Origin of the sequence: Micromonospora sp. NPDC006431 (genome assembly GCF_042870725.1) — a bacterium.
GTDB lineage: Bacteria > Actinomycetota > Actinomycetes > Mycobacteriales > Micromonosporaceae > Micromonospora.
Genome location: NZ_JBIAHQ010000002.1, coordinates 162,865 through 219,637, shown reverse-complemented (window position 1 = coordinate 219,637; position 56,773 = coordinate 162,865). Strand labels below are relative to the sequence as shown.

The 56,773-nt window shown below is 74.4% G+C and carries 52 protein-coding genes (2 of these 52 running past the window's edge); 26 read left to right on the top strand and 26 right to left on the bottom strand.

Translation table 11 applies throughout. From position 1 onward, the window contains the following. Positions 1 to 440, top strand: the 3' portion of a protein-coding gene (locus tag ACFYM6_RS04530) for a DUF4142 domain-containing protein (RefSeq protein WP_387272201.1). 262 nt of this gene lie to the left of the window's left edge; 440 of the gene's 702 nt are visible here — the last part of the coding sequence; its start codon lies off the left edge, out of view; its stop codon occupies positions 438 to 440. 64 nt (positions 441 to 504) lie between these two features. Here ACFYM6_RS04530 and ACFYM6_RS04525 read toward each other — a convergent pair whose 3' ends face one another. The 5 genes from ACFYM6_RS04525 to ACFYM6_RS04505 form a co-directional block, all read right to left on the bottom strand. Continuing rightward, positions 505 to 792: an Lrp/AsnC family transcriptional regulator gene (locus ACFYM6_RS04525; protein ID WP_387272199.1), complete on the bottom strand. Its 288-nt coding sequence runs from the start codon at positions 790 to 792 to the stop codon at positions 505 to 507. Between the two features lie 36 nt (positions 793 to 828). Further along, positions 829 to 1,701, bottom strand: a complete 873-nt coding sequence (locus ACFYM6_RS04520) for an NDP-sugar synthase (protein WP_387272794.1) — start codon at positions 1,699 to 1,701, stop codon at positions 829 to 831. A 77-nt stretch (positions 1,702 to 1,778) separates the two neighbouring features. Beyond that, positions 1,779 to 2,318, bottom strand: a complete 540-nt coding sequence (locus ACFYM6_RS04515; RefSeq protein ID WP_387272197.1) for an NUDIX hydrolase — start codon at positions 2,316 to 2,318, stop codon at positions 1,779 to 1,781. A 48-nt stretch (positions 2,319 to 2,366) separates the two neighbouring features. After that, complete coding sequence (locus tag ACFYM6_RS04510) at positions 2,367 to 4,157, bottom strand: RelA/SpoT family protein (RefSeq protein ID WP_387272792.1); 1,791 nt, start codon at positions 4,155 to 4,157, stop codon at positions 2,367 to 2,369. A gap of 127 nt (positions 4,158 to 4,284) precedes the next feature. After that, positions 4,285 to 6,042, bottom strand: a complete 1,758-nt coding sequence (locus ACFYM6_RS04505) for a DEDD exonuclease domain-containing protein (RefSeq protein ID WP_387272195.1) — start codon at positions 6,040 to 6,042, stop codon at positions 4,285 to 4,287. A gap of 126 nt (positions 6,043 to 6,168) precedes the next feature. Here ACFYM6_RS04505 and ACFYM6_RS04500 point away from each other — a divergent pair, with 126 nt between their 5' ends. From ACFYM6_RS04500 to ACFYM6_RS04485, 4 genes are all read left to right on the top strand, one after another. Next, positions 6,169 to 7,626, top strand: coding sequence for an NYN domain-containing protein (locus tag ACFYM6_RS04500; RefSeq protein ID WP_387272193.1), 1,458 nt, complete (start codon positions 6,169 to 6,171; stop codon positions 7,624 to 7,626). Between the two features lie 163 nt (positions 7,627 to 7,789). Continuing rightward, complete coding sequence (locus tag ACFYM6_RS04495; RefSeq protein WP_387272191.1) at positions 7,790 to 8,005, top strand: hypothetical protein; 216 nt, start codon at positions 7,790 to 7,792, stop codon at positions 8,003 to 8,005. A 191-nt stretch (positions 8,006 to 8,196) separates the two neighbouring features. Continuing rightward, a complete protein-coding gene (locus ACFYM6_RS04490; RefSeq protein ID WP_387272189.1) occupies positions 8,197 to 9,456 on the top strand; it encodes a M48 family metallopeptidase in 1,260 nt (419 codons plus the stop codon). Continuing rightward, the gene (locus ACFYM6_RS04485) at positions 9,453 to 10,577 is read left to right on the top strand and encodes a glycosyltransferase family 4 protein (RefSeq protein WP_387272187.1); all 1,125 of its coding nucleotides are present in this window, start codon (positions 9,453 to 9,455) and stop codon (positions 10,575 to 10,577) included. Before ACFYM6_RS04490 ends, ACFYM6_RS04485 begins: the two co-directional genes overlap by 4 nt. 495 nt (positions 10,578 to 11,072) lie before the next feature. Here ACFYM6_RS04485 and ACFYM6_RS04480 read toward each other — a convergent pair whose 3' ends face one another. The 5 genes from ACFYM6_RS04480 to ACFYM6_RS04460 all read right to left on the bottom strand — a co-directional run bounded on the left by ACFYM6_RS04480 (position 11,073) and on the right by ACFYM6_RS04460 (position 18,032). Beyond that, the gene (locus ACFYM6_RS04480; RefSeq protein WP_387272185.1) at positions 11,073 to 12,833 is read right to left on the bottom strand and encodes a putative bifunctional diguanylate cyclase/phosphodiesterase; all 1,761 of its coding nucleotides are present in this window, start codon (positions 12,831 to 12,833) and stop codon (positions 11,073 to 11,075) included. Further along, on the bottom strand, positions 12,826 to 13,638 hold the full coding sequence (locus tag ACFYM6_RS04475; protein ID WP_387272183.1) for an SAM-dependent methyltransferase: 813 nt from the start codon (positions 13,636 to 13,638) through the stop codon (positions 12,826 to 12,828). The genes ACFYM6_RS04480 and ACFYM6_RS04475 overlap by 8 nt, the downstream gene beginning before the upstream one ends. Before the next feature lie 206 nt (positions 13,639 to 13,844). Beyond that, a complete protein-coding gene (locus tag ACFYM6_RS04470) occupies positions 13,845 to 14,513 on the bottom strand; it encodes a response regulator transcription factor (protein WP_007072219.1) in 669 nt (222 codons plus the stop codon). Positions 14,514 to 14,520: 7 nt separating this feature from the next. Continuing rightward, positions 14,521 to 16,212 (bottom strand): GAF domain-containing sensor histidine kinase, encoded by a 1,692-nt coding sequence (locus ACFYM6_RS04465; RefSeq protein ID WP_387272181.1) that lies wholly within the window; start codon positions 16,210 to 16,212, stop codon positions 14,521 to 14,523. A 14-nt stretch (positions 16,213 to 16,226) separates the two neighbouring features. Continuing rightward, a complete protein-coding gene (locus ACFYM6_RS04460; RefSeq protein WP_387272179.1) occupies positions 16,227 to 18,032 on the bottom strand; it encodes an AMP-dependent synthetase/ligase in 1,806 nt (601 codons plus the stop codon). A gap of 191 nt (positions 18,033 to 18,223) precedes the next feature. On the opposite strand from ACFYM6_RS04460, the gene ACFYM6_RS04455 reads away from it, so the two are divergent. The 6 genes from ACFYM6_RS04455 (at position 18,224) to ACFYM6_RS04430 (ending at position 23,485) form a co-directional block, all read left to right on the top strand. Further along, entirely contained in the window at positions 18,224 to 18,679 is a 456-nt protein-coding gene (locus tag ACFYM6_RS04455) for an SRPBCC family protein (RefSeq protein WP_387272177.1), read from the top strand. A gap of 40 nt (positions 18,680 to 18,719) precedes the next feature. After that, positions 18,720 to 19,355 (top strand): hypothetical protein, encoded by a 636-nt coding sequence (locus ACFYM6_RS04450; protein ID WP_387272175.1) that lies wholly within the window; start codon positions 18,720 to 18,722, stop codon positions 19,353 to 19,355. Positions 19,356 to 19,418: 63 nt separating this feature from the next. Further along, on the top strand, positions 19,419 to 20,375 hold the full coding sequence (locus ACFYM6_RS04445) for an ROK family glucokinase (protein ID WP_387272173.1): 957 nt from the start codon (positions 19,419 to 19,421) through the stop codon (positions 20,373 to 20,375). 1 nt (position 20,376) lies between these two features. Continuing rightward, positions 20,377 to 21,075: an endonuclease/exonuclease/phosphatase family protein gene (locus tag ACFYM6_RS04440; protein ID WP_387272171.1), complete on the top strand. Its 699-nt coding sequence runs from the start codon at positions 20,377 to 20,379 to the stop codon at positions 21,073 to 21,075. 105 nt (positions 21,076 to 21,180) lie between these two features. Then, entirely contained in the window at positions 21,181 to 22,584 is a 1,404-nt protein-coding gene (locus ACFYM6_RS04435) for a flavin-containing monooxygenase (RefSeq protein ID WP_387272169.1), read from the top strand. 76 nt (positions 22,585 to 22,660) lie between these two features. Further along, positions 22,661 to 23,485, top strand: a complete 825-nt coding sequence (locus ACFYM6_RS04430; RefSeq protein WP_387272167.1) for an alpha/beta hydrolase — start codon at positions 22,661 to 22,663, stop codon at positions 23,483 to 23,485. Between the two features lie 13 nt (positions 23,486 to 23,498). Here ACFYM6_RS04430 and ACFYM6_RS04425 read toward each other — a convergent pair whose 3' ends face one another. Next, a complete protein-coding gene (locus tag ACFYM6_RS04425; protein ID WP_387272165.1) occupies positions 23,499 to 24,917 on the bottom strand; it encodes a trehalose-6-phosphate synthase in 1,419 nt (472 codons plus the stop codon). Positions 24,918 to 25,091: 174 nt separating this feature from the next. After that, positions 25,092 to 25,937, bottom strand: a complete 846-nt coding sequence (locus ACFYM6_RS04420; protein ID WP_387272163.1) for a DUF308 domain-containing protein — start codon at positions 25,935 to 25,937, stop codon at positions 25,092 to 25,094. A 356-nt stretch (positions 25,938 to 26,293) separates the two neighbouring features. Here ACFYM6_RS04420 and ACFYM6_RS04415 point away from each other — a divergent pair, with 356 nt between their 5' ends. Further along, entirely contained in the window at positions 26,294 to 26,977 is a 684-nt protein-coding gene (locus ACFYM6_RS04415) for a lysophospholipid acyltransferase family protein (RefSeq protein WP_387272162.1), read from the top strand. Positions 26,978 to 26,998: 21 nt separating this feature from the next. Here the strand turns inward: ACFYM6_RS04415 and ACFYM6_RS04410 are convergent, their stop codons facing one another. Further along, the gene (locus ACFYM6_RS04410; RefSeq protein ID WP_387272160.1) at positions 26,999 to 30,586 is read right to left on the bottom strand and encodes an ATP-binding protein; all 3,588 of its coding nucleotides are present in this window, start codon (positions 30,584 to 30,586) and stop codon (positions 26,999 to 27,001) included. A gap of 186 nt (positions 30,587 to 30,772) precedes the next feature. Here ACFYM6_RS04410 and ACFYM6_RS04405 point away from each other — a divergent pair, with 186 nt between their 5' ends. Then, positions 30,773 to 30,982 (top strand): hypothetical protein, encoded by a 210-nt coding sequence (locus ACFYM6_RS04405; protein WP_387272158.1) that lies wholly within the window; start codon positions 30,773 to 30,775, stop codon positions 30,980 to 30,982. A gap of 57 nt (positions 30,983 to 31,039) precedes the next feature. Here the strand turns inward: ACFYM6_RS04405 and ACFYM6_RS04400 are convergent, their stop codons facing one another. Continuing rightward, the gene (locus ACFYM6_RS04400) at positions 31,040 to 31,732 is read right to left on the bottom strand and encodes a Crp/Fnr family transcriptional regulator (RefSeq protein ID WP_109803542.1); all 693 of its coding nucleotides are present in this window, start codon (positions 31,730 to 31,732) and stop codon (positions 31,040 to 31,042) included. Positions 31,733 to 31,979: 247 nt separating this feature from the next. Here ACFYM6_RS04400 and ACFYM6_RS04395 point away from each other — a divergent pair, with 247 nt between their 5' ends. The 5 genes from ACFYM6_RS04395 to ACFYM6_RS04375 all read left to right on the top strand — a co-directional run bounded on the left by ACFYM6_RS04395 (position 31,980) and on the right by ACFYM6_RS04375 (position 35,701). Further along, entirely contained in the window at positions 31,980 to 32,477 is a 498-nt protein-coding gene (locus ACFYM6_RS04395; RefSeq protein ID WP_073838865.1) for a polyadenylate-specific 3'-exoribonuclease AS, read from the top strand. A 234-nt stretch (positions 32,478 to 32,711) separates the two neighbouring features. Beyond that, positions 32,712 to 33,740, top strand: a complete 1,029-nt coding sequence (locus tag ACFYM6_RS04390; RefSeq protein ID WP_387272790.1) for a 6-phosphofructokinase — start codon at positions 32,712 to 32,714, stop codon at positions 33,738 to 33,740. Between the two features lie 72 nt (positions 33,741 to 33,812). Continuing rightward, complete coding sequence (gene proC / locus ACFYM6_RS04385; RefSeq protein ID WP_387272156.1) at positions 33,813 to 34,631, top strand: pyrroline-5-carboxylate reductase; 819 nt, start codon at positions 33,813 to 33,815, stop codon at positions 34,629 to 34,631. A gap of 84 nt (positions 34,632 to 34,715) precedes the next feature. Continuing rightward, a complete protein-coding gene (locus tag ACFYM6_RS04380; protein WP_387272154.1) occupies positions 34,716 to 35,066 on the top strand; it encodes a DUF2203 domain-containing protein in 351 nt (116 codons plus the stop codon). A 152-nt stretch (positions 35,067 to 35,218) separates the two neighbouring features. Next, positions 35,219 to 35,701 carry a GNAT family N-acetyltransferase gene (locus ACFYM6_RS04375; protein ID WP_387272152.1) on the top strand — a complete coding sequence of 161 codons (483 nt, stop codon included), beginning with the start codon at positions 35,219 to 35,221 and terminating at the stop codon, positions 35,699 to 35,701. 70 nt (positions 35,702 to 35,771) lie between these two features. Here ACFYM6_RS04375 and ACFYM6_RS04370 read toward each other — a convergent pair whose 3' ends face one another. Beyond that, a complete protein-coding gene (locus ACFYM6_RS04370) occupies positions 35,772 to 36,461 on the bottom strand; it encodes an NADPH-dependent F420 reductase (protein ID WP_387272150.1) in 690 nt (229 codons plus the stop codon). A gap of 246 nt (positions 36,462 to 36,707) precedes the next feature. On the opposite strand from ACFYM6_RS04370, the gene ACFYM6_RS04365 reads away from it, so the two are divergent. Further along, on the top strand, positions 36,708 to 37,511 hold the full coding sequence (locus ACFYM6_RS04365; protein WP_387272148.1) for an SGNH/GDSL hydrolase family protein: 804 nt from the start codon (positions 36,708 to 36,710) through the stop codon (positions 37,509 to 37,511). Between the two features lie 186 nt (positions 37,512 to 37,697). Here ACFYM6_RS04365 and ACFYM6_RS04360 read toward each other — a convergent pair whose 3' ends face one another. Beyond that, positions 37,698 to 38,186, bottom strand: a complete 489-nt coding sequence (locus ACFYM6_RS04360) for a glutathione peroxidase (protein ID WP_387272147.1) — start codon at positions 38,184 to 38,186, stop codon at positions 37,698 to 37,700. Positions 38,187 to 38,327: 141 nt separating this feature from the next. Between ACFYM6_RS04360 and ACFYM6_RS04355 the strand changes: the two genes are divergently transcribed. The 4 genes from ACFYM6_RS04355 to ACFYM6_RS04340 all read left to right on the top strand — a co-directional run bounded on the left by ACFYM6_RS04355 (position 38,328) and on the right by ACFYM6_RS04340 (position 43,316). Continuing rightward, positions 38,328 to 39,953 carry a glycosyl hydrolase family 18 protein gene (locus ACFYM6_RS04355; protein WP_387272145.1) on the top strand — a complete coding sequence of 542 codons (1,626 nt, stop codon included), beginning with the start codon at positions 38,328 to 38,330 and terminating at the stop codon, positions 39,951 to 39,953. A 269-nt stretch (positions 39,954 to 40,222) separates the two neighbouring features. Further along, a complete protein-coding gene (locus tag ACFYM6_RS04350) occupies positions 40,223 to 40,717 on the top strand; it encodes a hypothetical protein (protein ID WP_357435123.1) in 495 nt (164 codons plus the stop codon). 113 nt (positions 40,718 to 40,830) lie between these two features. Next, positions 40,831 to 42,237: a class II 3-deoxy-7-phosphoheptulonate synthase gene (locus tag ACFYM6_RS04345; RefSeq protein WP_387272143.1), complete on the top strand. Its 1,407-nt coding sequence runs from the start codon at positions 40,831 to 40,833 to the stop codon at positions 42,235 to 42,237. 44 nt (positions 42,238 to 42,281) lie between these two features. After that, positions 42,282 to 43,316, top strand: a complete 1,035-nt coding sequence (locus tag ACFYM6_RS04340; protein ID WP_387272141.1) for a threonine aldolase family protein — start codon at positions 42,282 to 42,284, stop codon at positions 43,314 to 43,316. Between the two features lie 135 nt (positions 43,317 to 43,451). Here the strand turns inward: ACFYM6_RS04340 and ACFYM6_RS04335 are convergent, their stop codons facing one another. Then, complete coding sequence (locus ACFYM6_RS04335) at positions 43,452 to 44,312, bottom strand: deoxyribonuclease IV (protein WP_387272139.1); 861 nt, start codon at positions 44,310 to 44,312, stop codon at positions 43,452 to 43,454. 116 nt (positions 44,313 to 44,428) lie between these two features. Beyond that, on the bottom strand, positions 44,429 to 46,396 hold the full coding sequence (gene pknB, locus ACFYM6_RS04330; RefSeq protein ID WP_387272137.1) for a Stk1 family PASTA domain-containing Ser/Thr kinase: 1,968 nt from the start codon (positions 46,394 to 46,396) through the stop codon (positions 44,429 to 44,431). Positions 46,397 to 46,561: 165 nt separating this feature from the next. Between pknB and ACFYM6_RS04325 the strand changes: the two genes are divergently transcribed. Then, complete coding sequence (locus tag ACFYM6_RS04325) at positions 46,562 to 46,939, top strand: Rv2175c family DNA-binding protein (protein WP_387272135.1); 378 nt, start codon at positions 46,562 to 46,564, stop codon at positions 46,937 to 46,939. Positions 46,940 to 47,065: 126 nt separating this feature from the next. Here ACFYM6_RS04325 and ACFYM6_RS04320 read toward each other — a convergent pair whose 3' ends face one another. Further along, on the bottom strand, positions 47,066 to 48,148 hold the full coding sequence (locus ACFYM6_RS04320) for a polyprenyl synthetase family protein (RefSeq protein WP_387272133.1): 1,083 nt from the start codon (positions 48,146 to 48,148) through the stop codon (positions 47,066 to 47,068). Between the two features lie 9 nt (positions 48,149 to 48,157). Next, positions 48,158 to 49,645, bottom strand: coding sequence for a helix-turn-helix domain-containing protein (locus tag ACFYM6_RS04315; RefSeq protein WP_387272131.1), 1,488 nt, complete (start codon positions 49,643 to 49,645; stop codon positions 48,158 to 48,160). A gap of 224 nt (positions 49,646 to 49,869) precedes the next feature. Between ACFYM6_RS04315 and metF the strand changes: the two genes are divergently transcribed. Then, positions 49,870 to 50,787: a methylenetetrahydrofolate reductase [NAD(P)H] gene (gene metF, locus ACFYM6_RS04310; RefSeq protein WP_387272129.1), complete on the top strand. Its 918-nt coding sequence runs from the start codon at positions 49,870 to 49,872 to the stop codon at positions 50,785 to 50,787. 45 nt (positions 50,788 to 50,832) lie between these two features. Continuing rightward, positions 50,833 to 51,558, top strand: coding sequence for a CDP-alcohol phosphatidyltransferase family protein (locus ACFYM6_RS04305; RefSeq protein WP_387272127.1), 726 nt, complete (start codon positions 50,833 to 50,835; stop codon positions 51,556 to 51,558). A gap of 9 nt (positions 51,559 to 51,567) precedes the next feature. Here ACFYM6_RS04305 and ACFYM6_RS04300 read toward each other — a convergent pair whose 3' ends face one another. From ACFYM6_RS04300 to ACFYM6_RS04275, 6 genes are all read right to left on the bottom strand, one after another. Further along, a complete protein-coding gene (locus ACFYM6_RS04300) occupies positions 51,568 to 53,058 on the bottom strand; it encodes a phytoene desaturase family protein (protein ID WP_387272125.1) in 1,491 nt (496 codons plus the stop codon). A gap of 10 nt (positions 53,059 to 53,068) precedes the next feature. Further along, positions 53,069 to 54,196: a glycosyltransferase gene (locus tag ACFYM6_RS04295; RefSeq protein ID WP_387272123.1), complete on the bottom strand. Its 1,128-nt coding sequence runs from the start codon at positions 54,194 to 54,196 to the stop codon at positions 53,069 to 53,071. 70 nt (positions 54,197 to 54,266) lie between these two features. Beyond that, positions 54,267 to 55,109 carry a carotenoid biosynthesis protein gene (locus tag ACFYM6_RS04290; protein ID WP_387272788.1) on the bottom strand — a complete coding sequence of 281 codons (843 nt, stop codon included), beginning with the start codon at positions 55,107 to 55,109 and terminating at the stop codon, positions 54,267 to 54,269. Further along, positions 55,109 to 55,687, bottom strand: a complete 579-nt coding sequence (locus ACFYM6_RS04285; RefSeq protein ID WP_387272121.1) for a GNAT family N-acetyltransferase — start codon at positions 55,685 to 55,687, stop codon at positions 55,109 to 55,111. The genes ACFYM6_RS04290 and ACFYM6_RS04285 overlap by 1 nt, the downstream gene beginning before the upstream one ends. Beyond that, positions 55,684 to 56,415, bottom strand: coding sequence for a monooxygenase (locus tag ACFYM6_RS04280; RefSeq protein WP_387272119.1), 732 nt, complete (start codon positions 56,413 to 56,415; stop codon positions 55,684 to 55,686). Before ACFYM6_RS04280 ends, ACFYM6_RS04285 begins: the two co-directional genes overlap by 4 nt. Before the next feature lie 67 nt (positions 56,416 to 56,482). Continuing rightward, positions 56,483 to 56,773, bottom strand: partial view of a YbaK/EbsC family protein gene (locus tag ACFYM6_RS04275; RefSeq protein WP_387272118.1) — the 3' portion only. It continues 219 nt past the right edge of the window; the window shows 291 of its 510 coding nt (coding positions 220-510); its start codon lies off the right edge, out of view — the gene reads right to left on this strand; the stop codon is at positions 56,483 to 56,485.

Below are 56,773 nucleotides of genomic sequence, written 5' to 3'. Positions count from 1 at the left end.
AGCTGAACGTCCAGCTGCCGAACAACCCGACCGCCGACCAGCAGAAGGTCCTCGACCACCTGAACACCCTCAGCGGGGCCGCGTTCGACAAGGCGTGGGTGACCGCTGAGCTGGCCGGCCACGTCCAGGCCATCCAGGCGACCCAGACCGAGATCTCGCAGGGCTCCGAGCAGTCGGTGATCACCGTGGCCCAGGACGCGCTGCCGGTGCTCCAGGCGCACCTCGACGCGCTGACGGCCCTGGCCCAGACCCTGGGCGTCCCGGTGCCGCAGACCAGCGCCAGCAGCGGCACGCCCAGCCCGGGCGGCAGCGCCACCACGGGTCCGGGTGGCACCGAGTCGCCGGCTCCGGGCGGTACCGAGTCCCCGGCTCCGGGCGGCACCAGCACCGAGACCCCGGCCCCGGGTACCACGGAGACCCCGGCGCCGAGCACCAGCTGACGCCGTACGGCCGACGGTGGCCGGTCCGCCCCTCCGGGGTGGGCCGGCCATCCGGCGTGTCGGGCTAGTCCGCGCCGGCCAGCCCGATCGCGAACGCCTCCTCCAGGTCGTGCTGCGAGTAGGCCCGGAACGCGATGTGCGACTCGGTGCTGATCACGCCGGGGACCTTGGAGATGCTGCCCGCGATGACCTGGGCGATCTGCTCGAACTCGCGGACCCGGACCATGGCGATCAGGTCGACGTGGCCGGCCACCGAGTAGACCTCGCTGACGCCGGGGAGGTTGGCCAGGGTCTCGGCCACCTCGGGGATGGAGTCGGTGGCGCAGTCGATCAGCACGATCGCGGTGATCACGGGACATTTCTCCGTTCGTCGACGTCGTGGCCCATGCTAAAGGCTCGCCCGGTCAGGCCGTTCCCGGCTCGGGGATCCGGCCGGGACGGTCAGGTCGGTGCCGGCCCGGATCGCGTCGGTGAGGCGCTCCTCCGGGCCGACCGTCGCCCCGGGCCAGACCACCACCCGGGTGGCCGCGCCCCGGACCACCGCACCCGCGCCGACCACTGACCGCGCCAACGGCCCGGTGACCGTGGCGGTCGGATCGACCAGGCTGCCCGCGCCGGCCGCGTGCAGGTTCGCCGCCAGGTAGTCGGCGGGGGTGCCGGTGTCGTAGAAGGTGCCCCGGTAAGGCACCACGGTCAGCGCACCGGCCGCCTCCGCCGGCCGCCACACCGACCGGACCAGGTCTCCGAAGGTCGCCGGCAGGTCGCGGACCAGCCGCCAGGGCAGCAGCGAGAACCCGACGAACACGTGGCCGCTGAAGGTGCCGGGGGCCGCCGGGTCGGCGGCGGGCTGGCCGAGCAGGCGTACGCTCCGCCCGTCCCAGCCGTCCAGCAGCGCCGCCACGTCCGGCCCCGGTGGGGCGTCCGGATCAGCCAGGTACGCGTCGGCGTTGCCGACCAGCACGCCCCGGCCGGCGATCCAGTCCCGCAGGTTGCCCAGCCCACCCGCGGTGCCGAGCGGGTCGCCCGGCTCGACCGACAGGTGGGCCCGTCCGCCCGTGTGCGCGACCACCTGGTCGCCCAGGTAGCACGCGTTCACCGCGACGCGCCGCGGACCGGCCAGGCCGAGTCCGGCCAGCCGATCGAGGGCCCGGTCCAGCAGCGCTACGTTGCCGACCGGGCAGAGCGCCTTGGGCAGCCGCCCGGTGAGCGGGCGCAGCCGGGTGCCCTCGCCCGCGGCGAGCACCACGGCGCAGACGTCCACCGCCGCCCGCCAGCCGGCGTCGGTCGGACCGGTGGGACGCCCGGTGCCGGCGGGGCCGGGACGCGGGCCGAGGCCGGTCACGGGGCCGGTGGCGCCGCCGGCGGGGCCTCGCCGGCGCGCGGGCCGATGCCGTAGTGGGCGAGCAGGTTGGCGGTCGCGCGGCTCAACCGCGGCAGGTCGTCCAGCGGATGCCAGGCCGCCTCGAAGACCTCGGCCCCGTCCACCGTCAGTGCCGTGGTCGAGGCCGGCACCTCGGCCTCGAAGACCACGTCCACCCAGCCCTTGGCGTGCACCACGGCGTTGGGCACGGCCGGGCGGAGCCGGTCGGGGGAGAGCCGGACGCCCGACTCCTCGTACAGCTCACGGGCCGCGCCGACCACCGGCGCCTCGCCACGTTGCAGCAGGCCGGCGGGGAGGGTCCAGCTGTAGCCGGGCGGTTGGCGCAGCAGCAGGATCCGCCCCGCGCCCTCGGCCTCGGCGTCCCGGACCAGGGTGACCGCGCCGACGACGTACTTCGGCACGGCGAGCCGCACCAGGCGACGCCGCAGCGGGACGGGGAGCCGATAGAAGATCTGGTAGCCGATGGCCCGTCCGGTGGCACGCGCGCGGGGGATCATGCCTTCAGGCTAGTGGCCGGACGGCCCCGCCGGATGAGCGGCGTTCACCTACTGCCGATGGTCGACGAGATCGATCAGCTGCTGGACCACCGTGTCCGGCTCGACGGCCCGGTCGAAGACCGCCACCAGCAGGGTCTCCAGGTCGGGGTAGCCCAGCTCCTCGGAGAGCCGCAGCAGCGGCAGGTCGCTGGCCAGGCCCCGGTTGTGCTTGCGCAGCGCCAGGCCGATGCTGGCCCGGCCGAGGCGTACCTTGTCGGCGATCGAGATGCCCGGCTCGGTGTGCTCGGCGAACCAGCGGTTGATCTGCATCTGCGCGTGCGGCGACTTGACGAAACGCAGCCACTCCCGGCGCGGTCCGCGCGGTGCCGCGTCGGCCTCGAAGCCGCTCTCCGCGTCGCTCTCGGTGAAGATCTCCACGACGTCGCCTTCCTCCAGTTCGGAGGAGAGTGGGGCCAGCCGCCCGTTGATCCGCGCGGCCAGGCAGTGGTCGCCCCGTTCCCGGCCCAGCTCGTACGCGAGGTCGACCGGGGTGGCGCCGGCCGGCAGGACGATCTGCCGCCCGTCGGCGACCACCTGGACCTGCGCCTCCGCCAGGTCGCAGCGCAGCGACTCCATGAACTGCGTCGGGTCCACCGTCTCCTGCTCCCAGTCGAGCACCCGGCGCAGCCAGGCCAACTCGGCCGCCCGGTCGGCGGCACGCCCGGCGGCGCGGGGGAAGCGGTAGTGGGCGGCCACGCCGTACTCGGCGGAACGGTGCATCTCCTCGGTGCGGATCAGCACCTCCACCGTCCGGTCCTGCGGGCCGCAGACGCTGGTGTGCAGCGAGCGGTAGAGGTTGTTCTTGGGGGAGGCGATGAAGTCCTTGAACCGACCCGGCACCGGCCGCCAGAGCCCGTGCACCGCGCCGAGCGCCGCATAGCAGTCGGTGGCCGGGCCGTCCACCACGATGGCGATGCGGGGCAGGTCGTAGGGGGCGGTGTGGCCGCCCGCCACGGTGTCCTTCCAGATCGAGTAGAGGTGCCGGGGGCGGGGGGAGACCTCCGCGTCGACCCGGCTGCGGCGCAACGCGACCCGGGTCTTCGCCACCACGTCGTCGAGGTACGCGTCCCAGCCCGGCCGGTCGTGCACGTGCCGGGCGATCCGGGCGTGCTCCTCCGGCTGGAGATGCAGCAGCACCACGTCGTCCAGCTCGCGTTTGAGGGTCTGGATGCCCAGCCGGTCGCAGAGCGGGACGAGCACCTCCTGGGTCTTGCGGGCGATGCGTTCCCGGGAGGCGGCGGAGCGTACGCCGAGGGTGCGCATGTTGTGCAGCCGGTCGGCCAGCTTGATGATCAGCACCCGGACGTCCTTGCCGGCCGCGACGATCATCTTGCGGACCGTCTCCGCCTCGGCGGCCTTGCCGTAGAACGCCTTGTCGAACTTGGTCACCCCGTCGACCAGGTGGGCCACCTCGCGGCCGAAGTCCTCCTGCAGCGCCTGGAGGGTGTAGCGGGTGTCCTCCACGGTGTCGTGCAGCAGCGCGGCGACCAGGGTGATGGTGTCCATGCCGAGGTTCGCGCAGATCTGGGCGACCGCCAGCGGATGGGTGATGTAGGGCTCCCCGCTCTTGCGGAACTGGCCGCGGTGCATGTTCTCGGCGATGGTGTAGGCCCGCCGGAGCACCGAGGCGTCGGCGTTGGCGTGGCTGCCACGATGGGCGCGGACCAGCGCGTTGACCGGGTCGTGGTCGGTGGTGGGCCAGGTGAGCAGGGAGCGCAGCCGGCGGGTCAGCGGCAGCTCCCCGGGCTGGGTCGGAAGCGCGCCGCCCAGGGCGGCGCCGTGTCCGGCGTCGACGTCCACCTGGGACACCTCCTCACCCCGGCCCCCGGCCGTCGGGAGCGGCGACCGGGAGCAGGCCCGCGAAACGGGCAGGACTGCACTTCTCTAACAGCCTAAGGGAGTCGACGTAGTCCGATCGGACAGTTGGTCATGAGCGTTCGGTTGAGAGTTGGCGGGACGCTCCGTTCTCCGCCTTGGTCAGCAGGTCCCGGAACCGGCCCGCGCCCGCGATCGGGGACGCCCAGCCGGACGAGATTTCCACCAGCCGGGTCTCCGGCCGTTCCAACCAGGACAGGATGCGCTCGCTCTCCTCGGCGGAGGCCCGGGGGACCGGGCCGTGGCCGGGCAGCACGGTCTCGGCGGTGGCTCGGATCGCGTTGATGGTCGGTCGCGGATGGACACCGGGCGGGGAGACGCCGGCGCCGGCCAGCCGGCCGTACCGGACCAGGGCCAGCTCCCAACCGCCCCGGGCGGCCGGGCGGGCGGCGGCCAGCTCGGCGATGCCGGTCAGCCCGGCCAGGCGCTGCATCCGCACCGCCGCGCGCAGCACCGCGGCCAGCCGGCCGCGCACCACCGCGGCCTCCTCGTAGCGCTGGGCGCGGGAGAGCACCTCGATCCGGGCGAGCAGGGCGTCCACCACCACCTGCGGGTCGTTGGTGGTGGCGGTACGGAACGGGACGGCGGCGCGGTCGTCGTATTCCTCCGGGGTGATCCGGTGCTCGCAGGGCGCCGGACACCGGCCCAGCTCGGCCAGCGCGCAGGCCGGCATGGTGGTGCGCCGGGAGAGCCGGTGCGTGCACTGGCGCAGCGGCACGGCGTCGTGGAAGCCGGCGGCGGCCAGCTCGGCGGCCTGCTTCGAGCGGAACGGGCCCAGGTAGGCGGTGTCGGTGGGGGCGAGATCGCGCACGATGGACAGCCGCGGGTACGCCTCGTCGGTGAGCTTCAGCCAGACCTGGCGTTCCGGGTACTTGGAGCGCCGGTTGTACGGCGGCGCGTGGGCGGCGATCAGCCGCAGCTCGCGGACCTCGGCCTCGAGCGAGTGGGCGCACTCGACGGCCTGGACCCGCTCGGCGGCGGCCAGCATCTCGGAGATCCGGGCCCGCTTCTCCGCGGCGGTGAAGTAGCTGCGGACCCGGGTGGCGATGTCGCCGGAGGTGCCGACGTAGAGCGGCCGGTCGTCGGCGGCCCGGAAGATGTAGACCCCGGGCACCTTCGGCAGCCCGTCGGCGAGGTGCCGCTTGCGGCGCTGGGTGGGGGTGACCGCCCGGGCGAACTCGATCGCCTCGCCGACGGTGTCGACCCGGTACCCGCCGAGCCGCCCGATCAGCCCGTGCAGCACGTCGACGGTGGCCTTGGCGTCGTCCAGCGCCCGGTGCGTCGGCTGGGTGGCCGTGCGGAAGTACGCGGCGAGCGTGCCCAGCTTGCGGTTGGGCACCTCGTCGCGGCTGAGCACCCGGCGGGCCAGCGCTGCGGTGTCCAGCACCCGCGGGTTGGGCCAGCGGTAGCCGTGCTTCGTGCAGGCGGCCTTGAGGAAGCCGACGTCGTACGGAGCGTTGTGGGCGACCAGCACGGCGTCGGTGATGAACTCCAGGAAGCTCGGCAGCACCTGCTCGATCGGCGGGGCGGGGATCAGCATGGCCTGGGTGATGCCGGTCAGCACGGTGATGAACGGCGGGATCGGCACGCCCGGGTTGACCAGGGTGGCGAGCACCCCCAGCTCCTCGCCGCCACGGACCTTCACCGCGCCGATCTCGGTGATCCCGCCGCCGTCCGGCGCGCCGCCGGTGGTCTCCAGGTCGACGACCACGAAGGTGGTCGCGTAGAGCGGCAGCGCGGGGTCGACCCCCGAGCCCGCCGCCCGGTCCAGGCCGGCCAGCGCCTCCTGGACGTACTCCGCTCGCGTCACCCGGGGCACGCTAGCGGCGGGGTCCGACACTCCCGTCCCTCCCGTCCCAGGCGTTGCACGGGGCTAGGATGAGAGATCGGCTCACTCACCGGGCGGTGGGCCCGTCCGCGGTGGGAGACTTGCCACATGCCCCTCACCGAGCCGTACGACGACCACTCCTCCGAGGAGCTGATGGCCGCCGTGCACGACGCCGGTGAGGACCCGGACGCGCCGGGCCAGGACCCCGCGGACCTCGCAGACGCCGCCGGGACCGACGCCGGTGCGGCGATCCCGCCCGAGCCGGAGCCCAGCCTGCCCGAGCCGGTCCGGCAGCGGATCGTGGCGCTCACCGCCGCCGTGCTGCCCGGGCTGCCCGCCGACGAGGTGCCCGTCCCGCTGCGCCGGATCGCCAAGTTCGCCCCCAACCGGCGCGCCCGGCTGGGTGCCCCGGCCATCGCCGCCCAGCTCACCGCCGACCCGTTGTTCCGGCAGCGGGTCGCCGCACGGGTGCTGGCCGATGCCGGCGACCTCGGCACGGCCGTGGTGGAGGGGACCGCCCCGGCCGCCGCCGACCCGGTCGAGGTGGCCGCCCTGGCCTACCTGGCCCGGCCCCGGGGGTGGCGGGAGCTGATCGAGGCGAGCGGTGCCGCGGTGCGCGCCGAGGCGGACACTGCGGTGGTGGCCGAGTTGGTCCGGGAGGCCGAGCAGCGGGCCACCCGCGCCGAGCACGACCGGGCCGTGGCCCGGGTGGAGGCGGAGAAGCTCCGCGATGAGCTCGCCCGGGTCCGGGAGGAGCTGGGGCAGCTCCGCGAGGAGGCCCGCCAGCTGGCCCGCGCGCTGCGGGAGACCCAGGCCCGGGAGCGCAAGGCCACCGAGATGCTCGCCACCGAGCGGGGCCGGGCGGCCCGGGCGGCGGCCGACGCCGACGCCGAGCTGCGCCGTGCCCGCGCCCGGCTGGCCGAGGCGGAGGCCGCGGCCGGGGTGGCCCGGGCCACCGCCAAGGAGGCCCGCTCGGTCGACGACGCGAAGCTGTGGCTGCTGCTGGAGACGATCGGGCAGGCGGCCGTCGGGCTGCGGCGCGAGCTGGCCCTCGACCCGGTGGACAGGCTGCCCGCCGACTTCGTCGCGGACGCCTTCGCCGACCAGGCGGCGGTCACCCCGGCCGGCGCGGCCGCCCGGGCCCGGGACACCGACGACCCGGCTCGGCTGGACCAGCTGCTCGCCCTGCCCAAGGCGCACCTCGTGGTGGACGGCTACAACGTCACCAAGCGCGGCTTCGGCGAGATGTCGCTGGAGCAGCAACGCAAACGGTTGATCAGCGGGCTGGGCGGGATCGCCGCGCAGACCGGCGACGAGGTCACCGTGGTCTTCGACGGCGCGGAGCGGATCCACGGGCTGCCGCCGGCGCCGCGCGGGGTGCGGGTGCTCTTCTCCCGCAAGGGGGAGACCGCGGACGAGCTGATCCGCCGGCTGGTCCGCGCCGAGCCGGCGGGCCGGCCGGTGGTGGTGGTCTCCTCCGACCGCGAGGTCGCCGACGGGGTACGCCGGCACGGCGCGTACCCGCTGGGTGCCGACTCGCTGCTGCGGCGGCTCGCCCGCTCCTGAGGCCACGGCTCGCCCCCGGTGCCTGATGATCGGATTCGGGATGGCTGCTGCCTCGTTGTCCGGTTCTGTCATACCCCTGGCCTAGCGTCGTGGTGACCGACGGTGGTCGGGCGGCGACGGTCCCGTCTCCCGCCCGTCACCGGCGAGGCGTCTGGAGGCGTTGATGCTCATCGACTGCGACACCTGCGGGATCCGCGGCGCCGGCTGTTCCGGCTGCCTGGTGACCGCGCTGCTCGACACCGGCTCGCCGACGGCCGACCTCGGTCCCGCCGAGCACCGGGCGATCGAGGTGTTCGCCCGGGCCGGCTTCGACATCGAGGTGCTCTCGGCCGAGATCGCCGGCTCCACCCGGCGGCCGGGCCGCCGCCGGATCGCCTGATCCTCAGGGCGTGCCGCCCCGATGGCGGGCGCCCGGTGCGGCCGGGTCCGGCGCGTCCCGCTGCCGCACGTTCCGCGAACTCGTGTGGATCATCGAGCCGGGTCCGGCGCGGCCGTACCGGGCAATAGGATGAGCGCTCACGGCGGGAGGAGCGGCATGATCCGGGTACGGCGCGACGGCGGGGTGTGGCGGTGACGCCGCGCGCCTGGGCGCTTCTCACCCTCGCCGGGCTGGCCGTCGTGCTGGCCGTCACCGCGGCGCTGCTGATCCCCTGGCACCGGCCCCCGGCGCCCCGCGCCGACCAGTTGGCCGCGTTGCGGTCGCTGCCGGTCGAGCAGGTGGCCCGGGGCCGGGCGTTTCACGGCGCGCTGCGCCCCGCCGGGTGGTCGGCGCTCGTGGTCGGCCTGGTGGTGGCCCTGGTGCTCGGGCTCACCCCGATCGGCGGTCGCCTGGTGGAGCTCGCCGGCCGGCCGTTCGGCGGGCACTGGATCGCCCAGGCGGTGCTCGGCGGGCTCGCCGTGATGCTCCTCGCCGACCTGCTCACGCTGCCCTTCGCCGCCTGGCGGCACACCGTGCTCACCCGCTACGGGCTGAGCACCCAGGGCTGGGGCGGCTGGGCGGTGGACCTGCTCAAGTCGTACGCGGTCAGCGCGGTCATCGGCGCGCTCGCCCTGCTCGGCTTCTACACGGTCGTCCGGCTCGCCCCGCGCTGGTGGTGGGCGTTCGGCGCGGCCGGCGCCGCCGCGCTGGTGGTGCTGCTGTCGTTCGTGCTGCCGGTGCTGGTGGAGCCGGTGTTCAACCGGTTCACCCCGATGGAGCCGGGGCCGTTGCGCACCGAGCTGATGAGCCTGGCCGCCCGGGACGGGGTGCCGGTCCGCGACGTGCTGGTCGCCGACGCCTCCCGGCGGACCCGAGCGGTCAATGCGTACGTCTCGGGGCTCGGGCCGACCCGGCGGGTGGTGGTCTACGACACCCTGCTGCGCGAGGCGACCCCGGCGGAGGTGACCAGCGTGGTCGCGCACGAGCTGGGGCACGCCCGGGACCGGGACGTCTGGGTCGGCACCCTGATCGGGGCGCTCGGCGCCGCCGCCGCGGTGGTGGCCCTCTACCTGATCGGCTCCTGGCCGCCGCTGCTGCGGCTGGCCGGGGTCGACTCGGTCGCCCAACCCCGGGCGTTCCCGCTGCTGATCGCGCTGATCACGCTGGCCGGGCTGGTGGCCACCCCGGTGCAGGCGCTGGTGTCGCGGCGGGTGGAGGCCCGGGCCGACGCGCACGCGCTCGCGCTGACCGGCGACCCGGTCACCTTCGAGGCGATGCAGCGCCGGCTGGCCGGGGTGAACCTGGCCGACCCCGACCCGCCCCGCTGGGAGTACCTCTGGTCGGCGTCCCACCCGTCCACGGTCGAGCGGATGGCCGCCGCCCGCGCCTACGCCAGGGAGATCGGCAGATGAGCCGGACCTTGCTGATCACCAACGACTTCCCGCCGCGGCCCGGCGGCATCCAGTCCTTCGTGCACAACCTCGCCATCCGCCAGCCCCCGGGCTCCGTGGTGGTCTACGCGTCGAGCTGGCGGGGCGCCGCCAAGTTCGACGCCGACCAGCCCTTCGAGGTGATCCGGGAACGCACCAAGGTGCTGCTGCCCACTCCGTTGATCGCCCGCCGCGCCGCGCGGCTGGCCCGGGCGTACGACTGCGACACGGTGTGGTTCGGCGCGGCGGCCCCGCTGGGGCTGCTCGCGGCCGGACTGCGCCGGCGGGCCGGGATCCGGCGGGCGGTGGCGCTGACCCATGGCCACGAGGCCGGCTGGGCCGCGCTGCCCGGCGCCCGGTCCGCGCTGCGCCGGATCGGGCGGGGCGTGGACGTCACCACCTACCTGGGGGAATACACCCGGGTCCGGCTGGCCCGGGTGCTCGACGGGGTGACCGAGCTGCGCCGGCTCGCGCCGGGCGTCGACGTGGAGACGTACCACCCGTCCGTCGACGGGGAACGGGTGCGGCTGCGGTTGGGCCTGGCCGACCGCCCGGTGGTGGTGTGCGTCTCGCGGCTGGTGCCGCGCAAGGGGCAGGACATGCTCATCCGGGCGATGCCGGAGATCCGCCGCCGGGTGCCGGACGCGGCGCTGCTGATCGTGGGTGGCGGGCCCTACCGGGCCACGCTGGAGAAGCTGGCCCGGCAGACCGGGGTGGAACGCGACGTGGTCTTCACCGGCTCGGTGCCGTCGGCCGAGCTGCCCGCCCACTACGCCGCCGGCGACGTGTACGCCATGCCCTGCCGGACCCGCAACCGCGGCTTGGACGTCGAGGGGCTGGGGATCGTCTACCTGGAGGCAAGCGCGACCGGGCTGCCGGTGGTGGCCGGCGACTCCGGCGGCGCGCCGGACGCCGTCCGGGAGGGCGAGACCGGGTACGTGGTCCGCGGCCGGGACGTGGCCCAGCTCGCCGACCGGGTGGCGATGCTGCTCGCGGACCGGGACCTGGCCCGCCAGCTCGGCGGGGCCGGCCGCGCGTGGGTGGAGAAGGAGTGGCGCTGGGAGACCCAGGCGGAACGGATGACCGCCCTCCTCGCCGGCTGACCGGCGGAGGCCGACGCCCCGCCGTACGCCGAGGGCGGAGGTGCCCCGATCGGGTGCGCTTCCCACCGCTGGGCCTTCCCACCGGCTGGGCCTTCCTTCCCCGTCGGGCCTTCGCGGCCCGGCGGCCGCATGTCTCATTCGGACGCTACGAACTTGATGACGTGAACGACTCAGGCCGGGGTGGGGGGTCGTTCGGTCCGGCGTCCGGCGCTGAATCGTCTGCGTCATCAAGTTCGTAGGTGGGGCTAGGTGTACTCGCCGTCGTCGGCGGTGACAGTTCCTTCGGACGCTTTGGAGTTGATAGCACGAACGACTCAGGTGGCTGACCACGGTTGGTGTCGGGAGCGCCGTCGTCGTGAGTCGTTGGTGATGTCAGGTCCAAAGGCGGACCGCGGTTACCGTCCGTCGGGGCGCGGGGCGCGGGGCGCGGGGCGCGGGGCGCGGGGCGCGGGGCGCGGGGCGCGGGGCGCGGGGCGCGGGGCGCGGGGCGCGGGCTCAGGCCGGGTGGGTGAGGATCTGGCCGGCCGGGGCGGGGCGGCCGAAGTGCCAGCCCTGCCCGGCGTCGCAGCCGATCGCCCGCAGCCGGTCCGCCTGTCCGGCGGTCTCCACGCCCTCGGCGGTGACGGTCAGCCCGAGGGCGTGCGCGAGCGACACCAGCGAGGCGAGGATCCGCTCATCCGTACGGCTGCCCGGGTCGTCGGCCGGGGCGCGCAGCCCGGCCACGAACTCGCCCGCCACCTTCAGTTCGGTGACCGGCAGGTCCCGCAGGTACGCCAGGTTGCAGTAGCCGGTGCCGAAGTCGTCGATGGCGATCCGGACCCCGAGCTCCTTGAGCACCCGCAGGGCGCGGACCGGCTCGGCCACCGTGCTCATCATGGTGCTCTCGGTGACCTCCAGCTGAAGTCGTTCCGGGGGCAGCCCGGTCCGCTGGAGCACCCCCTCCACCTCCTGCACCAGGCCGGGTCGGTGCAGCTGACGGACGGCCAGGTTGACGCTGACGAACGGCGCATCGGGCCGTCCCGCCGACCAGCTCCCCGCCTCCCGGCAGGCCTCGGCGAGCACCCAGCTGCCGAGCCGGACGATCAGCCCGGTCTCCTCGGCCAGCCCGATGAAGCTGTCCGGCTGGAGCACGCCCAGCTCGGGATGCCGCCAGCGGATCAGCGCCTCCATGCCGAGCACCCGGCCGTCGCACAGCGAGGTCAGCGGCTGGTAGTCGAGGTAGAACTCGCCCCGGTCCAGGGCGGTGGGGATCGCCGCCGAGAGGGCGTACCGGGCCAGCTCCCGACGGTTGCGGTCGGCGTCGAAGACCGACCAGCGGGCGCCGCCGGCCGCCTTGGCCCAGTGCAGGGTGCTGTCCGCCTCCCGCATCAGCTCCATCGGCGTGGTGCCGGCGACCTGCCGCTCCACGATCCCGATGCTGGCCGACACGGTCAGCTCGTGCCCCTCCACGAGGGCCGGCTCGCTCACCGCCCCGAGGGCCGCCTCGGCCACCTTGACCACGTCCTCGATGCAGGCGGTGCGTTCGACCAGGATGACGAACTCGTCGCCGCCGAGCCGGGCCACCAGATGCTCGCCGAGCGCCCGGCGCAGTCGCTGCGCCACCGACAACAGCAGCGCGTCGCCGACCTGATGGCCGAGCGAGTCGTTGACCACCTTGAAGCGGTCCAGGTCGAGGAAGCAGACCCCGATCCGGTCGGCCCCCCGTCCGGGCGCCTCGATCGCGGCGGTGAGCCGCTCGGTGAACAGGATCCGGTTGGGCAGGTCGGTCAGCGGGTCGTGGGTGGCCTGGTAGCGGAACCGCGCCTCGCTCTCCCGCAGCGCCCGCTCGGCCTCCGCGCGGGCCATCATCGCGGCCCGCCGGATCGACTCCTGCTCGTCCAGGGTGCGGTCGCGCAAGGCGCGGGCGTACCCGGTGGCGACCATGGCCAGCAGCCGCGCCATCCGGTCCTCGACGTCGTCGATGACCAGACCCAGGTCGCGTACCAGGCGGAGCTGGATTACCTCGACGGTGCGGCCCAGCCCCTCGGCGGAGGCGATGTGCGCCTGCACCAGCTCCGCGCCGACCTGCTGACCGATGCGCAGGTCGAACGGCTCGGACCGGATCGCCACGGCCAGCCGCTCGGCGAGCCGTTGCAGCAACGCCTCCAACTGCGCCTGGGTCATCGGGAGGTAGCTGGTGCCGGAGACCGCCTTGGCCCACGCCCGGGCGAAGGTGCCGGGGCGGGAGCGGGTCGTGGCGGTGGCTCCGTCACCCACCGAGCCGCCCGACGCCGCCGATGAAGACTGATCGCTCGGCGTCCTCCGCCTGCTCCGGCGACTCCGGACGCCACTGCGGTACCCAGACCACGCCCGGGTCGACCAGATCGAATCCGTCGAAGAGCGTGACCAGCTCGGCCCGGCTACGGATCCAGAGCTGGTTGTCGGTGCGGCGGTAGACCCGCTCGGCCTCGGCCCGCTCGCCCGTCTCGCTACGGCCGTCGTCGCTGGCCTGCGACAGCACCAGGTGGCTGCCGGGCGCCAGCGCCGTGCGCAGCGTCCGCAGGATCTCCTCCGGCCGGTCCGCCGGCGGGATGAAGTGCAGCACCGCCACGACCAGCACAGCGACCGGCTGGGAGAAGTCCAGCAGCCGGTTGACCTCGGGGTGGCCGAGGATCGCGGCCGGCCGGCGCAGGTCCTCCTGGATCACCGTGGCCCGGTCGTTGCCGGCCAGGATCTCCCGGCTGTGCGCCACCGCGACCGGGTCGACGTCGACGTAGACCACCCGGCACGCCGGGTCGGCCCGCTGGGCGACCTCGTGCACGTTGCCCACGGTCGGGATGCCGGAACCGAGGTCGAGGAACTGGCGTATCCCGGAATCGGCCAGGAACTGCACCGCCCGGCGGAGGAAGGCCCGGTTGGCCTGGGCCATCAGCGGGGCCTCGGGCACCGCGTCCACCATGGCCCGGGCGGCTGCCCGGTCGGCCGCGAAGTTGTGCGAGCCGCCGAGGTAGTAGTCGTACATGCGGGCCACACTGGGGCGCTCGATGTCGATCGTGTCGGGTGCCCAGTCCGGCCGCTGCATGCCCCTGCCCCTTTTGCGTCAACAACGCGCGGCTCGTCCCCGCGCGGACCACTCGGGGTATTCTGCCCCTCCGCTGTCGCGGTGCAAAGACCGCCGTCGCTGCGCGGTCGGTCCCTCACCGTACGCGTTCGTCGGTTGCCGGGAATGCCCGAGAGGCCCGCGTCCGGAGCACGGACGCGGGCCTCTCGGCAGGTGGTCGGGACGCCTCAGAACTTGGGGGCGTCCGGGGCCTCCAGCAGGCCGAGCCGCAGCGCGGTCATCAGCGCCTGGGCCCGGTTGGCCGCGCCCAGCTTCTCGTAGAGCTTCGAGATGTGCGTCTTGGCGGTCGACTCGCTGACGAACAGCTGCTTGGCGATGCCGGCCACGCTCATGCCGTCGGCCAGCAGCCGCAGCACCTGGCCCTCCCGCGGGGACAGCTGCGGGCCGGAGGGAGCCAGTCGGCGCTTCATCGCCTCGGCCAGGTCGGCGGCGGTGAAGGCGCTCGGCGAGGAGGCGGCATGCCGGGCGGCGGCGACCACCTCGTCGGCCGGGGCGGTCTTCGGCACGAACGCGCTGGCACCCGCCTCCAGGGCACCGAACAGTTGGTCGTCGCCGGCGTACATGGTCAGCACGACGATGCCCATCGACGCGCTGGACTTGCGGAGGGCGCGGGTGGCCTCCAGGCCGCTGCCGTCGGGGAGTCGCAGGTCCATGATCACCACGTCCGGCTGGAGCGCGCCGGCCTGGCGAACCCCTTCGGCTGCCGTGGCGGCCTCGCCCACGACCTCGAACTGCCGGTCCCGCTCGAAGGCGTGCCGCAGACCCTTGCGGATCAGGTCGTGATCGTCGACAAGGAGAACCTTGGTACGGGTGGCCGGTGTCGGACTAGTGGTCATCCTCGGGTTACTCCCCTTCTGCTGCTGCGCTGCCGCGCACACTATCGCGCCGGGGCGAGGAGCCGATCACCACCGCCACGGTCGTGCCGCTTGGTTGCCGCGGTCTGATCTCCAGCCGGCCCCGGATACGTTCCGCCCTCTCGGCCATGATCGCAAGCCCGTAGTGCCCGTCAGGGCGCTGGTCACCGATGCCGTGACCGTCATCCGACACTTCAATCTGGGCGTACGGGGGGTCCACCGCGCAGGTGACCCACAGGTTCGACGCCCCGGCGTGCTTGCGCGCGTTGGTGACCGCCTCCTGCGCGATGCGCAGCAACTCGGCCTCGGTCGCGGCGGGCAGCCGGGCGGTGGACTCGTCCAGGGACAGGTGCACCCGCAGCCCGCCGGACGCGCCCACGGTCCGGGCGTACTCGGCGATCGCGGCGGCCAGGCCGCCGTGCCGGTCCACCTCGCTGCGCAGCTCGAACAGGCTCAGCCGCAGCTCGGTGATCACCCGGGTGACCTCCTGCCGCAGGGTGCGCAGCGAGTCGGCGGTCTCCTCGGCGTCGTCGTGCACGGTGGCCAGGGCGTTGTCGATGCCGTACCCGACCATCACCAGCTCCTGGGCGACCCCGTCGTGGATCTCCCGGGCCAGCCGCTGCCGCTCCTCGTTGGTGGCCAGCGACCGCACCTCGTCGAAGAGCAGCGCGGCCTCCAGCCGCAGCGCCGCCGGACCGGTCAGCGCGGTCACCCGGGACACCACCGGCGGCGGGTACGCGTGCGCGGTGTCCGCCTCGATGACCACCAGGCCGACCGTGCGCACCCCGGCGACCAGCGGCACGATCAGGGCCGACACCTCGCCGGCCTGCTGCGAGCGGGCCTGCGAGCGGGCCGCGGTCTGCGGCTGCTGGCTCGCCCAGGCGTCGGCGATCGCCGAGTCCGCGTCGAGCGTGGTCTCCCAGTCCACCCGGTCGGCGCCGATCTGGGCGAGCACCACGAGCCGGCCGCCGCCGCTGGCGGACAGCACCGCGCCCCGGTCGGTCTTCGCCACCACCCGCAGCTCCTCCAGCAGGTGCTCGGAGATGCCGCCCGGGTCGAGCGTGGCGCCGGGCAGCTGGCGGGCGACCGTACGCAGCTGGGTCAGCAGCCGGGTGGCCTCCGCGTACGGCTGGGGCTTGCCCTCGCCGCGCACCCGCATCACCCGCTGGAGCGTGCCGGCCGTGTAGAGGCCGAGCGCGGCCAGGATCAGCCACTGCGCGCAGACCGCGAGGTAGCCGAGCTGGCCGAGCTGCCGCCCGCCGCCGACCACGGTGAAGGCCGCGCTGACCAGCAGGGTGGCGGCCGCCACGGCGAGCAGCGCCGCGCCCTCGCGGAACCGGCGGCGCAGCGCCGTCACGGTGACCGGCACGGCGAGGTACGGCAGCACCGCCGAGGCGCCCAGCCCGCCGGCCACCCCGGCCAGGTGGGTGTCGGCGGCGACCTTGCTGGCGGCCAGGCCGAGGACCACCACCTCGGCGAACCGGCTGAGCGGCCCGAGCAGCCGGTGCTGCGGGGCCAGCACGGCGGGCAGCCCGGCCAGGCCCAGCAGGGCGATCCACCAGAGCTGGGTGACGTCCCGGGTGGCGAACAGGGTCAGACCGGCGACCAACGCGAGGAGGACCGCCCGCGCGAACGCGGCGAGGGGTTGCGTCGGTGGCTGGCTGGGTGTCGAGGCGGGCACGTGACGGATCGTAGTCAGCGCCGGTAGATATCCGCGATCTCCGCCGCGTACGTCTTGTGCACGACCTGCCGCTTCACCTTGAGCGAGGGGGTCAGCTCGCCGGTGTCCTCGGTGAAGTCGTGCGGCAGGATCCGGAACACCTTGATCGCCTCGGCCTTGGAGACCGACCGGTTGGCCTGGTCGATCGCGTCCTGCACCTCGGCCCGCAGCGCCTCGTCGTCGCGCAGCTCGGCGGCGCGGGTCGTCTCCGGCCGGCCGCGCGCGGCCAGCCACTTCGGCAGCGCCTCCTCGTCGATGGTGACCAGCGCCCCGATGAACGGCTGCCGGTCGCCGACCACCACGCACTGGCTCACGAGCGGGTGGGCCCGGACCTGGTCCTCCAGCGCCGCCGGGGCGACGTTCTTGCCGCCGGCGGTCACGATGATCTCCTTCTTGCGGCCGGTGATGGTCAGGTAGCCGTCCTCGTCGAGCCGGCCCAGGTCGCCGGTGCGGAACCAGCCGTCCGAACTGAGCGCCTCGGCGGTGGCCGCCTCGTTGTGCCAGTAGCCCTGGAAGACCAGGTCGCCGGAGATCAGGATCTCGCCGTCGTCCTCGATCCGGATCGTCACGCCGGGCAGCGGGCGGCCCACCGTGCCGATCCGGGTGGCGCTGGGCAGGTTCGCGGCGGCGGCGGGGGCGGTCTCGGTGAGGCCGTAGCCCTCGGCGACGTTCACCCCGACGCCACGGAAGAAGTGCCCGAGCCGGGTGCCGAGCGGAGCGCCGCCGGAGATGGCGTCCCGGCACCGGCCGCCCAGCGCCGCCCGCAGCTTGCCGTAGACCAGCTTGTCGAAGAGCACGTGCTGGGCGCGCAGCGTCAGGCCCGGCCCGTCCGGGGCGTCCAGCGCCTCGCTGTACGCGATCGCGACCTTCTCGGCCCGGTCGAAGATCTTCCCCTTGCCGTCGGCCTCGGCCTTCTGCCGCGCGCCGTTGTAGACCTTCTCGAACACCCGGGGTACGGAGAGCACGAAGGTCGGCTTGACCTCCTGGAGTTCGGCGACCAGGTTCGTGGTGTCCGCGCAGTGCGCCATGGTGGCCCGGGCCTGCACCACGCCGATCTGGATGAGCCGGGCGAAGGCGTGCGCGAGCGGCAGGAAGAGCAGGGTGGAGGCGCCCTGACGGAACAGGTTCGGCAGCACCGGCACCGCGTTGGCGATGTCCGCGTACATGTTGCGGTGGGTCAGCACGCAACCCTTGGGGCGGCCGGTGGTGCCGCTGGTGTAGATGATGGTGGCGATGTCGTCGGCCTTGACGGTCGAGCGGCGTACCTCGACGTCGGCCGGGTCGACGGAGGCGCCGGCGGCGACCAGCTCGTCCACCGCGCCGCTCTCGATCTGCCAGATCTGGCGCAGCTCGGGCAGCCGGTCGCGGATCTCGGCGACCAGCCCGGCGTGCGCGGCGGTCTCCACCAGCGCGGCGACCGCGCCGGAGTCGGCGAGGATCCAGGCCGCCTGCTCGGCGCTGGACGTCTCGTAGATCGGCACGGTGACCGCGCCGGCAGCCCAGATGGCGTAGTCGAGCAGGGTCCACTCGTAGCGGGTGCGGCTCATCAGCGCGACCCGGTCGCCGGGGGAGATGCCGGCGGCGAGCAGGCCCCGGGCCACCGCCACGACCTCGTCGCGGAACTGCCGGCAGGTCACGTCCGTCCAGGCACGGCCGTCGCCGCCGCCACGCCGGACGAACTGCACCGTCTCGGGGGCGACCTCGGCGTTTTCCCAGACCGGGTCGGTCAGGTTGGCCGCGTCGCCGACGGTGACGATCGGCGGTACGGAGAACTCGCGCACAGGCACTCCCTCGTGCTCACTCGGCCCGGGCCGGCCGTGTCGGCTCTGTCGAAACCTACCCGCCCGTTCGCGAAGGTGAGGTGGGGAGGTTGCCCGCCCGGCTGACGGGACACACCCGGCCCGGCCCGACCGGGACCGCGGCTCGGGGGTGGAGCCCCGCGCCCGGGCCCGCCGCCGGGTAGCCTCCCCCCATGGCGGACTCCTCCACCCAGTCGATCATCATCGGCGCGTCACCGGACCGGGTGGCGGCGGTCATCTGCGACTTCCCCAGCTACCCGGAGTGGGCCGAGGCGATCCGGCGGGCGGAGGTGATCGAGGAGTACGAGGACGGTTACGCCAGCCAGGTCCGGTTCACCATCGACGCCGGCGTCATGGCCGACGAGTACGTGCTGGCCTACGAGTACGCCGAGGACCTCGCCCGGATCGAGTGGCACCTGGTGGCGCCCTCGAAGATGCAGAAGGCCCAGCGGGGGTCGTACGACCTCACCGGCAATCCCGACGGGACCACCACGGTCACCTACACCCTCGAGGTGGAGCTCTCCGTGGCCATGCTCGGCATGTTTCGCCGCAAGGCCGAGAAAATGATCATGGATGCGGCGTTGAAGCAGCTCAAGCGCCGGGTAGAAGCACTCGGTGCGGCCCACTGACCCGACCGGCGTCCGGTCGTCACGGTAGAGGAGCCGACCCATGGCCACCACTGATCCGGGTTCGGCCCGGGAGGAGGCGGAACGCCTCGTCGCCATGCTGCTGGCCTCCGCCCGGCTGGCCGCCGCCACGCCGGGGGCCGGCCCCTGGGGCCCGCTCGGCGGGATCCTGTCCGGTGTCCTCGGTCACACCCCGGGCGGCGCCGGCTCCGACGAACCGACGGCCTCGGTGGGTTTCGCCACCGGGTCGGCCGAATGCTGCGTCTGCCCGATCTGTCGGGGTATCGCGGCGTTGCGTGACCCCAGTCCGGAGTTCGCCGAGCGCCTCGCCACCGGCGCCGGGGACCTGGCGGCCGGCGTGGCCAGCCTGCTGCGCGCGTTCGCCCCCGCCGAGCCGGCGGGGGCCGACGAGCCGGCCTCCGGTACCCCGGCCGGAGATCACGTCTGGCGCGAGGCCACCCGTACCGGGCATGATTCTCAGCCGGCACCCGAGCAGGACGTCTGGTCCGCCGCGACCCGGGGGGAGGGCGTGGCCGACCCGGGTGCCAGCGTGCCGCCCGCCGACGCCGCCGGGCCGGACGTGCCGGTGTCGAGCCGGCCGCCGGCCGGCCGTCCCGTGGTGCCCGTCGCCCGGGCGTCCGGGGAGGTGGCCGAGGAGGCACCAGGCGACGGGGCCTGACCACCGGACATCCCGACCTTGCCCGGCCGTGCCGGACGAGGTCAGGGAGCACAGCAGAGGGGAGTGGCAGCGGTGACGCTGACCATCGGAGTCGACGTCGGTGGCACGAAGGTGGCCGGCGGTGTCGTGGACGACACCGGCAAGGTGCTCGTGCAGGCCCGACGGGACACCCCCGCCGAGGACGTGGCCAAGACCCGGGACACCATCATCGAGGTGGTCACCGAGCTGGCCACCGGCTACCCGGTCGAGGCGGTCGGCATCGGCGCTGCCGGCTGGATCGACGCCTCCCGGTCCACCGTGCTCTTCGCCCCCAACCTGGCCTGGCGGGACGAGCCGCTGCGCGAGTACGTCAGCAACGCCATCGGGGTGCCGGTGGTCGTGGAGAACGACGGGAACGTGGCCGCCTGGGCGGAGTTCCGCTACGGCGCGGCCCGGGCCGCCGACGACTCGATGGTCATGTTCACCATCGGCACCGGCGTCGGCGGCGGCATCGTGCTCGGCGGCGAGCTGCTCCGCGGCGCCAACGGCATCGCGGCCGAGCTGGGGCACATGCTCACCGTGCCGGACGGCCACCAGTGCGGCTGCGGCCGGCTGGGCTGCATCGAGCAGTACGCCAGCGGCAGCGCCCTGGTCCGCTTCGCCCGCGCCGCCGCCCGCCAGGAACCGCACCGGGCCACCGCCCTGCTGGAGCTGGCCGGCGGCGAGGCCGAGGGGATCACCGGACCGATGGTGACCGCTGCCGCGCAGGGTGGCGACCCGGTGTCGGCCGAGGCGTTCGCCCAGGTCGGCCGCTGGCTGGGCACCAGCCTCGCCGACATGGCGCAGATCCTCGACCCGCAGGTGTTGGTCGTCGGGGGCGGCGTGGTGGAGGCTGGCGACCTGCTGATGGGCCCCACCCGCCGGTCGTACACCCAGGCCCTCGCCCAGCGCAGCCGGCTGCCGGTGGCCGAGATCCGCCCGGCCGAGCTGGGCAACACCGCCGGCGTCATCGGCGCCGCCGACCTCGCCCGGCGGCTCTGAGGTGCCCGCCCCGGGCGTACCGCTGCGGGTGGTGTCGTACAACGTGCACAGCCAGCGGGACGACACCGCCGCGCTGGCCGAGGTGGTCCGGGAGGCCGCGCCGGACGTGGTGATCGTGCAGGAGGGGCCGCGGCGGTTCCGGTGGCGGCAGAAGTGCGCCTCGCTGGCCGACTCGTTCGGCCTGGTCGTGGCCGCCGGCGGCCTGCCGTCGCTGGGCAACCTGCTGCTGACCAGCCTGCGGGTGCGGGCCGTGGCCGCCCGCTGCCAGCGCTACCCGCTGACCCCCGGGCGGCATCTGCGCGGCGCCGCGTACGCCGAGTGTCTGGTGGCTGGGAGCCGGTTCCTGCTGGCCGGCTCCCACCTCTCGACGGACCCGGCCGAGCGGCCGGCGCAGGCGGCCGCGTTCAAGCGGGAGCTGGCCGCCACGACGCTGCCGGTGGTGGCCGGCGCCGACCTCAACGAGGAGCCGGACGGGCCGGCGTGGCGGACGGTGGCGGAGGGGCTGACCGACACCGCGGTGGCCGCGGACCGGGCGGACCGGCACACCTTCCCCTGTGCCAACCCGCACCGGCGGATCGACGCCCTCTTCGTGGACCCGCGGATCACCGTGGTGGACTACGACGTGGTGGACACCCCGCGGACCCGCCGGGCCAGCGACCACTTCCCGGTGCTGGTCGACCTGCTCCTGCCCGCCGGCTGAGCCGGCGACCCGCCGAGATGATCCGGCAGGCTGGACAACCGCGGGCATTCTCGGCAGGATTTCGCACCGACCCGGCCCTCGTGCCGCACAAAGGAGATTGTCCCGGTGCCCTCCTCCACCGACCTCGGCCGTTCCGATCCGGACCCGACGGTCGCCCTGACCCGGGACGGCCGCCCGGTCTCCGACCGGGGCGACACCGTCTGCGTCATCGGCGCCGGGGCCAGCGGCCTCACCGCCGTGAAGAACCTCCGCGAGCACGGCTTCGGCGTCGACTGCTACGAGCGGGAGACCGGTATCGGCGGGGCGTGGAACTGGCGGCACGACCGCAGCCCGGTGTACGCCAGCACCCACCTCATCTCGTCCCGGCCGTTCACCCAGTTCCCCGACTTCCCGATGCCGGACGACTGGCCGGACTACCCCCACCACACCCAGCTGCTGTCCTACTTCGAGCGCTACGCCGACCACTTCGACCTGCGCCAGCACGTCTGGTTCGGCACCGAGGTGGTCCGGGTGGAGCCGGTCGAGGGGGACCGGTGGGACGTCACCACCCGCAGCACCGGCGGGTACGGCCCGGAGCGCACCTCCCGGTACGCGGGCGTGGTGCTCGCCAACGGGCACAACTGGTCGCCGAAGCTGCCCCGCTACGAGGGCCTGGAGCAGTTCCGGGGCGAGGTCATGCACGCCTCGTCCTACAAGGACCCGGCGCAGCTGCGCGGCAAGCGGGTGCTGGTGGTGGGCGGCGGCAACACCGGCTGCGACATCGCGGTCGAGGCGGCCCAGCAGGCGTCCCGCTGCTGGCACTCCACCCGCCGCGGCTACTGGTACGCCCCGAAGTACGTCTTCGGCCGCCCCGCCGACCAGGTCAACGACACTCTGCTCGCGCTGCGGGTGCCGCTGCGGGTACGCCAGTGGCTCTACCACCGGACGCTGCGGCTGACCGTCGGTGACCTGACCCGGTTCGGCCTGCCCAGACCGGACCACCGGGTCTACGAGACCCACCCGATCGCCAACAGCCAGCTCGTCTACCACGTCGGCCACGGCGCGATCACCCCGGTGCCGGACGTGACCCGGTTCCACGACCGCACGGTGGCGCTGAGCGACGAGCGGGAGATCGACCCGGAGTTGGTCATCTTCGCCACCGGCTACCTGCCGCGCTTCGAGTTCCTCGACGGCGCGGTGCTCGGCGACGCCGACGGGTCGGGCCGGCCGCGGCTCTGGCTCAACGCCTTCGCCGCCGGCCACCCCACGCTGGCCGTGGTCGGCCTGGTGCAGCCGGATTCCGGCGTGTTCCCCATCGCGCACTGGCAGAGCGTGCTCTTCGCCCGGCTGCTCGCCGCGCGTACCGCCCGGCCGGACCGGGCCGCCGCGTTCGGCCGGAGGGTCGCCGCCGGCCTCGGTGAGCGGTACTCGGGGAAGGTCAAGGACAGCAGCCGGCACTGGTTCGAGGTCGGGCACGCCGACTACCTGCGGGCGCTCCAGCGCGCCCTGGACGAGCTGGAGGGCAAGTGAGCGAGCGGAGCGAGCGAACCATTCAGTTCAGCAGCGTGGCGCCTCGCGCCGCCGGGGAGCGAAGCGAGGCGGTGGCGTGAGCGTGGAGCGGGTGCGGATCGTCCGGTCGTGGGAGTGGGCCCGCCCGGAGCGCCCGGCCCGCCGTGAGGTGCTGGCCGTGGTGCCGGAGCTGGAGGAGGGGAAGCCGCCCCTGCTCTTCGTACCCGGGTTCGGGCACGGGGCGTGGGCGTTCGCCGAGCACTGGCTGTCGCACGCCGCGTCCCGCGGCTTCCCGGCGTACGCGCTGAGTTTGCGCGGGCACGGCGGCAGCGAGCCGGCGCCGGCGGCGACGCTGCGGTCGTACACCCATGACGTGGTCCAGGCGGCGGCGGGCCTGCCGCGGCAGGCGGTGCTGGTGGGGCACGGGGCCGGCGCCCGGGTGGTGGCGCACGCCCTGGCCCGCTACCCGGCCCGGGCGGCGGTGCTGGTGGCGCCGGTGCTGGGCAGCTGGGGGACGTTCGGCACCGCGTTGCGGCGTAACCCGGTGGGCACCCTGCCGGCGGTCTTCGGCGGCCGCCTGCGGCTGAGCCGCCGGCAGCTGTTCAGCCGGGAGTTGCCGGACGGCGAGGCCCGCCGCTACGTCGCGCGGCTGGGCCGGGCCGGCCGGCGGGCGCAGTGGCAGTTGCTCACCGGCGGCCAGCCGGAGCCGGCGGTGGGCCGCCCGCCGGTGCTGGTGCTGGGCAGCCCGGACGACCGGGTGGTGCCTTCGGCGGCGCTGACCCGGGCCGCGCGTCGGTACGCCTCGGCCCCGCTGCTCTTCCCCGGCTTGGGCCACGACCTGATGCTCGACGCCCGCTGGCGGGAGCCGATCGACGCGATCCTCGACTGGCTGGAGAAGGACCCGGCGCCCGCCACCGGGTGAGCGCGGGCGCCGGTCAGTCGGCCGCGGCGAGCCGGCGCAGCAGTGAGCCGCTGTCGTCCAGGGCGCTCAGGTACGACCGCGCCCAGGCGTGGATGTCGTTGCGGCGCAGGTGTGCCCGCATCGCCCGCATCCGGGCCGAGATGTCCTCCGGGCCGGCCCGGAGCGCGGTGAGCAGGGCCTGCTTCAGCCCGTCCAGGTCGTGCGGGTTGACCAGGTACGCCTGGTCCAGCTCGGCGGCGGCGCCGGCGAACTCGCTGAGCAGCAGCGCGCCGGTGTCGTCCACCCGGGCGGCGACGTACTCCTTGGCGACCAGGTTCATCCCGTCCCGCAGCGGGGTCACCGCCATCACGTCGGCGATCCGGTAGAGGGCGACCAGTTCGGTCCGGTCGAAGGGCTGGCTGAGGTAGTGGATCGCCGGCTCGCCGACCCGGCCGAACTCGCCGTTGATCCGGCCGACCTGGTGCTCCACCCGGTCCCGGAGGATCTGGTACTGGGCGACGCGTTCCCGGCTGGGCACCGCGACCTGGACCAGCACCGTGTCCCGGACCTTGACGTCCCCGCTGGCCAGCAGCTCCCGGTACGCCTTGAGCCGCTGCTCGATGCCCTTGGTGTAGTCCATCCGGTCCACGCTGAGGATGACGTGCTCGGGGTCGCCGAGGTCCTTGCGCAGCCGGTGGGCCCGGTCGGCGACCTCGGGACGGGCGGCGAGCGCGGCCATCTCGGCGGTGTCGATGGAGACGGGGAAGGCGCCGACCTGGACCGTCCGGTCGCCGACGTCGACCCGCCGGTCGGTGGCGGGCAGTTCGAGCACCTTGGCCACCAGTTGGGCGAAGTTGTGCGCGGCGTGCGCCCGCTGGAAGCCGATCAGGTCGGCGCCGAGCATGCCGCGCAGCAGTTCGGCCCGGCGGGGGAGCTGCATGAACAGCTCCGGCGGCGGGAACGGCACGTGCAGGAAGAAGCCGATCCGCAGGTCGGGGCGGAGCCGCCGGAGCAGCCCCGGGACGAGCTGGAGGTGGTAGTCCTGCACCCAGACCAGGCCGCCCGGCTCGGCCACCTCGGCCGCGGCCTCGGCGAACCGCTGGTTGACCCGCTGGTACGCCTCCCACCAGCGGCGGTGGTACTCGGGCTGCTCGACGGCGTCGTGATAGAGCGGCCAGAGGGTCGCGTTGGCGAAGCCCTCGTAGTGGTCGCGGAGGTCGTCGGCGGTCAGCGGGACGGTGTGCATCCGGACGCCGTCCACCTCGGGCAGGTGCGGTGCCGGGCCGGTGCCGCCGGCCCAGCCGAGCCAGGTCGCCGGGGTGTGCCGGAGCAGGGGGTGCAGGGCGCTCACCAGGCCGCCGGGGCTGCGGCGCCACTCGCAGGCGCCGTCCGGCGCCACACTGTCGTCGACGGGGAGGCGGTTGGCCACCACCACGAGGGGGCTCTGTCGCATCTCGGGCAATCCGCTCAGCAGGGGCCCGGCCACCGGAGCGAGGAGCAAACCGGACAGCCGGTGCGGGAAGTGACGTACGGGTATTCCTACTGACCGTAAGTTACACCCCTGTTACACGACTGGCGCCGGGGCGATGGGCGCCCGGTATCCGGGCGGCGGCCGCGGCGGAGCGGATCAGACGACCGCGCCGTCGTCCGGGTCCTGCTCGTCGGAGTCGCCGGGGCGCAGCCGCCAGATCAGCATCACGAAGCCGGCCAGGATGCCGGTGAAGCCGAGCAGCGTCACCACGGACGGGTCGCTGACCGGCAGCACCGTGGGGGAGAGGAAGAACACGAAGCCGGCCACGATGCAGAGCACGCCGACCACGGCGTACTTCGAGAAGCGTGGCAGCGGGGGCGGCGGTGGCGGGGTGTAGTGCTCGTCCTCGTCGTCGGGCAGGTCGGCGCCGAAGGTGTCCAGGCCGTCCAGCAGCGACGGCTCGTCGGACCGGCCCCGGCTTACCGAGATCCCGGAGACGTCCGCCGCGTACGGCAGGCGCCGGACATCGGTGGCAGTCGGGCCGCCGGTCTCCTCCGCCCGACCGCCGGCGCCCCCGGTCGGCTCGGGCGGGTCGACGGAGTCGTCGTCCACGTCCTCGGCGGCGGGCCACGGGTGGCTGCCCGAGGTGGGGGCGGAGTGGAAGCCGGCGACGATCTTGGCCCACTCCGCCTCGATGTCCGGCTCGTCGTCCCGGGCCGACTCGCGGTCCCCCTCGTCAGCGAGTTGGGTGAGGTAGTCCCGGGCGGTGGTCAGGTGCGAGCGGTCGACGTAGAGCCGGTCGACCGGGCGGGACGGGACCGTCGTGGTGCGGGTGATCGGGTTCAGGTCGGCGGAGGGCTGCAGGTATGCGGCGATCCCGCCCGCGGCGAGCACGTCGAGCAGATGTTCGCCGATGCGCGGATCGACGTCGCCCGCGACCGCGTACTCGGCCGCGTCGAGCCCGTTGTCCCGCCGTCCCCGGCGGGGCCCACCCGCTGACACCGGACACCCCTCCTCGCCGCCTGTCGGTGCGTCCCGACCCGGCGCCCCGTACGCCGTGCCCTGAATCGTGACACGTCCGGACCCTGTTCCGGGAGTGCGTTGTGGCGTGCCGCTCCCGGTTCGTAGGCTCTTCCCGGACAGTCCCGCTCGCCGACGGCGCCCCGGGCGCGGTCCGGGCGCGTCCCGGCGGCCCGTTCCGGGCTCCCCGGCCTCGACGGCTCCAGGTCGCCGCGCGGCGTCGGGCCGGCCGTCATCCGCCTCCGGTGCGCCGCCTGGCGGCGCGGCGGCCGAATCGTGGCCGCCAGCCGAGCTGGAGCCGTCGTCGGGCGTCGCCGCCCCCACCTGGAAGGACCCCGGTGCTGTACTGGCTCTTGAAGTACATCATCCTCGGCCCGCTGCTGAGGCTGATCTTCCGCCCGCAGGTGGAGGGGCTCGAGCACGTCCCGGAGACCGGTCCGGTCATCCTGGCCAGCAACCACCTCTCCTTCTCGGACTCGATCTTCACGCCGCTCATCGTCAAGCGAAAAGTCACATTCATCGCCAAAGCGGAGTACTTCACCGGTAAGGGGATCAAGGGCTGGCTGACCAAGATGTTCTTCGTCGGCTCCGGCACCATCCCGGTCGACCGGTCCGGCGGCCAGGCCGCCCGGGCCGCCCTGGACACCCAGCTGAAGGTGCTGCGGGCGGGCGGGATCGCCGGCATCTACCCCGAGGGGACCCGCTCGCCGGACGGCCGGCTCTACCGCGGCAAGACCGGCGTGGCCCGGCTCGCCCTGGAGAGCGGTGCCCCGGTGGTCCCGATGGCGATGCTCAACGCCGACGAGATCCAGCCGCCCGGCCAGCTCATCCCCACGATCAAGCGGGTGCGGATCCGCTTCGGCGCCCCGCTGGACTTCTCCCGCTACGCCGGCCTGTCCGGCGACCGGTTCGTCGAGCGGGCGGTCACCGACGAGATCATGTACGAGGTGATGGAACTCTCCGGCCGCGAGTACGTCGACATGTACGCCCAGAAGGCCAAGACCCAGCCGGTCCCCGCCTGACGCCCCAGCCGGCCCCTGGGATCAGCAGGCGACGGCGGGGCCGGCGTCGGGCACCGGGCGGCGGGCCAGCGCCAGCAGGCCCGGCGCCTCGTTGCGCTGGGCGAAGGCGCTCACCTCGGCCAGCGGCGCGGTGACCGCCGCCCGATCCCCCGACCGGTCCAGCTCGGCGACGGCCAGGGCGAGGGCCAGCATCCGGTCCGTCACGTCGGGGATCCGGGCGTAGATCTCCGCGCCCGCCAGGTGCAGCTCGCCGGCGCGCCGGTGGTCGCCGTCGGCCGCGGCGAGGGCCGCAGTCACCGTCCGCAGCGCCGCCTCCGACCAGGGCGTCCGGTGTCCGAGCCGGTCCAGCATCGCCCGCACGCGCACCGCCGCGTCCCGGCCGGCCAGGGTGGCCGCGTACGCCGCCGCGGCGATCCACTCGCCGCTGGCCAGCGCGGGCACCGCCGACCACGAGTCGGCCAGCTCGTCGACCAGTTCCGCCGCCTCGTCGGCCCGCCCCTGCAGGGCGCGGCAGAGCGCGGCCATGCCGAGCATGGTCCAGCGCGGCCGATGGAAGCCGCTCCGGCGGGCGCTGTCCAACGCGGCGGCCACGTCGTCCGGGTGCCGGGGCAGGGGCTCCTCCGGACCGCCGTTCCGCTGGCCCGGTGCCGGTCGGGGCGCCGGCGGCACCGGCCGGCCGCGCAGCACCAGCAGGCACGAGCGCAGGCCGCGGACCTGCATGTCCCAGCCGCCGGTGGGGGTGTCCACGAAGGCGTCCGCGGCGGCGAGCAGCCGGCCGAAGTCCCCGTCGAAGTACGCCCGCATCGCCTCCCCGGAGTAGCTGGTGGTCAGCGTCTGCCCGCTGGCCGTACGCGCCGGCGCGGCGGACAGCAGCGCGTCCGAGCGCAGCCAGTCGCCCTCCTCGCGGACCGCGTACGCCAGGTTCTGCACCGCCCGGTGCAGCGCCAGCAGCTGCTGCGCCCGGCCGTACTCGACGAGCACGTGTAGCTCGTCCAGGCCCGACCGGTCACCCGACTGGTACCGGGCGGTGGCCGCGGTGATCCGCGCGTTGGTCCGGGTCTCCGACAGCCCCAGCCGCGCGCCGATCTCCGCCGCGGTCTCGGCGGCGGCCACCGCCGGGTCCCGCTCGTAGTTGAGCATGTGCAGCCGGCCCAGCTCCGCGTACGCGTCCGCCTTCTGGCCGCTGTCCGGCAGCGGCTCGAACAGGGACACGGCGCGGTTGAGGCAGGCCACCGCGGCGGTCCGGTCGGCGCGCAGCCAGGCGGCCTGGCCGAGCAGGGTCCAGGCCCGGGCGGCGCAGGGGTGGTCGCCGTGCGCGAACAGCCGGTCGGCGAGCGCGTGCAGCTGCTCCGGCCCGCCACCGGAGAGGAACGCGTTGCCGTCCCGGTAGAACGAGATCTCGGTGCTCAGCAGCTCCAGCCGCAGCCGGCCGATCGGGTCGCTGTCGTCGGCCAGGCCCAGCGCCCGGCCGGCGTGCGCCGCCGCCGCGTCCAGCCCGTGCAGGGCGTACGCCCGGCGGGCGGCCCGGTGCAGCGCGGCGCGCGCCGGGCCGGCGTAGCGGTGGGTGTCCATGCCGAGCGTGCGGGCGATCTCGTGGGCCGCCCAACGGTGGTGGGCGAGCACCTCGGCCAGGTCGGTGTCCCGGCTCTGCGACAGCGTGTCCAGCCAGTCCGCCGTGCGCTCGTGCCGGGCCACCCGCTCGGTACGCGGCAGCCGCTGGTAGCAGACGTCCCGGACCAGGACGTGCCGGAACCGGAACTCCGGCTGCCCGGCCATCGTCGACGCCCCCTGCTCGTGCACGAAGTCGCGCTGCTCCAGCCGGCGCAGCGCGCGCTCCACAGACTCGACCGGCTGGCCCAGCGCGGCGGCCACCGCGCCGGGCCAGAACTGCACGCCCACCACCGAGGCGGCCAGCAGCACCGCCCGGTCCTTGGCGTCGAGCAGGTCGATCCGGTTGGCGATGACCGCGTGGACGCCCTCCGGCATGGGCAGGTCGAGGTGCTTGTCCAGCGACCAGCCGCGCCCGGACTGGCGCAGCGCGCCCTGCTCGATGAGCATCCGGACGTACTCGTGGGCGTAGAGCGGGTTGCCGCCGGCGACCTCCACCAGCGGGGTGAGCATCTCGGCGGCGAACGCGGCCTGGCCGAACATGTGCGCGTAGAGCGAGGCGATGCCGGTGTCCCGCAGCGGGGGCAGGGTGATGGTGACCGAGCCGGTGATCGTCCCCGCCCAGCTCGGGTCCCGGTCGACCAGCTCCGGCCGGGCGGTGCAGAGCAGCAGCAGCGGCACGTCGCGGGCGGCGGCGCCGAGCAGTTCGACGAAGCGCAGCATGGCGTCGTCGGCCCAGTGCAGGTCCTCGAAGACCAGCACGGTGGGGCGGCGGGCGGCCAGGGCCAGCAGGAACCGCCGCCACGCCGACTCGGCCTCCTCGGCCGGCAGCGTGGTGCCGGTCAGCCCGACCAGTGGGCGCAGCGCGTCGACGATCCGGTCCCGCTCGGCCGGCCTAACCAGCTCGGTCACCGCGGACGTGAGCCGCTGCGCCGCGGTCGGCGCCGGGTCGGTGTCGAGGATGCCGGCCTCGGTCTTCACCACGTCGGCCAGCGCGGCGAAGGTGACGTTCTCCCCGAACGGCGGGCACCGCCCGGTCCGCCAGGTCAGCGGCTCGTCGACCAGCCGACCGGCGTGCCGGTAGAGCTCGCGGACCAGTCGGCTCTTGCCGATGCCGGCCCGGCCGAAGACGGTCACCACCTGCGGGAGCCGGTCCCGCAGCGACCGGTGCAGGGCGTTGACCAGCAGACCCAGCTCGTGCTCCCGGTCGATCAGCGGCGAGGTGTCCGGCTCCTGGTCGGTGGGCTGCCGGCGTACCGGGGCGAGGGCGAGCCAGACCTCGGTGGGGGTGGACCGGCCGCGCAGGGTGACCGGCGGCTGCTCCTCGTAGCTGATGGTGTCCTTGGTGAGGGCGTGGGTCGCGCCGCAGACCAGCACCCCGCCGGGCGGCGCCACCGACTGCATCCGGGACGCCGTGTTGACCACGTCGCCAGCCACGATCGCCTGCCCGCCGTCGCGGGCGGCGGCCACGTCCACCAGCGCCTCGCCGGTCGCCACGCCGACCCGGAAGCGCAGCTCGTCGCGGCCGGACGGGGCGAACCGGGTGAGCACCCGCTGCAGCTCCAGCCCGGCCCGGACGCAGCGCAGCGCGTCGGTCTCGGTGGCCACCGGGGCGCCGAAGATCGCCATCACGGCATCCCCGATGTACTTCTCGACCACCCCGCCGTACTGCCCGACCACCCGTTTCGCGGCCGAGAAGAAGCCGGTCTGCATGCCGCGGACCTGTTCCGGGTCGGCGCGCTCGACGTACGGGGTGAAGTCGATCAGGTCGACGAACAGGACGCTGACCCGGCGGCGGTCCTCCTGCGGCACGGCGACCGGCGGCTTGGCGCCGGACCGGGCTGCCCCGCACGAGGTGCAGAAGGCCACGTCGCCGGCGAGCGGGCGCAGGCAGTGCGGGCAGACCGCCCCCAGCTCCGCGCCGCAGCCACCGCAGAAGCGGTCGCCCTCGGCGGCGGTACGTCCACAACGGTCACACTGGGCGGAGATGACGCCCTCCACTGGTGGATCCTCCGGCCGGTCCCGGCCGGGCGCCGCCCCCCGCGGCGTCCATCGCGAGTATCGCCGCCGGTAGCGGTGTCAGGTACCGGGCTGTTGGCTTGTGGACACTCGTCCGGACAGCCGTCGGCGCGGTTCGCGGACTAGATTCATGCCTCGGACGACGACCGCGATCAAGGGGGCCACACCATGGTGTACGTGAAGCTGGAGAGCGACTGGACCGACGCCGACGGGGTCGCCCACGCGGCGGGGGACTCCGTCGACGTGGACGCCGCCACCCTCGCCACCCTCCAGGCCGAGGGCATCGTCATCGAGGGCTCCGGCGGCGATGACACCAGCGACTGGGCCGGGCCGGGCCGGCCCAACGAGTGGGCCGGGCCGGGCAGCGCCGGCGTCTGAGCCGGGCGACACGACAGCAGGGCCGGGGCGAGAACGCCCCGGCCCTGCTGGTATCCGTCAGCGGTCGTTCATCCCGGCGCGGCGGCGCAGCGCCGCCACGTCCGTCACCACGATCCGGCGCCCCTCGGTACGCAGCCAGCCCCGGCTGGCGAACGAGCCGATCGCCTGGTTGACGCTCTGCCGGGAGCCGCCGGCCATCTCGGCGAGCTGGCTCTGGTTGAGCTCGATGGTGATCATCGGCGCCTGGCTCTCGCCGGCGAGCCGGACCAGCGTCTTGGCCACCCGGCCGGGCAGGTCGAGGAAGACGTGGTCGGCGTTCTGCTCGGTGAGCCGGCGGATCAGCCCACCGAGCGAGCGCATCACCGCGTCGAGGATGCGCGGGTTCGAGTGCACCAGCTCCATGAAGGCCGGCCGGGACAGCGCCAGCGCGGCGCTGTCCTCGATCGCCTCGGCCGACGCGGACCGGGTGGACGCGTCCAGCAGGGAGACCTCGCCCAGCACGTCCGGCGGACGGATCACCGACAGCACCGCGCGCTCGCCCGTCGGTGCGGTGCGGAACACCGCCACCGCCCCCCGGCGCAGCACGATCAGCGACTCGCCCGGGTCGTTCTCCACGAAGAGCAACTGACCCTTGCGGTAGGTGCGCGGCACCGCAGCGGCGATGACCCGCTGCCGCACCTCCGGCTCGAGCCCGGCGAACATCTCCACGCCCGTGAGCGCGTCACCCGGCTCCGGCAGGCGAACCTCCACGGCCCAACCCCTCCCCGGTCAAGGACCACAACTCGCTCACCGGGGTGGCCCTGACATCCCGGTACGAGGCATCTGAACCGGTTCGGCGTCCGGTAGCGGTACACATCAGATCATGACGCTCCGGTCGCGTGCTGTACACCCCTGGAGACAGTTCCGTGACTCTCCCGAACCGTCTGTCCGAACCGTGCCCACCTCGACGGACGCCCCGGCGACGGGCGGGCGGGAGCGGTGGGCGAGGATGGCGGGGATGGTCTACCGCTACTTCTACGACTGCGAGTTCATCGAGGACGGCCGCATCGTCGACCTGGTGTCGATCGGCGTCGTCGACGAGTACGGCCGCGAGTTCTACGCGGTCTCCACCGAGTTCGACGACTCCCGGGCGGTGCCCTGGGTGCGCCGCAACGTGCTGGACAAGCTTCCCTCGCCCGCCGACCGCGCGTGGCGGTCCCGGGAGCGGATCCGGGACGACCTCTACGAGTTCCTGATGGCGCCGGTCCGGGACCGCCCGGGCGAGCAGCTGGAGCTCTGGGCGTGGTACGCGGCGTACGACCACGTGGTCCTGGCCCAGCTGTGGGGCGCGATGCCGGCGCTGCCGCGGGAGATCCCGCGGTTCACCAAGGAGTTGCGCCAGCTCTGGGACGACCGGGGCCGGCCGAAGCTGCCGGACGCCGACGCGGACCGGCACGACGCCCTGGTCGACGCCCGGCACAACCTGGCGCGCTGGCGGGCGATGACCGAGCGGTGACCGGCAGCCCGGACGGCCGCGCCGGGCGGGGGAGAAGCGCGAGGTCAGCTACTGACGGGTAGCCGATCCGGCGGGCGGAAGGGGGCCGGGGCGCGGTGTCGCCGTACCCCCGCGCCGACTACAGTGCGCACTGACGGCCCGCCCCGGGCCGGCAACGGCGCCGATGGTCTGATCTGACACCTATCCTGGGGCTTATCCGGGCTTCACCTGATGCTCCAGGAGGATGAGCAGATCATGCGTATCGGCGTGCTCACCGGCGGCGGCGACTGCCCTGGTCTCAACGCGGTGATTCGGGCGGTGGTCCGCAAGGGCGTCGCCACCTACGGTCACGAGTTCGTGGGCTTCCGGGACGGCTGGAAGGGCCCGCTGGAGGGACTGTCCAGGCCGCTGGGCATCGCGGAGGTCCGCGGCATCCTGCCCCGCGGCGGCACCATCCTCGGCTCGTCCCGGACCAACCCGTTCAAGATCGAAAACGGCGTCGAGCGGATCAAGGAGAACCTCGCCGCCCAGGGCGTGGACGCGCTGATCGCCATCGGCGGCGAGGACACCCTCGGCGTCGCCACCAAGCTGCACGAGCTGGACGTCAAGGTGGTCGGCGTGCCGAAGACCATCGACAACGACCTCGGTGCCACCGACTACACCTTCGGCTTCGACACCGCGGTCAACATCGCCATGGAGGCGATCGACCGGCTGCACACCACCGCGGAGAGCCACCACCGCACCCTGGTCGTCGAGGTGATGGGCCGGCACGCCGGCTGGATCGCCCTGCACGCCGGCCTCGCCGGCGGCGCCAACGTGATCCTGCTGCCCGAGCGGCACTTCGACGTCGACCAGGTCGCCGGGTACGTCGAGAAGCGCTTCCAGCACCAGTACGCCCCGATCGTCGTGGTTGCCGAGGGCGCGCACCCGCTCGAGGGCCAGATGGTGCTGCACAACCAGGAGCTGGACTCGTTCGGCCACGTCCGGCTCGGCGGCATCGGCCAGTGGCTCGCCGAGCAGCTGGAGGCGAAGACCGGCAAGGAGGCCCGCACCGTGGTGCTCGGCCACATCCAGCGCGGCGGCACCCCGACCGCCTTCGACCGGGTGCTCGCCACCCGGCTCGGCCTGCACGCGATCGACGCGGCGCACGAGGGCGACTGGGGCAAGATGGTCGCGATGCAGAGCACGGACATCATCCGCGTCCCGCTGGCCGAGGCCACCCGGGAGCTGAAGACCGTGCCGCTGGAGCGGTACGCCGAGGCCGAGGTCTTCTTCGGCAGCTGATCGACGCTGGCGGCGCGGCGGACCCCGGCCGGGGTCCGCCGCGCCCCGCCTCGACCGAGAGAGGTACGGCCCATGGCACCCGAGGTGCACACCGTCGCCGTGATCGGCGCCGGCAAGATCGGCGAGCTGATGCTCTCCGGCCTGCTCCGCTCCGGCTGGCCGGTCGAGCGGCTGCTCGCCACCGCCCGGCGACCCAGCCGCGCCGAGGAGCTGACCGCCCGGTACGGCGTACGGGTGGTGGACAACCTCGTCGCGGTGGACGAGGCGGAGGTGCTCGCCGTCTCAGTCAAGCCGCAGGACGCGGCGGCGCTGCTCGACGAGATCGGCCCGAAGGTGCCGGCCGACAAGCTGGTCATCTCGCTCTGCGCCGGCCTGCCCACCACCTTCTTCAGCCGCCGCCTGCCGGAGGGCACCCCGGTGATCCGGGTGATGACCAACACGCCGGCGCTGGTGGACGAGGCGATGAGCGCCATCTCCGCCGGCGCGCACGCCACCGGCGCGCACCTGGCCCTCGCCGAGGAGATGTTCAAGCCGCTCGGCGCGACCATCCGGGTGCCCGAGTCGCAGCAGGACGCGGTGACCGCCCTCTCCGGCTCGGGTCCCGCTTACTTCTACCTGCTGGTCGAGGCCATGATCGACGCCGGCATCCTGCTCGGCCTGCCCCGGCAGGTGGCGCACGAGCTGATCGTGCAGACCGCCATCGGCTCGGCGGTGATGCTCCGCGACTCCGGCGAGCACCCGGTCAAGCTCCGCGAGGCGGTCACCTCGCCGGCCGGCACCACCATCTCCGCCATCCGCGAGCTGGAGAACCACGGCGTACGCGCGGCCATGCTGGCGGCGCTGGAGGCGGCCCGCGACCGCGCCCGGGAACTGGCCGCCCAGGCCGACTGAGGCGGCAGTGACGAGCCACGGCGTGAGATCGCCCCAACCGTCGCTGACGGTGCCCCCGGTGGGTTCGTGCCGCATACTGGCGCGGTGTTCACTCTCGCCCAGGCGCGACACCTGGTGGCCACGCTGCGGCCGCGCATCGACGAGCTGATCCGGCTCCGCGCCGACCTCGCCGAGCTGCGGGTCGACCTGGCCGAGCACGGGGTCAGCGCGCTCGGTGGGTTGGCCGAGGTGAAGGCCCTCGAAGCCCGGCTGCACGCCGTCCTCGAGGAGATCCACCAGCACGATATCCAGGTCAAGGGGATCGCCCCGGTGCTGCTGGACTTCCCCGGCGAACGGGGCGGCCGGGCGGTGCTCTGGTGCTGGCTGGAGGGGGACGCCGAGGTGCGCTGGTACCACCGGGTGGAGTGCGGCTTCGCCGGCCGCCGCCCGGTCTGACCGCCCCTCCGGCACGGCCCGTTCCACGGCCCACCCGCGCCTGCCCGTCCCGATGGTTCCACCGCGCGTCCAAGCCGGACCGGCCTGGTGTGGCCAGCCACGCGCCCCGACCGGGCGGAGCGTGCCGTCGCTGGCCGGGTACGGTGCCGTTCATGGTCGACGCACGCCCGGCGACGCCGGATGACGCTGCCGAGTTGGTCCGGTTGCGTGGCCTGATGCTCGCGGCGGTGAAGGGTGCGGATCCGCCGCCGGGCCCGTGGCAGGACGTCGCGCGGGAGCAGCTACGGGAGTGGCTGGCCGAGCCGGAGCCGTCGATGGCGGCCTTCGTGGTCGACGCGCCGGACGGGACGCTGGCCGCCTGCGCGGTCGGCACGATCGAGCGCCGGCTCGGCGGCCCGGACAACCCGAACGGCCTGACCGGGTATGTCTTCAACGTCAGCACCGATCCCGTCCACCGCCGGCGCGGCCACTCCCGAGCCTGCCTGACGGCGCTGCTGGGCTGGTTCCGCGAGCGGGGCGTGCGGCGGATCGACCTACGGGCGTCCGCGGCGGGACGGCCGCTCTACCGCTCGCTCGGCTTCCAGGAGACCCGCGACCCGGCCATGCGGCTCGCGCTCCCGCCGCAGGCGGTCTGACCGCCCGGACCCTGCGGCGCAACCGGCGCGTCCGGAGGGCGGCGGCTTCCCCACCCTCCGGACGGGACGGTCAGCTGTCGGCGTAGCGGCGGGCGGCGGCGAGGGCGGCGCGCAGCCCCTCCGCGTCGACCGGTGCCGGCCGCTCCCAGTCGTTGGCCGGGTCGGCCGAGTAGAGGGCGGCGTACGCGGTGGTGTCGCGCTGGAACCGCCAGCCCTCGGCGAGCGGGCCCACGTCGACCGCGTCGTAGCCGAGGGAGTCGAGAAACCCGGCGACGGTGCCCTTGGCGGCCGCGTCGTCGCCGGCGATCGGCAGGGCGGTACGGTCCGCCGCGCCGGCCGGCCGGGCCAGGGCGAGCAGGTGCTTGAAGTAGATGTTGTTGAAGCTCTTGACCACCCGCGACTCCGGCAGATGCCGCTGGAGCAGCTCGCTCGTGGTGGTCGACTCGTCGTCCAGCTCCGGGAACCGCCCGTCCCGCTCCGGGTAGTAGTTGTTGGTGTCGATGACGATCTTGCCGGCGAGCGGCTCGGCCGGCACCGCCCGGTAGGCCCGCAGCGGGATGGTGACCACCACGAGGTCGCCGGCCACCGCCGCCTCGGCCGGGGTGGCGGCGCGGGCCCGGGGGCCCAGCTCCTCCACCAGATCCTTGAGCGTCTCCGGGCCACGGGAGTTGCTGAGTACCACGTCGTGACCGGCGGCCACCGCCAGCCGGGCCACCGTGCCGCCGATGTTGCCGCTGCCGATCAGTCCCACAGTTGTCATGTCCGTTGCCAACCGCACGCCGGCGACCGGCATTCCCGACCAAGGTGGTCGGTTATCGGCGGCCCGGCATCCGGTCGGGGACGTCGCCTCGGCCTGGCGAAAACCTTCAGCAGCCGGAATCGCATTGGTAAGGATTTGTATCCATAAGGATCTATCGACGAACCCTGCGAATTGTTGATCTTCCGTCCGGACCCGATCCATTGATATCTATCTCCCACCACCACTTCCCACCCCCAGGAGTGCGACGTGCGGAGATCTCGTCTTGCCACCCTCGCCCTGACCCTGGCGTCCTCGCTCGGGTTTACCCTGGCCCTGGCCACCCCCGCCCAGGCCGCCCCCGCCGACCGGTACGTCGCGCTCGGTGACTCGTACGCCTCCGGCGTCGGCGCCGACAGCTACACGTCCGAGAGCGGGTCCTGCCTGCGCAGCACCAACGCCTATCCCGCGCTCTACAACACCAACATCAGGCCGGCCTCGTACCGCTCGGTGGCCTGCTCGGGCGCGACCACGGCGGACGTCATCAACAGTCAGCTCTCGGCGCTGTCCTCGACCACCACCCTGGTCAGCGTCACCGTCGGCGGCAACGACGTCGGCTTCGCCAACATCATGACCACCTGCGTCCTGCAGGGCGAGAGCCAGTGCGTGGCGGCCGTGCAGGCCGCCGAGGACAAGGCCCGGACCGAGCTGCCCGGCAAGCTCGCCAACGTCTACAACGGCATCAAGAGCCGGGCGCCCTCGGCCCGGGTGGTGGTCGTCGGCTACCCGGTCTTCTACCAGCTCGGCACGGTCTGCGTCGGGCTCAGCGCGACCTCCCGAGCGAAGATCAACGAGGGCATCAACCTGCTCGACGACATCACCAGGACGGCCGCGACCTCCGCCGGCTTCAAGTTCGCCGACGTCCGGTCGATCTTCGTCGGCCACCAGCTCTGCAGCTACGGCGAGAAGTGGCTGCACGCGTTGAACTATCTCAACCTGACCGTCTCGTACCACCCGACGGCCGCCGGGCAGTCCGGCGGCTACTACCCGGTCTTCCGCTCCGTCGCGGGCTGACCGTCCCGGGCCGCGCCGATTCCCGTAGCGGGGTCGGCGCGGCCCGCTGCGCTGCCGCTGAGCCGACCCGATCCGCCCGTCCGAACCGTCGCGGACGGGCTCGCTGGCTGCACTTTCCCGGAAAGAGTGGCTATTTCGTGTTGAACAGGCACTCTCTCCGGGAACTAGGGCGGATCTTGAGCGCGGTCAGGCGGGCAGCATCTTCTCGATCGCGGCCCGCAGCTCGGCGGCGTCCGGGGTGACCTGCGGCCCGAACCGGCCGGCCACCGTGCCGTCCGGGGCGACCAGGAACTTCTCGAAATTCCACCGCACGTCGCCGGTGTGGCCCTCGGCGTCCGGCGTGGACACCAGCTCGGCGTAGAGCGGGTGTCGGTCCGGCCCGTTGACGTCGACCTTCTCCGTCAACGGGAAGGTCACGCCGTAGTTGACCTGGCAGAATTCCTCGATCTCCGCGGCCGTGCCGGGCTCCTGTCCGGCGAACTGGTTGCAGGGCACCCCGAGCACCGTCAGGCCCCGGTCGGCGTACTCGTCAGCCAGGGCCTGGAGGCCGGCGTACTGCGGGGTGAGGCCGCACCGCGAGGCCACGTTGACCACCAGCAGCGCGCGGCCGCGGTACCGCGCGAGGTCGGCGGGGCCGCCGGTGAGGGCGTCGATCTGCACGTCGAAAACGGTCATGTGGCGAGGCTACGCGCCCGCCGGGACCGGTCGGCGCGGGCATAGGAAATTGATGCATCTACATCTTGACGAAGTGATGACGTGTGAGTAGCGTCTCAGCATCAATCTGGAAAGTTTCCTAACTGTTTAGGGAGACGCCGTATGGAGAGATCGCTCCGCCGGGCCCTCTGGGCCACCGGTGCCGTGGTCGCGCTGGCGGTCGCGGCGGTACCGATGGCGACCGCGTCCGCCGCGGGCAGCGTGACCGCCACCTTCACCAAGGTGCAGGACTGGGGGACCGGTCACGAGACGAAGGTGACCGTCACCAACGGCACCAGCGCCGGCGTGGACACCTGGCGCATCGAGTTCGACCTGCCCGCGGGCACCACCATCAGCACCTTCTGGGATGCCGACGTCACCAGCAGCGGCAACCACTACGTCGCGGTGAAGAAGAGCTGGGCCGGCCCGCTCGCCCCCGGGGCCAGCTTCAGCTGGGGCTACAACGGCACCGGGGCGTACAAGGCGCCGCTCAACTGCACCGTCAACGGCGCCTCCTGCGCCGGCGGCACCCCGCCGCCCACCACCACCCCGCCGACGACCACCCCGCCCACCACGGCTCCGCCGACCACTCCGCCACCGACCACCCCGCCGCCCACGACCCCGCCGCCGACCGGGGGCAAGAAGGTCGTCGGCTACTTCGCCGAGTGGGGCGTCTACGCCCGCAACTACCACGTCAAGAACATCCACACCAGCGGGTCGGCGGCCAAGCTGACCCACATCCTGTACGCGTTCGGCAACACCAGCGGCGGTCGGTGCAGCATCGGCGACAGCTACGCCGACTACGACAAGGCGTACACCGCGGCGGACAGCGTGGACGGCGTCGCGGACACCTGGGACCAGCCGCTGCGCGGCAGCTTCAACCAGCTGCGCAAGCTGAAGCGGATGTACCCGAACCTCAAGGTGCTCTGGTCCTTCGGCGGCTGGACCTGGTCGGCCGGCTTCACCCAGGCCGCGCAGAACCCGGCCGCGTTCGCCGACTCGTGCTACGCCCTGGTCAAGGACCCGCGCTGGGCGGACGTCTTCGACGGCATCGACGTCGACTGGGAGTACCCGAACGCCTGCGGCCTGCAGTGCGACAGCAGCGGCCCGAACGCCTTCAAGAACGTGGTCAGCGCGCTGCGCAGCAAGTTCGGCGCCAACTTCCTGGTCACCGCGGCGATCACCGCCGACGGCAGCAGCGGCGGCAAGATCGACGCGGCCGACTACGCCGGCGCCACGCCGCACCTCAACTGGCTGATGCCGATGACCTACGACTACTTCGGCGCGTTCAACGCCCAGGGGCCCACCGCCCCGCACTCCCCGCTCTACTCATACGCCGGCATCCCGCAGCAGGGCTTCTGGGCGGACGCGGCGATCCAGAAGCTCAAGGGCAAGGGGGTCCCGTCCGACAAGCTGCTGCTCGGCGTCGGCTTCTACGGCCGTGGCTGGACCGGGGTGACCCAGTCCGCCCCGGGCGGCACCGCCACCGGCCCGGCGCCCGGCACCTACGAGCAGGGCATCGAGGACTACAAGGTGCTCAAGAACAGCTGCCCGGCGACCGGCACCGTGGGCGGCACGGCGTACGCCAAGTGCGGCAGCAACTGGTGGAGCTACGACACCCCGTCCACCATCGGCGGCAAGATGACCTACGCGAAGAACCAGGGCCTCGGTGGCGCCTTCTTCTGGGAGCTCTCCGGTGACACCAGCAACGGCGAGCTGATCGGCGCCATCAAGGGCGGTCTCGGCTGAGCCGAGGGCCGACGCATCACCCACCCGGCGGGGAGGGGCCGCACCGGCCCCTCCCCGCCCGGCTGTCCAGCCCCGCCCCGCCGAGCCAGCCGAGCCGCCCGCGCGCCGGACCGGCTGACCGGGGTGGTCGAGGCAAGATGGAACGGCCGCGCGCCCCGTCGCCAGGGACGTGACGGACATTCCGGTACGACGGCTCGACATGCGGGAAGGTCGATGTGGCACACTCGCCGCTCGGCATCTTTCGATGCCCGCGCCGATGGGAGGGACCGATGGGCCTGACGCACCCGAGGGTGGCGACCGGGGTGGTGCTGCTCGCGCTCCTGCCGCTGGCCCTGACCGGCTGCGGCCTCGGCGGGGACGACGGGCCCGGGGCCGCCTCCGACGGCGGGCCGCAGCGGGCGCCGGCCGAGGAGGCGGCGGCCAAGAGCCGCGAGCGGGTGCAGGCGTACCTCGACGCGATGGCGGGCAAGGACGTCGACGCCGGCCGCAGCCAGTTCTGCGCCCCCGTGCAGGCCGCCTTCGACGCCGCCGCGACGGGCCCCAACGGCGACTTCGCCGACCACTTCACCGTGCCGCAGGCCACCATCACCGACGTCCGGTCCGGGCCGAACGGTCAGGAGGTCAGCACCTCCGTCACCGTCGCCGTCGGCTCCCGCAAGGCCACCCGGGCACTGCTGTTCACGGTCACCCGCAGCGGCGCGGACTGGTGCATCTCCGGCGAGGCCCCGGGCGGCCACACCCCCGAACCGTCGATCACCCCCTGACCCGCCCGCCTGGCTGACCTGCGGCCGGCCGGAGTGTGGCGGTGATCTCCCAACTGCCGGAACCATCCCCCTCGGCGGCGGGTCACCCCGGCCGTCGCCGTACGCTTTCTCTCATGCGCCATGAGTGGCATCAGCTGACCCACCCTGCGGTGGGCAGCCCGGGACTCCAGACCAGCCGTCCGACCGCCGACTCCGCCGAGGACGCGGCCCTCGGCCTGGACCGCTGGCGGGAGCTGCCACGGGCCCAGACCCCGCCGTGGCCGGACCCGGCCCAGGTCGCCGAGGTCTGCAAGGTCCTCGACACGGTGCCCTCGGTGGTCGCGCCGTACGAGGTCGACCAGCTCCGGCAGCGCCTCGCGCTGGTCTGCGAGGGCAAGGCGTTCCTGCTCCAGGGCGGTGACTGCGCCGAGACCTTCGCCGACAACACCGAGAGCCACCTGCTGGCCAACGCCCGCACCCTGCTCCAGATGGCGATCGTGCTGACATACGGCGCATCGCTGCCGGTGGTCAAGGTGGCCCGGGTCGCCGGGCAGTACACCAAGCCCCGGTCGCTGCCGACCGACGCGCGCGGCCTGCCGGCGTACCGCGGCGACATGATCAACTCGCTGGAGGCCACGCCGGAGGCCCGGGTCGCCGACCCGCAGCGCATGATCCGGGCATACGCCAACTCGGCGGCCGCGATGAACATGCTCCGGGCGTACCTGGCCGGCGGGCTCGCCGACCTGCACGCGGTGCACGACTGGAACAAGGACTTCGTCAAGCAGTCGCCGGCCGGCGAGCGCTACGAGGCGATCGCCCGGGAGATCGACCGGGCGCTGGCCTTCATCCGGGCCTGCGGGATGACCGACGACGAGGCGCTGCGTACGGTCACCCTCTACTGCTCCCACGAGGCCCTGGCGCTGGAGTACGATCGGGCGCTCACCCGGATCTCCGACAACCGGGCGTACGGCCTCTCTGGGCACTTCCTGTGGATCGGCGAGCGGACCCGGCAGATCGACGGGGCGCACCTCGACTTCATCTCCCGGATCGCCAACCCGATCGGCGTGAAGCTGGGCCCGACCACCACCCCGGACGAGGCCATCGAGCTCTGCGAGAAGCTCAACCCGGACAACATCCCCGGCCGGCTCACCCTGATCAGCCGGATGGGCAACCACCGGGTCCGGGACACCCTGCCGCCGATCGTCGCCAAGGTCACCGCGGCCGGTGCCAAGGTCGTCTGGCAGTGCGACCCGATGCACGGCAACACCCACGAGTCCTCGAACGGCTACAAGACCCGGCACTTCGACCGGATCGTCGACGAGGTGCTCGGCTACTTCGAGGTGCACCGCGGCCTGGAGACCCACCCGGGCGGCCTGCACGTCGAGCTGACCGGCGAGGACGTCACCGAGTGCCTGGGCGGCGCCCAGGGCATCGAGGACCTCGACCTGCCCGATCGGTACGAGACCGCCTGCGACCCGCGACTGAACACCCAGCAGTCGCTGGAGCTGGCCTTCCTGGTGGCGGAGATGCTTCGTGGCTGACGCGCGGAGCGGGCCTGCGAGCCCCGCGGCCGGCGGCCGAAAGGATGACTGTGGCTGAGTTTGTTGATCTACGGTCCGACACGGTGACCCGGCCCACCGCCGGGATGCGGGAGGCGATGGCCACCGCCGAGGTCGGCGACGACGTGTACGGCGAGGACCCCACCGTCGCCGCGCTCGAGGCCGAGGTGGCCGCCCGCTTCGGGCACGAGGCCGCACTGTTCGCCCCGAGCGGCTCGATGGCCAACCAGATCGCGCTCCAGCTCGTCGTGCCGCCGGGCGAGGAGCTGCTCTGCGACGCCGACGCGCACGTGGTCACGTACGAGATCGGCGCGGCGGCCGCGTACGGCGGAATCTCGTCGCGGACCTGGCCGGCGGTCGGCGCGGAGATCGACCCGGACGTGGTGGCCGGGATGGTCCGGCCCGACGGCTACTTCGCGGTGCCGACCCGGGCGATCGCCGTCGAGCAGACCCACAACCGGGGCGGCGGCGGGGTGATTCCCCTCGCCACCCTGCACGAGCTGCGCCGGGTGGCCGACGACCACGGGCTGGCGCTGCACTGTGACGGCGCCCGGATCTGGCACGCGCACGTCGCCGACGAGGTGCCGCTGGCGGAGTACGGCGCCCTCTTCGACACCATGTCCGTCTGCCTCTCCAAGGGCCTCGGCGCGCCGGTCGGCTCGCTGGTGCTGGGCAGCGCCGAGAAGATCGAACGGGCCCGGTGGATCCGCAAGCGGATGGGCGGCGGCATGCGGCAGGTCGGCATCCTCGCCGCCGCCGGCCGGTATGCGCTGGCCCACCACGTCGAGCGGCTCGCCGAGGACCACGCCAAGGCCGCCCGGCTGGCCGAGGCCGTCGCCCCGTACGGCGTGCTCGCCATGCCGGTGCGGACCAACATCGTCCCGCTCGACCTGACCAAGCACCCGCTCGACGCGAAGGCCCTCGCGGCCGCCGCCCGGGCGGCGGGTGTGCTGGTTTCGGTGCTCGGCCCGCGTACCGCCCGCCTGGTCACCCACCTGGACGTCACCGACGCCGCCGTCGACCGCGCCGCCGAGACCCTAACCCAAATCCTCCGCGCCTAACCCCACCCTGCCCCACCCCGTCCCAGGCTGTTGATCAAGGAGTTTGCGTCGCCGGCGGCGCGGATTCCGACGCAAACTTCTTGACCAACGCGGGTTGAGCGGGGGTGCGGGGGAGGGGGTGGGGGTGGGGGAGGTTTAGGGGTGGAAGCGGGTGAGGGTGGCGATGTCGGCGGCGTGGCCGACGTGCTTCTCCGTCGGGGTCTCCACCACGACCGGGATGCCGGCGGTGGCCGGGTGGCGCATCAGCTCGGCGAACGCCGGCTCACCGATGGTGCCCTTGCCGATGTTCTCGTGCCGGTCCCGGGTCGAGCCGCACAGATCCTTCGAGTCGTTCGCGTGCACCAGCTTCAGCCGGTCCGCCCCGACGGCGGCGACCAGGGCGTCCAGCGTGGCGGTCATCCCGCCCTCGGCAGCCAGGTCGTGCCCCGCGGCCCAGGCGTGGCACGTGTCGAAGCAGACCCCCATCATCGGGTGCCGGTCCACCGCGTCCAGGTAGGGGCCCAGGTGCTCCACCCGGGAGGCCAGCGACCGGCCGCCCCCGGCGCTCGGCTCGACCAGCAGCATCGGCCCGCCGCCCGCCGCCGCCTCGTCGAGCAGCGGCAGCAGCGCCTCGCGTACCTGGCGCATCGCCGCCTCGGCGTACCCCGCGTCCACCGCGCTGCCGGCGTGGAACACCACGCCCTCCGCGCCGATCGCCCGGCCCCGGCGCAGCGCGTGCGCCAGGGTCTGGGCCGACCGTTCGACGGTGGCCGGGGTGGGGGAGCCCAGGTTGACCAGGAGCGACGCGTGGATGAAGATCGGCACCCCGCGCTCGCCGCAACCGTCCCGGAACAGCGCGTCCTGCGCCGGGTCGCCCGCTGGCAGGGCCCAGCCCCGCGAGTTGGAGACGTAGACCTGCACCACCTCGGCGCCGGCCGCGTCGACGTACGGCAGCGCCGCCTTCGCCAAGCCGCCGGAGGTGGGGGTGTGCGAGCCGACCCGCCGCCGCGCGCTCACCGGACCGTCTTTCGTTCGCGACTGCGGGGCTCGCAGAACCGGCTCACTCCTCGCGCTCACCGGACTGTCTTTCGTTCGCGACTGCGGGGCTCGCGAACCCGGCTCACTCCTCGCGCTCACAGGCAGGTCACCGTGACCGGGGTGCCCGGCGGCACCGGTGTGTTCTCGCCCGGATTCTGGAAGCGGGCTACCCCTGCGGGGTTGACCTGGATGTTGGCCGGGAAGCCCTGGCTCTCCAGCACCTGCTTGGCCTGATCGCACGGCAGGTCGATCACCCGGGGCACGATCACCTGCGGTGGCCCCTTGCTGATCTCCAGCTTGACCTGGGCGCCCTTCTCCACCCCGGTGCCGTCGGCCGGGCTCTGGCCGAGAATCTCGTCCTTCGGCTTGTCCGAGTCCTTGTACGACTCCACCGGGGTCAGCCCGAGCTGGGCGAGGATGCCCCGGGCGTCGTTGAGGTTCTTGCCCACCAGGTTCGGCACCGTGACCGGGGCGCGCCCCTTGCTCAGCACCACCGTCACCTTCGTGCCCGGCTTGACCACCGTGCCCACCTTCGGATCGGTGGCCATCACCACCCCGGCCGGCAGTTCGTCGTCGTACCGGGCGGAGCCCTTGACCACCACCAGCTTGGCGTCGGTCAGCTCGGCCTGGGCCAGCTCGAAGTCCTTGCCCACCACGTCCGGCACCGGCAACTGCTCCGGACCGAGCGACAGGGTCAGCGTGATCGTGCCGCCCTTGAGGATCCGGGCCGCGGAGCCCGGGTTCTGCCCCAGCACGCTGTCCTTCGGCACCTTCTCGTCGTAGCGGGGGTCGGCGTACTTGAGGGTGAAGCCGCCCCGGGCGGCCCGCGCCTCCGCCTCGGCCTTGGTGAGGCTCACCAGCTGCGGGGCGACCGTGTAGCGCCCCACCCCGAACCACCAGCCGCCGAGAGCGGCCACCAGGCCGAGCACCACGGCCGCCGCGGCGACCGCCAGCCGGCCCCGAGGCGAGCCCATGATCCGGGTACGCAGCCCGGCCAGCCCGGAGCCCGGGTCGCCGTCGGCGGACCGGCGGCGGTGCGGGCGCTGCCCGCCACCCTCGGGCAGCCGGGCCCAGGCGGGACGCTCGGCCGGGCGGACCGCCGCCACCACCATGGTCGGCTGGGCCATCGGGTTCTCGTCGCTCACCTGCCGCAGCACCGCGGTGTGGGCGTTGCCCAGGCCGTCCCGGGCCACCTGCACCTCGGCCAGCAGCGCGCCGGCGTCGGTGGGGCGGGCGCCCGGGTCGCGCCGGGTGGCCCGGCCGACCAGGTCGTCGAGGACCTTCGGCAGGCTCGGGACCAGCGTCGACGGGGGCGGTACGTCCCGGTCGACGTGCTGCCAGGCGACGTCCACCGGGCGTTCGCCGTCGTACGGCACCCGGCCGGTGAGCATCTCGAACAGCACGATGCCGGCGGAGTAGACGTCGGTGCGCGGGTCTGCGTGTCCCTCGGTGACCAGTTCCGGGGCCACGTACGCCACGGTGGCCATGAGCTGGTTGCCGTTCTCCTCGGCGCTCGCCTCGACCGCGCGGGCCAGCCCGAAGTCGGCCACCTTGACCACGCTGTCCACCAGGTTGCCGGTGCCGCCGGTGGGCGCCTCGGCGACCAGCACGTTCTCCGGCTTGACGTCGCGGTGCACCAGGCCGGCACGGTGCGCGGCGGCGATCGCGGCGAGCATCTGCTCGGCGATCGCCAGGGCCTCGTCCGGGTTGAGCCGGCGCCGCTCGGCGAGGACGTCGCGCAGGGTGCGGCCCCGGACGTACTCCATCACCAGGTAGGGAAGGCCGGCGTGGGTGCCCTGGTCGTAGACCGCGACCACGTTCGGGTGGGTCAGCCGGGCGATGGTCTTCGCCTCGTCGGTGAACCGCTCCACGAAGCCGGCCAACCTGGCCCGGGCCTCGGGGGCCTGGGTCGGGTGAATGATCTTGACCGCCACGGTGCGCTCCAGGCGCTCGTCGGTGGCGGTGTACACGGTCGCCATGCCGCCACGGGCCACGCGACCGCGAATGCGGTAGCGCCCGTCGATCAGCGAGCCCAGCAACGTGTCGGCGACCTGTGTGTCCATCGGCAGGCAGTCTATGTGTCAGGAGGGTGAAGGTTGAACAGGATGCTACAGCCGAGGGCCGACGATGGTCCCGCCGCGCGTGTCCGGCCTGGTCGCGCCGCGTCCGGAAGCGTCGGACGGGGGTGCCGCCGCCTGGGCCGTCCCGGCACGTGGCAGGGTGTTCGGGTGACCGAATCCGTACCCGCCGCCGGCGCCGACCTGCCCGGACCGACCGACCCGGCCGGCTGGCTGACCCTGCCGGACGTGGCCGAGCGCCTCGACCTGTCGATCAGCAAGGTGCACCAGCTGATCCGCGACCGGGAGTTGATCGCGGTCCGCCGCGACGGCGTCCGCCGCGTCCCGGCCGACCTGGTGGCCAACCGCACCGTGCTCAAGCACCTGCCCGGCGTGCTCAACCTGCTCGCCGACGCGGGGTACGACGACGAGGCGGCGTTGCGCTGGCTCTACGAGGAGGACCCCACCCTCCCCGGCACGCCGGCCGCCGCCCTCGGCGGCGACCAGGCCCGCGAAGTCAAACGCCGCGCCCAAGCCCTCGGCTTCTAACCCCACCCCACCCACCCCCCCGGGGTCCGCCCGTTGATCATGAGGTTGACGGCAGTTTTCGCGATCAACTCAGCCGCCAACCTCATGATCAACAGGGGAGGTGGGGGTGGGTGGGTGGGGGTGGGGTTAGTCGGTGCGGCGGGTGGCGGCGATGGCCAGGTCGACCAGGGCCTGCCGGGCCTCGGTGTCCAGGTCGACCGTGGTGAGGGCGGCCAGCGCGCTCTCGGTCAGCGCGGCGATCCGCCGCTCGGTACGCTCCAGCGCCCCGCTCGCCGTGATCAGCTCGCGCAGCCGGGTCACCCCGGCGGGGTCCAGCCCCGGGTCGCCGAGCCCGCCGAGCAGCAGCTCCCGGCCCGCGTCGTCGACCGCCTCCAGGGCCGCCGCCACCAGGTACGTCCGCTTGCCCTCGCGCAGGTCGTCGCCGGCCGGCTTGCCGGTGCGCCCCGGATCCCCGAAGACCCCCAGCACGTCGTCGCGCAGCTGGAACGCCTCGCCCAGCGGCAGCCCGTACGCCGAGTACGCCGCGTGCACCTCGGCCGGGGCGTCGGCCAGCGCGGCGCCCAGCAGCAGCGGCCGCTCGACCGTGTACTTCGCCGACTTGTAGCGGGCCACCTTGCCGGCCCGCTCCCGCGAGGTGTCCCCGGTGGCCTGGGTCAGCACGTCGAGGTACTGCCCGACGGTCACCTCGGTGCGCATCTCGTCGAAGACCGGCCGGGCCCGGGCCACCGTACGCGGGTCGAGGCCGGCGGCGTGCAGCAGCTCGTCCGACCAGACCAGGCAGAGGTCGCCCAGGAGGATCGCGGCCGCGTCACCGAAGCCGTCCGGGTCGCCGCTCCAGCCGGCCGCCCGGTGCCGGGCCGCGAACCGCCGGTGCACGGCCGGCTCACCGCGCCGGGTGTCCGAGCGGTCCATCAGGTCGTCGTGGATCAGGGCGCTGGCCTGCACGAACTCCAGCGCGGCCAGGGCCGCCACCACATGGTCGGAGTCGAGCCCGCCGGCCCCCCGGTAGCCCCAGTACGCGAAGGCCGGACGCAGCCGCTTCCCGCCTCTCAGCACGAACGCCTCGATCGCCTCGGCGACCGGCACCAGGCCGTCGTCGACCGCGGTCAGCCAGCCGCGCTGGCCGGCGAGGAACTCGGTGAGGGCCTTGTCGATCCGCTGGCGCAGGCCGGCGCGGTCGACGGGGGATACGGGAGCAGCGTGGGTCACGCGTGAACGCTAGCCGGTCCCCGCCGATCGCGTCGTGCCGCCTTGGCGGGGTTTCGACGGGGGTCGACGGGACCGCGCCGCTCCGGGCCCGCCCGCCGCACCGACCGGCAGGTACGGGCGGGCCGCCGTGAGCAGGCCCGCGTACCGCCGGGCCGCCGGCTCGTCGCGATGCGCGGCCAGCCGCCCGCGTACCTCGGTGAGCTGGCCGACCGCCCGGGGCGAACCGGACCGGACGACGTCGAGCAGCGCCTCGCCGGCCACCGCGCACGCCCCCGCCACCTCGCCGAGCTGGAGGTAACCCCTGGCCAGCCAGCCGCCGTAGACCGCGGCGCGGCGCGGCCGGTCCCGCCCGCGCGCCGCCGGCCCGAGCAGCGGCACGGCGGGCCCCGGACGGCCCAGCGCGACCAGGGTGCGGCCGGTCAGCGCGGCCAGCTCGGCCTCGTCCAGCCAGTACAGCCACGGCGGTTCCCGGCCCGGCTCGGGCCCGCCGGTCCGGTCGGCGGCGTCGAGGGCCGGCCGGGCGGCGCGCGGCCGGCCGGCCAGCGCGACGGCGAACGCCACCCGGTGCAGCAGCAGCGCCCGCAGCCCGGGGGAGGCGGCGTCGCGGGCGCCGGCGTACCCGATCCGGGCCAGGGTCAGCGCTCCCACCGGGTCCCCGGCGCCGGCCAGCAGGTGGCTGGCCGACCCGAGGACGTGCCCGGCGAACGCGGGGTCGCCGGCCGCCACCGCCGCCCGCAGCGCCAGCCGGTAGCCGTCCAGGCCGCCGGTCAGGTCCCCGGCGTCGGCCGCGAGCCAGCCCGCGAGCTGGGCCGACTCGGCCAGCCCGGGCAGCAGCCGGCGGCGGCCGGCTGGCCCGGCGACGGTGAACGCGCGGGCCGTGCGGCGCAGCCGCTGGGCGCCGTGGCCGGCCAGGTCCGCCCCGCCCAGCAGGTCGTCCCAGCGTCGCAGCTCGGCCAGGTCGCCGCCGGCGGATGCCGCCGGCCGGCCCGGCACCGGGCCGGCCGGCCCGCCCGTCACCCCGGCCAGGGGCGGCTCGTCCGGCACCAGGTCCGGAGCCGGTCCGGCGGGTTCCCGGTCGGGGCGCGACCCCCCGCCGGCCGGCCCGGTCAGGGCGTGGCCGGCGAGCGGACCGCCCAGCGCCGCCCCGGTCGGGTCGGCCGCCCAGCGGTGCGCCAGGGTGAGCAGGGCCAACCGCGCCCGGGAACCGGCCCGGTCGACCGCCGCCGGCACGGCGCCGAGGCGTCGGCTGTGCGCCGCGGCCTCGGCGAGCAGCTCGCCCGGCACCCCGAGGACCACGGCGAGCCAGCCCAGCCAGAAGTCGCCGGGTAGCCGGCGCTGCCGTTCCCATCGGGAGACCTCGTGTCTCGTCAGGGTCGGCACGCCGGACGCGGCGCAGAGCTCGGCGGCGACCCGCTGCTGGCTCCAGCCGCGTGCTGACCGCAGCTCGGCCAGGAGCGGCCCGAACAGGCGCGGGCCGGGTGGCGGGATGGGGATCATCGGTCCTCCGGAGGGCGTCGGGGCGGTGCGACGCGGACGCCCGGCAGTGCCGGCCCGGCGCGCCGCCGGTCGTGCTGACCCCCGCGCGGGCCCCGGGGAACGGCCACCGGCCGGCTCCCTCCGCGCCGCCCCTTTTTACTCCCAGGGTGCGACGCTTTGCCCGGCTCCGCTCGCGGGCTGGGAAGACCCTGGGTACGACGGCACGGGCCGGTTACAGTCGGGACGTGGCGCTCGGTCTTCCCTCGGTCCTCCCGAACCCTCAGCCGGCCATCGGGGAGCTGATCCGCGACGGCCAGCCGACCTTCTCGTTCGAGTTCTTCCCGCCCAAGACCCCGCAGGGGGAGCGCCTGCTCTGGCAGGCCATCCGCGAGCTGGAGTCGCTGCGCCCCTCGTTCGTCTCGATCACCTACGGCGCGGGCGGCTCGACCCGGGACACCACGGTCGCGGTGACCGAGCGGATCGCCACCGACACCACCCTGCTGCCGATGGCGCACCTGACCGCGGTGAACCACTCGGTCGCCGAGCTGCGGCACGTCATCGGCCGGCTGGCCTCCGTCGGCGTACGCAACGTGCTGGCCGTGCGGGGCGATCCGCCGGGCAACCCGGGCGGCGAGTGGGTCCGGCACCCGGAGGGCGTGCGGTACGCCGAGGAGCTGGTCCGGCTGGTCCGCGACGCCGGTGACTTCAGCGTCGGGGTGGCCGCCTTCCCGTACAAGCACCCGCGCTCACCCGACGTGACCAGCGACACGAGGTACTTCGTCCGCAAGTGCCAGGCGGGGGCCGAGTTCGCCATCACCCAGATGTTCTTCGACGCCGACGACTACCTGCGGCTGCGGGACCGGGTGGCGGCCGCCGGCTGCGACACCCCGATCCTGGCCGGCGTGATGCCGGTGACCCAGCTGGGCACCATCGAGCGGTCCGTCCAGCTCTCCGGCGCGCCGTTCCCGCCGGCCCTGGCGGAGCGGTTCGCGCGGGTGGCCGACGACCCGGAGGCGGTCCGCCGGCTCGGCATCGAGCAGGCCAGCGAGATGTGCGCGAGGCTGCTGGACGAGGGCGTGCCGGGGATCCACTTCATCACCCTCAACCGGTCCACCGCCACCCGCGAGGTCTGGCAGCATCTCCAGGCCGCCGCGCGGGTGTGACCAGCTGGCCCACGCCACCCGCACCGCCCTTCTACGGTTGATTCCGTGGTGGGCACACAGCTGAACTGGGACCAGTACGCGGCCGCGTGGGCGCGGCTGCACGGCGGGTTCGACCCCCGCGCCGCCGCGCCGGTGGTCCGCGCCTGGCTGCGGTTCTCCTACCACGTGGGCTACATCCTGGGCCGGCTGCGGGTCGGCCCGACCCCGGTGACCGTGGTCGGGGTGCTGCTCTGCGCCGGCGTGCCGCTGCTGGTCGGGCGGCCGGGCGACGGGCCGTTCCTCGGCGCACTGCTCGTGCTGCTCGCCGCGGTGGCGGACAGCGTCGACGGCGCGGTCGCCGTGGTCACCAACCGCACCACCCGGCTCGGCTACGTCTACGACTCGGTCGCCGACCGGCTCGGTGAGGCCGCCTGGCTGACCGCGTTCTGGCTGCTCGGTGCGCCGGGCGCGCTGGTCGCCGCGGCCGGCGGCCTGTCCTGGCTGCACGAATACGTCCGGGCGCGGGCGATCGCCGCCGGGATGCGGGAGGTCGGCGTGGTGACCGTGGGGGAGCGCCCCACCCGGGTGTGCGTGGCCCTGGTCGGGCTGGTGGTCGCCGGGCTCACCGGGTTGCTCGACGCCGACGTGACCGCCGGCACCAGCACCATGGTCACCACGGTCTGGGTGCTGCTGGCCGGCTACGGCCTCGGGCAGCTCCTCGCCGCCGTCCGCCGCGCGCTGATCGACGCCGACCGACCCGCCGAGCAGCCCACCCGAACCCCGGGCCGTTGACCGGGGTCCTCACGCCCAGGCCGGGCCGATCTCGTCGGCGACGATCTGGGCCGACAGGGTGACCATCGGGAGCCCGCCCCCGGGGTGGCTGGAGCCGCCGACCAGCCAGAGCCCGTGCGCCGGGCCCCGGTTGGCCGGGCGCAGCAGGCCACCCGCCGTGCCGTAGATCGCCCCGCCCGGCGCGCCGGTGGCCGCGTCCAGGTCGGCCGGCGTACGGATCTCGCGGAACACCAGCCGGTCCCGGACGTCCACGCCCCGCTCGGCGAGCACGTCGAGGATCCGGTCGGCGTACGCCTCGGCCAGCCCCGGTCGCCGCCAGTCGACCGCGCCCGCGGCGGTGCCGTGGCGCGCGGCGTTGACCAGCACGAACCACGCCTCGTGCCCGGCCGGGCGGACGGTGGGATCGTCGGCCACGGTGACGAAGACCGTCGGGTCGAGGGCCGGCCGGGCCCGCACCCCCCGCCCCGGCGCGCCGAAGACCGCGTCGAACTCGGCGTCGTGGTCGCGGGGGAAGAAGACGGTGTGGTGCGCCAGCCCGGAGTCGCCGCGTACGCCGAGCAGCAGGACGAAGCCGGCCAGGCTGCGGTCGGTGAGCCCGGCCAGCCGGCGCGGGGTGGGCAGCAGGTCCCGGTAGAGGGTGAGCGCGTCCACGTTGGCCACCACCACGTCGGCGGGGACTCCGGCGGTGCCGCCGGCGAGGCGTACCCCGTGCACCCGGCCACCGGCCGCGTCGATCCGGGTGACCGCGGTCCCGGTCCGCACCACCACCCCGAGGTCCAGGCAGCGCGACAGCAGCGCGTCGGCGAGGCTGCCCAGCCCGCCGCGCAGGTACCAGCCGCCGTACGCCAGTTCGGCGTAGGGGACGGCGACCAGCGCGGCCGGGGCGCGGCGCGGGTCGGCGCCGGTGTAGGTGGCGTAGCGGTCGAGCAGCATCCGCAGCCGCGGGTCGGACAGGTGGCGGCGGCCGACGCCGCGCAGCGAGCGGCCGGGGCCGATCGCGGCCAGGTCGCCGAGCCGCCAGGCCAGCGCGGCCAGGTCCCGGGGGGAGTCGACGGTGCGGCGCAGGACGTCCCGGTGCGACGCCGTCCAGACCCGGGTGGCCCGCCGCCAGAGCCGCTGCCAGTCCGCAGCGGCCCGGTCCCCGAACGCCGCGCCGATCCGGGTGGCGAACTCGGCCGGGTCGGCGCACGAGTCCAGGGTGGGGCCGCCGCCGGGGAAGACGTGCCGGACGATCGGGTCCAGCGGCACCAGGTCCAGATACTCGTCGAGCTTCGCGCCGGTCGCCTCGAACAGGTCGTGGAAGACCTGCGGCAGGGTGACCAGGCTCGGCCCGGTGTCGAAGCGGTACGACCCCTCGGGGGCGTCGTGGACATACCGGCCGAGCTTGCCGCCGACCGTGTCGGCGCGCTCGAAGACGGTGACCTCGTGCCCGGTGACCGCCAGCCGAGCGGCGGCGGCCAGCCCGCCGACCCCGGCGCCGATGACCACGATCCGCGCCATGCCGCGCCCCCTAGCCGACTGGGCGACCCCGCCAGGTGAGCCGGCGTCGCTTCCGCAGATGGTACGACCGCAGGGTCAGCCAACCGAGGACCACGACCGACACGGGGTGTTGCAGCGCGTCGGGCCAGGCCCGCCCGCCGGTGGCCCGCGCCGTGACCACCCGCCCGGCGACGCCCAGCAGGTAGGCCAGGAACGCGAGCCCGGCGACCGCCGGCGCGCCGGCCGCCAGCGCGCCCACCGCGATCAGCGGGGGCGCGGTCCAGAGCAGGAGCAGCAGCGCCACCACCAGCATGGCGGCACCGGGATGCCCGAAGGAGGCCCAGAGCGACTTGGTGTAGCCGTCGCGCAACTGCGGCCAGTTCTCGTACATCCGGCAGGCGGCCAGCCGGGAGCCGTCGGCCAGGGCGATCCGCCCGCCCGCGCGCTTCACCGCCCGGGCCAGCTCGATGTCCTCCAGGACCCGGTCGGCGACCGCCGCGTGCCCGCCGGCCCGCAGGTAGCCGGCCCGGTCCACCACCAGGAACTGGCCGCCTGCCGCGGCCAGCGACGGCCGCGGCGAGCGCTCCATCGCGCGCAGCGGCAGGAAGGTCAGCCACAACCACTGCAGCAGCGGCTGCACCAGCCGGTCGGCCGCCGTCCGCACCACGATCCGGGGGTACGCCGACAGCAGCGTCGCGCCCGCCGCGCGCAGCTCGGTCACCGCTGCCGCGACCGCGTACGGGGTGAGCACCACGTCGGCGTCGACGAAGGCCAGCACGGTCGGGGCCGGGCCGGTCCGGGTGGCGAGCTGCCAGCAGGCGTGCGGCTTGCCCAGCCAGCCCGGCGGCGGGGCGGCCCCGCTGAGCAGGGTGAGCCGCGGGTCGTTGCCGGCCACCGCGCGGACCACGTCGGCGGTGCCGTCGGTGGAGTTGTCGTCGAGCACCACGATGCGCAGGTCGGGCACCCCGCGCTGGGCGAGCAGCGCGCGCAGGCACGGCGCCACCCGGTCGGCCTCGTCGCGCAGCGGCAGCAGCACCGCCACCGCCTCGGTCACCTCCACCGGGCCGGCGGCGGGGCGACGCAGCCAGCGGGTGGCGTTGACCCAGGTGTGCGCGGTGAGCGCGGCGACCGCGACGGCCAGGGCGACGACGGCGGTCATGCCGTCCCCTCCCTACGGTCGGGGACGCCAGGAGACACGCCGAGCTGGCCGATTCGCTCCCCTCGCTCGCTCATGCCGGTGCGTCGACGCCGGGGCGGGCCGCCACGTCCACCTCCCGGCGCTCGGGGACGCGACGGCGGGCCCGCAGCAGCGCCACCGCCAGCGGTACGGCGGCCACCGCCATGCCGGCCGCGCCCCAGACCGCCGAGGCCGGCAGGCGGAGGAAGACCGCGTGCGCCAGCACGCTGGCGGCGTACGTCCACAGGTAGAGCGCGAACATCGGCGCGTCCCGCCCGTCGGTGCGGTCGACGGCCGGCCCGGCGAGCGGCCGCAGCGCCGCCGCCAGCAGCAGCGCGAAGAGCAGCCAGCCGAGGTAGTTGCTGGCCGGGACGCCGGGCAGGCCGGGCAGGGCGGGGCCGACGTCCCGCCAGACCCAGTAGCCCTCGGCCACCATCTGCGGGTCGAGGAAGAGGTCCCAGGCGGCCAGCCCGACCGCGGCCAGCGCGATCCGGCCGGCGCGGCGGAAGCGCGCCCCGCCCGCGGTGGCCGGCCGGGTCAGCCGGACCGCGGTGAGCCAGGCCGGCCAGGCCATCCAGGTCCAGGCCAGCGGGATGATCAGCGGCACCCCGGCCAGCTTCGGGCCCAGCTCGCCGGAGTAGTCGTAGCTGCCGAACGGGAAGCCGGTGGCCACCCCGAGCGCCTCCACGGCGAACCCGCCGCCGGTGGCCACCGCGACCAGCGCGACCGCGGTACGCGTACCGCGGGTGAGCAGGGCGTGCCCGACGGAGAGCAGGTAGCCGAGCACGACGGTGGCCACGGTCAGCCCCGCCCGGGTGGCGCCGGCGGTGAGCGGGTAGCCGATCTGGGCGACAATCAGGCCGGCCAGCAGCGCCCAGGGCAGCCGGCGCCGGATCACGGCGTGGCCGGGGCGGGGGCGCCGCCGGGGCCGGGCGGGGGCAGCGGCAGGTCCCGGCCGAGCACGCCGAACGGTCGCTCGTCCCCCGGGAAGTGGAAGTTGCGCAGGATGTCGACGAAGCCGAACCGCCGGTACAGCCGCCAGGCCCGGGACTTCTGCTCGTCGGCCTCCGGCGTGGACAGCAGGGTGGTCGTCCCCTCCGCCATGGTGAGCAGGGCGCGCAGCTGGCCGGCGCCGAGGCCGTGCCCCTGCGCGGGCGGGCGGACGTGCAGCTCGACCACCTCGAAGCAGTGGGGCAGCCAGCGCTGCCGCGCCTCGGTGTCCAGCGCCCGGTGCACCTGGTCGTGCCACCACTGGCCGGCGGCACCGAGGTAGCCGTACCCGAAGCCGGCCAGGTGCCCCTCGCTGGTGAGGCTGGCGACGGCGCGGAAGCCGGGGCGGCGGACGTGGGTGGCGATGTAGCCGCGCCGGGCCTCCAGCAGGTCGGCGCGGTAGCCCATCGCCTCGCCGTAGACGGCCACCACGTCGTCCAGCCGCCGGACCAGATCGTCCGGCGTCCACCGCACCAACCTCATGCGTGTCCTCTCGCCGTTTCCGGATCGCCCTCGGCGACCCACCCCAGCACCGCCCGGTCGCCGACCACGTCGTCGACGGCGAATCGGGCGAACAGTTCCTCCGCGTACCAGCCCTCGGCAGGGGTACGCGTGATCGCGGCGCGATGCTCGGGCTGACGGTACGCGAACGCGACCAGGTCCGCCGGGGCGCGCCACACACTCACGGTGCCCTGCCAGCCCAGCGGGGCCTCGCCGACGCCGAACCGGGCGAGCAGCCCGGGCGCGGCGTGCAGGGCGGCGGCTACCGGCGGGACCGCCCGCCAGAAGGTGACCGCGCGGCGGGCCCGCAGCCGGGCCCTGGTCAACGCCAGCACCGGCCCGGTGACCGGGCCCCCGGACGGCTCGCCGAACGGCCGGCGGCCGGACCACGCGCCCCGGCTGGTCAACGGGCGCAGCTCCAGGCGGACCGAGGAGCGGGCGATCCGGGCCCAGGACCGGCCGACCGGGGAGGCGTCGAAGCCGGCCGCCGCGGCCGGGGAGTCCCAGGCCACCAGCGCGGCCCACCGGGTCGGGTCGGCGTCGCCGGGGCCGAAGCCGGTGCCGGTCCCGGTGCCGAGCAACTTGGCGAACCGGACGCCGGGGGCCCGGCGCAGTCGCGGCGGGTGGACGGCCATCCGGAGCAGCGCGCCGGGCACCGCGACCGGGTGGATCCGCCACACGTGCAGCGTGACGAGTCCCGGCGGGCTCACGCCACCGCCCCGCTTCGCCCCGCGGCGGCGCGAGCCGCCTCGCTGCTGAGCTTGATGGTTCGCTCGCTCACGCCACTTCGGCGGGGGCACCGGAGGTGATCCGCAGCAGCTCCGCATACGTGGTGGGGAAGACCGCCTGCGGCACGCCGCCGGCCGCCCACACCTCGTCGTACGCCCGCAGGGCGGTGTCGACCACGGTGCGTATCGGCCGGGGGTGGCCGACCGGGGCGACCCCGCCGATCACCTGACCGGTGTGCCGCTTGACGAACTCCGGGGTGGCCCGGCGCAGCCGGGTGACCCCGAGGGACGCGGCCAGCCCGGCGGTGTCTACCCGGTGCGCGCCCGAGGTGAGCACCAG

Coding starts and splice junctions, on each gene's coding strand:
- ACFYM6_RS04515 (WP_387272197.1), bottom strand. CDS start 2,318: ATGATCCCCCGCGCGCGTGCCACCGGACGGGCCATCGGCTACCAGATC.
- ACFYM6_RS04500 (WP_387272193.1), top strand. CDS start 6,169: ATGCCCCTCACCGAGCCGTACGACGACCACTCCTCCGAGGAGCTGATG.
- ACFYM6_RS04495 (WP_387272191.1), top strand. CDS start 7,790: ATGCTCATCGACTGCGACACCTGCGGGATCCGCGGCGCCGGCTGTTCC.
- ACFYM6_RS04485 (WP_387272187.1), top strand. CDS start 9,453: ATGAGCCGGACCTTGCTGATCACCAACGACTTCCCGCCGCGGCCCGGC.
- ACFYM6_RS04475 (WP_387272183.1), bottom strand. CDS start 13,638: ATGCAGCGGCCGGACTGGGCACCCGACACGATCGACATCGAGCGCCCC.
- ACFYM6_RS04470 (WP_007072219.1), bottom strand. CDS start 14,513: ATGACCACTAGTCCGACACCGGCCACCCGTACCAAGGTTCTCCTTGTC.
- ACFYM6_RS04455 (WP_387272177.1), top strand. CDS start 18,224: ATGGCGGACTCCTCCACCCAGTCGATCATCATCGGCGCGTCACCGGAC.
- ACFYM6_RS04450 (WP_387272175.1), top strand. CDS start 18,720: ATGGCCACCACTGATCCGGGTTCGGCCCGGGAGGAGGCGGAACGCCTC.
- ACFYM6_RS04425 (WP_387272165.1), bottom strand. CDS start 24,917: ATGCGACAGAGCCCCCTCGTGGTGGTGGCCAACCGCCTCCCCGTCGAC.
- ACFYM6_RS04405 (WP_387272158.1), top strand. CDS start 30,773: ATGGTGTACGTGAAGCTGGAGAGCGACTGGACCGACGCCGACGGGGTC.
- ACFYM6_RS04395 (WP_073838865.1), top strand. CDS start 31,980: ATGGTCTACCGCTACTTCTACGACTGCGAGTTCATCGAGGACGGCCGC.
- ACFYM6_RS04390 (WP_387272790.1), top strand. CDS start 32,712: ATGCGTATCGGCGTGCTCACCGGCGGCGGCGACTGCCCTGGTCTCAAC.
- proC (WP_387272156.1), top strand. CDS start 33,813: ATGGCACCCGAGGTGCACACCGTCGCCGTGATCGGCGCCGGCAAGATC.
- ACFYM6_RS04375 (WP_387272152.1), top strand. CDS start 35,219: ATGGTCGACGCACGCCCGGCGACGCCGGATGACGCTGCCGAGTTGGTC.
- ACFYM6_RS04370 (WP_387272150.1), bottom strand. CDS start 36,461: ATGACAACTGTGGGACTGATCGGCAGCGGCAACATCGGCGGCACGGTG.
- ACFYM6_RS04360 (WP_387272147.1), bottom strand. CDS start 38,186: ATGACCGTTTTCGACGTGCAGATCGACGCCCTCACCGGCGGCCCCGCC.
- ACFYM6_RS04355 (WP_387272145.1), top strand. CDS start 38,328: ATGGAGAGATCGCTCCGCCGGGCCCTCTGGGCCACCGGTGCCGTGGTC.
- ACFYM6_RS04350 (WP_357435123.1), top strand. CDS start 40,223: ATGGGCCTGACGCACCCGAGGGTGGCGACCGGGGTGGTGCTGCTCGCG.
- ACFYM6_RS04345 (WP_387272143.1), top strand. CDS start 40,831: ATGCGCCATGAGTGGCATCAGCTGACCCACCCTGCGGTGGGCAGCCCG.
- ACFYM6_RS04340 (WP_387272141.1), top strand. CDS start 42,282: ATGACTGTGGCTGAGTTTGTTGATCTACGGTCCGACACGGTGACCCGG.
- pknB (WP_387272137.1), bottom strand. CDS start 46,396: ATGGACACACAGGTCGCCGACACGTTGCTGGGCTCGCTGATCGACGGG.
- ACFYM6_RS04315 (WP_387272131.1), bottom strand. CDS start 49,645: ATGATCCCCATCCCGCCACCCGGCCCGCGCCTGTTCGGGCCGCTCCTG.
- ACFYM6_RS04300 (WP_387272125.1), bottom strand. CDS start 53,058: ATGGCGCGGATCGTGGTCATCGGCGCCGGGGTCGGCGGGCTGGCCGCC.
- ACFYM6_RS04295 (WP_387272123.1), bottom strand. CDS start 54,196: ATGACCGCCGTCGTCGCCCTGGCCGTCGCGGTCGCCGCGCTCACCGCG.
- ACFYM6_RS04285 (WP_387272121.1), bottom strand. CDS start 55,687: ATGAGGTTGGTGCGGTGGACGCCGGACGATCTGGTCCGGCGGCTGGAC.